General features: G+C 59.5%; 60 protein-coding genes and 1 other RNA gene (1 of these 61 running past the window's edge). 32 read left to right on the forward strand and 29 right to left on the reverse strand.

The genetic code is table 11. The features are described 5' to 3' along the window. Positions 1-233: 233 nt before the first annotated feature. Positions 234-1,673 carry a pyruvate kinase gene (gene pyk / locus PL597_RS21265; protein WP_077984889.1) on the reverse strand — a complete coding sequence of 480 codons (1,440 nt, stop codon included), beginning with the start codon at positions 1,671-1,673 and terminating at the stop codon, positions 234-236. Then, on the reverse strand, positions 1,673-2,059 hold the full coding sequence (locus tag PL597_RS21270) for a DUF1036 domain-containing protein (RefSeq protein WP_373692768.1): 387 nt from the start codon (positions 2,057-2,059) through the stop codon (positions 1,673-1,675). The genes pyk and PL597_RS21270 overlap by 1 nt, the downstream gene beginning before the upstream one ends. Positions 2,060-2,351: 292 nt before the next feature. Between PL597_RS21270 and PL597_RS21275 the strand changes: the two genes are divergently transcribed. The 3 genes from PL597_RS21275 to PL597_RS21285 all read left to right on the forward strand — a co-directional run bounded on the left by PL597_RS21275 (position 2,352) and on the right by PL597_RS21285 (position 3,866). After that, positions 2,352-3,140 (forward strand): N-formylglutamate amidohydrolase, encoded by a 789-nt coding sequence (locus tag PL597_RS21275; RefSeq protein WP_077984887.1) that lies wholly within the window; start codon positions 2,352-2,354, stop codon positions 3,138-3,140. 15 nt (positions 3,141-3,155) lie between these two features. Continuing rightward, positions 3,156-3,461 (forward strand): DUF1244 domain-containing protein, encoded by a 306-nt coding sequence (locus tag PL597_RS21280; RefSeq protein WP_271366194.1) that lies wholly within the window; start codon positions 3,156-3,158, stop codon positions 3,459-3,461. A 147-nt stretch (positions 3,462-3,608) separates the two neighbouring features. Further along, positions 3,609-3,866, forward strand: coding sequence for a DUF2312 domain-containing protein (locus PL597_RS21285; protein ID WP_006314683.1), 258 nt, complete (start codon positions 3,609-3,611; stop codon positions 3,864-3,866). 66 nt (positions 3,867-3,932) lie between these two features. On the opposite strand, the gene PL597_RS21290 is transcribed toward PL597_RS21285, so the two are convergent. From PL597_RS21290 to PL597_RS21310, 5 genes are all read right to left on the reverse strand, one after another. Then, positions 3,933-4,553, reverse strand: coding sequence for a hypothetical protein (locus PL597_RS21290; protein WP_173991108.1), 621 nt, complete (start codon positions 4,551-4,553; stop codon positions 3,933-3,935). 99 nt (positions 4,554-4,652) lie between these two features. Then, positions 4,653-4,778 carry a type B 50S ribosomal protein L36 gene (gene ykgO / locus PL597_RS21295; protein ID WP_003497670.1) on the reverse strand — a complete coding sequence of 42 codons (126 nt, stop codon included), beginning with the start codon at positions 4,776-4,778 and terminating at the stop codon, positions 4,653-4,655. A 146-nt stretch (positions 4,779-4,924) separates the two neighbouring features. Beyond that, positions 4,925-6,001: a 5-(carboxyamino)imidazole ribonucleotide synthase gene (locus tag PL597_RS21300; protein ID WP_269823902.1), complete on the reverse strand. Its 1,077-nt coding sequence runs from the start codon at positions 5,999-6,001 to the stop codon at positions 4,925-4,927. A gap of 11 nt (positions 6,002-6,012) precedes the next feature. Further along, on the reverse strand, positions 6,013-6,513 hold the full coding sequence (gene purE / locus PL597_RS21305) for a 5-(carboxyamino)imidazole ribonucleotide mutase (RefSeq protein ID WP_077984884.1): 501 nt from the start codon (positions 6,511-6,513) through the stop codon (positions 6,013-6,015). Between the two features lie 15 nt (positions 6,514-6,528). Beyond that, positions 6,529-6,732, reverse strand: a complete 204-nt coding sequence (locus tag PL597_RS21310; RefSeq protein ID WP_003497661.1) for a YdcH family protein — start codon at positions 6,730-6,732, stop codon at positions 6,529-6,531. A 233-nt stretch (positions 6,733-6,965) separates the two neighbouring features. On the opposite strand from PL597_RS21310, the gene PL597_RS21315 reads away from it, so the two are divergent. After that, entirely contained in the window at positions 6,966-7,142 is a 177-nt protein-coding gene (locus PL597_RS21315; protein ID WP_006314700.1) for a YdcH family protein, read from the forward strand. A gap of 100 nt (positions 7,143-7,242) precedes the next feature. Here the strand turns inward: PL597_RS21315 and PL597_RS21320 are convergent, their stop codons facing one another. Beyond that, on the reverse strand, positions 7,243-8,007 hold the full coding sequence (locus tag PL597_RS21320) for a sulfite exporter TauE/SafE family protein (protein WP_077984896.1): 765 nt from the start codon (positions 8,005-8,007) through the stop codon (positions 7,243-7,245). Between the two features lie 104 nt (positions 8,008-8,111). On the opposite strand from PL597_RS21320, the gene PL597_RS21325 reads away from it, so the two are divergent. The 7 genes from PL597_RS21325 (at position 8,112) to PL597_RS21355 (ending at position 15,106) form a co-directional block, all read left to right on the forward strand. Beyond that, the gene (locus PL597_RS21325; protein WP_077984895.1) at positions 8,112-8,765 is read left to right on the forward strand and encodes a thiamine phosphate synthase; all 654 of its coding nucleotides are present in this window, start codon (positions 8,112-8,114) and stop codon (positions 8,763-8,765) included. Between the two features lie 8 nt (positions 8,766-8,773). Then, positions 8,774-9,874 carry a tetratricopeptide repeat protein gene (locus tag PL597_RS21330; protein ID WP_162520612.1) on the forward strand — a complete coding sequence of 367 codons (1,101 nt, stop codon included), beginning with the start codon at positions 8,774-8,776 and terminating at the stop codon, positions 9,872-9,874. Positions 9,875-10,038: 164 nt separating this feature from the next. Next, positions 10,039-10,839 carry an inositol monophosphatase family protein gene (locus tag PL597_RS21335; RefSeq protein ID WP_077984894.1) on the forward strand — a complete coding sequence of 267 codons (801 nt, stop codon included), beginning with the start codon at positions 10,039-10,041 and terminating at the stop codon, positions 10,837-10,839. 200 nt (positions 10,840-11,039) lie between these two features. Continuing rightward, positions 11,040-12,056: a flagellar motor protein MotA gene (locus PL597_RS21340; protein ID WP_080794968.1), complete on the forward strand. Its 1,017-nt coding sequence runs from the start codon at positions 11,040-11,042 to the stop codon at positions 12,054-12,056. A gap of 2 nt (positions 12,057-12,058) precedes the next feature. Further along, positions 12,059-13,090, forward strand: a complete 1,032-nt coding sequence (locus PL597_RS21345) for a peptidoglycan -binding protein (protein ID WP_003520358.1) — start codon at positions 12,059-12,061, stop codon at positions 13,088-13,090. 16 nt (positions 13,091-13,106) lie between these two features. After that, a complete protein-coding gene (locus PL597_RS21350) occupies positions 13,107-13,361 on the forward strand; it encodes a hypothetical protein (protein ID WP_080857477.1) in 255 nt (84 codons plus the stop codon). Positions 13,362-13,459: 98 nt separating this feature from the next. Continuing rightward, on the forward strand, positions 13,460-15,106 hold the full coding sequence (locus tag PL597_RS21355; RefSeq protein WP_269827043.1) for an FAD-binding dehydrogenase: 1,647 nt from the start codon (positions 13,460-13,462) through the stop codon (positions 15,104-15,106). Between the two features lies 1 nt (position 15,107). Here the strand turns inward: PL597_RS21355 and PL597_RS21360 are convergent, their stop codons facing one another. Then, a complete protein-coding gene (locus PL597_RS21360; protein ID WP_271366197.1) occupies positions 15,108-16,907 on the reverse strand; it encodes an ABC transporter transmembrane domain-containing protein in 1,800 nt (599 codons plus the stop codon). 261 nt (positions 16,908-17,168) lie between these two features. Here PL597_RS21360 and rpmE point away from each other — a divergent pair, with 261 nt between their 5' ends. Next, on the forward strand, positions 17,169-17,390 hold the full coding sequence (gene rpmE, locus PL597_RS21365; protein WP_003497640.1) for a 50S ribosomal protein L31: 222 nt from the start codon (positions 17,169-17,171) through the stop codon (positions 17,388-17,390). A gap of 150 nt (positions 17,391-17,540) precedes the next feature. Here the strand turns inward: rpmE and rcdA are convergent, their stop codons facing one another. The 3 genes from rcdA to PL597_RS21380 form a co-directional block, all read right to left on the reverse strand. Beyond that, a complete protein-coding gene (gene rcdA, locus PL597_RS21370) occupies positions 17,541-18,056 on the reverse strand; it encodes a protease adaptor protein RcdA (protein ID WP_077984878.1) in 516 nt (171 codons plus the stop codon). Between the two features lie 403 nt (positions 18,057-18,459). After that, positions 18,460-18,651, reverse strand: coding sequence for a DUF1192 domain-containing protein (locus PL597_RS21375; RefSeq protein ID WP_077984877.1), 192 nt, complete (start codon positions 18,649-18,651; stop codon positions 18,460-18,462). Further along, positions 18,648-19,937 (reverse strand): MFS transporter, encoded by a 1,290-nt coding sequence (locus PL597_RS21380; RefSeq protein WP_077984876.1) that lies wholly within the window; start codon positions 19,935-19,937, stop codon positions 18,648-18,650. The genes PL597_RS21375 and PL597_RS21380 overlap by 4 nt, the downstream gene beginning before the upstream one ends. A 137-nt stretch (positions 19,938-20,074) precedes the next feature. Between PL597_RS21380 and PL597_RS21385 the strand changes: the two genes are divergently transcribed. Further along, positions 20,075-20,230 (forward strand): hypothetical protein, encoded by a 156-nt coding sequence (locus tag PL597_RS21385; RefSeq protein WP_003497629.1) that lies wholly within the window; start codon positions 20,075-20,077, stop codon positions 20,228-20,230. An 88-nt stretch (positions 20,231-20,318) separates the two neighbouring features. Here PL597_RS21385 and PL597_RS21390 read toward each other — a convergent pair whose 3' ends face one another. Beyond that, complete coding sequence (locus PL597_RS21390) at positions 20,319-20,804, reverse strand: Lrp/AsnC family transcriptional regulator (protein ID WP_137411389.1); 486 nt, start codon at positions 20,802-20,804, stop codon at positions 20,319-20,321. A gap of 161 nt (positions 20,805-20,965) precedes the next feature. Between PL597_RS21390 and PL597_RS21395 the strand changes: the two genes are divergently transcribed. Together PL597_RS21395 and PL597_RS21400 are read left to right on the forward strand one after the other, a co-directional pair. Next, complete coding sequence (locus tag PL597_RS21395) at positions 20,966-21,532, forward strand: DUF296 domain-containing protein (protein ID WP_271366199.1); 567 nt, start codon at positions 20,966-20,968, stop codon at positions 21,530-21,532. Further along, positions 21,519-21,926 carry a PPC domain-containing DNA-binding protein gene (locus tag PL597_RS21400; RefSeq protein WP_162520610.1) on the forward strand — a complete coding sequence of 136 codons (408 nt, stop codon included), beginning with the start codon at positions 21,519-21,521 and terminating at the stop codon, positions 21,924-21,926. Before PL597_RS21395 ends, PL597_RS21400 begins: the two co-directional genes overlap by 14 nt. Before the next feature lie 38 nt (positions 21,927-21,964). Here PL597_RS21400 and PL597_RS21405 read toward each other — a convergent pair whose 3' ends face one another. The 11 genes from PL597_RS21405 to PL597_RS21455 all read right to left on the reverse strand — a co-directional run bounded on the left by PL597_RS21405 (position 21,965) and on the right by PL597_RS21455 (position 36,181). Continuing rightward, positions 21,965-22,858, reverse strand: coding sequence for a PCC domain-containing protein (locus PL597_RS21405; RefSeq protein ID WP_269823812.1), 894 nt, complete (start codon positions 22,856-22,858; stop codon positions 21,965-21,967). Beyond that, positions 22,855-23,634: an SDR family NAD(P)-dependent oxidoreductase gene (locus PL597_RS21410; RefSeq protein ID WP_077984873.1), complete on the reverse strand. Its 780-nt coding sequence runs from the start codon at positions 23,632-23,634 to the stop codon at positions 22,855-22,857. Before PL597_RS21410 ends, PL597_RS21405 begins: the two co-directional genes overlap by 4 nt. 31 nt (positions 23,635-23,665) lie before the next feature. Further along, on the reverse strand, positions 23,666-25,291 hold the full coding sequence (locus tag PL597_RS21415) for an acyl-CoA synthetase (protein WP_173991093.1): 1,626 nt from the start codon (positions 25,289-25,291) through the stop codon (positions 23,666-23,668). Beyond that, positions 25,288-26,457 (reverse strand): acetyl-CoA acetyltransferase, encoded by a 1,170-nt coding sequence (locus tag PL597_RS21420; RefSeq protein WP_077984871.1) that lies wholly within the window; start codon positions 26,455-26,457, stop codon positions 25,288-25,290. The genes PL597_RS21415 and PL597_RS21420 overlap by 4 nt, the downstream gene beginning before the upstream one ends. Then, positions 26,454-27,311 (reverse strand): IclR family transcriptional regulator, encoded by an 858-nt coding sequence (locus PL597_RS21425; RefSeq protein ID WP_142914111.1) that lies wholly within the window; start codon positions 27,309-27,311, stop codon positions 26,454-26,456. The genes PL597_RS21420 and PL597_RS21425 overlap by 4 nt, the downstream gene beginning before the upstream one ends. A gap of 1 nt (position 27,312) precedes the next feature. Then, a complete protein-coding gene (locus tag PL597_RS21430) occupies positions 27,313-28,116 on the reverse strand; it encodes an SDR family NAD(P)-dependent oxidoreductase (protein WP_170985604.1) in 804 nt (267 codons plus the stop codon). Between the two features lie 76 nt (positions 28,117-28,192). Beyond that, positions 28,193-29,203, reverse strand: coding sequence for a TRAP transporter substrate-binding protein (locus PL597_RS21435; protein WP_003520342.1), 1,011 nt, complete (start codon positions 29,201-29,203; stop codon positions 28,193-28,195). Between the two features lie 66 nt (positions 29,204-29,269). Beyond that, positions 29,270-31,147, reverse strand: coding sequence for a TRAP transporter large permease (locus PL597_RS21440; protein WP_137411770.1), 1,878 nt, complete (start codon positions 31,145-31,147; stop codon positions 29,270-29,272). Between the two features lie 681 nt (positions 31,148-31,828). Then, a complete protein-coding gene (locus PL597_RS21445; RefSeq protein ID WP_003523197.1) occupies positions 31,829-32,854 on the reverse strand; it encodes a class I fructose-bisphosphate aldolase in 1,026 nt (341 codons plus the stop codon). A gap of 191 nt (positions 32,855-33,045) precedes the next feature. Further along, entirely contained in the window at positions 33,046-34,248 is a 1,203-nt protein-coding gene (locus tag PL597_RS21450) for a phosphoglycerate kinase (RefSeq protein ID WP_271366201.1), read from the reverse strand. A 67-nt stretch (positions 34,249-34,315) separates the two neighbouring features. Beyond that, on the reverse strand, positions 34,316-36,181 hold the full coding sequence (locus PL597_RS21455; protein ID WP_271366203.1) for a potassium/proton antiporter: 1,866 nt from the start codon (positions 36,179-36,181) through the stop codon (positions 34,316-34,318). A 474-nt stretch (positions 36,182-36,655) separates the two neighbouring features. On the opposite strand from PL597_RS21455, the gene PL597_RS21460 reads away from it, so the two are divergent. Then, entirely contained in the window at positions 36,656-36,832 is a 177-nt protein-coding gene (locus PL597_RS21460) for a hypothetical protein (protein ID WP_244614297.1), read from the forward strand. A 198-nt stretch (positions 36,833-37,030) separates the two neighbouring features. On the opposite strand, the gene gap is transcribed toward PL597_RS21460, so the two are convergent. Together gap and tkt are read right to left on the reverse strand one after the other, a co-directional pair. Next, positions 37,031-38,041 carry a type I glyceraldehyde-3-phosphate dehydrogenase gene (gene gap, locus PL597_RS21465; protein WP_137411395.1) on the reverse strand — a complete coding sequence of 337 codons (1,011 nt, stop codon included), beginning with the start codon at positions 38,039-38,041 and terminating at the stop codon, positions 37,031-37,033. A gap of 62 nt (positions 38,042-38,103) precedes the next feature. Next, the gene (gene tkt, locus PL597_RS21470) at positions 38,104-40,086 is read right to left on the reverse strand and encodes a transketolase (RefSeq protein ID WP_077985291.1); all 1,983 of its coding nucleotides are present in this window, start codon (positions 40,084-40,086) and stop codon (positions 38,104-38,106) included. Between the two features lie 324 nt (positions 40,087-40,410). Here tkt and PL597_RS21475 point away from each other — a divergent pair, with 324 nt between their 5' ends. The 7 genes from PL597_RS21475 to PL597_RS21505 all read left to right on the forward strand — a co-directional run bounded on the left by PL597_RS21475 (position 40,411) and on the right by PL597_RS21505 (position 45,275). Next, positions 40,411-40,683: a DUF4164 domain-containing protein gene (locus tag PL597_RS21475; protein WP_003506205.1), complete on the forward strand. Its 273-nt coding sequence runs from the start codon at positions 40,411-40,413 to the stop codon at positions 40,681-40,683. A gap of 10 nt (positions 40,684-40,693) precedes the next feature. Beyond that, the gene (locus PL597_RS21480; protein WP_077985290.1) at positions 40,694-41,071 is read left to right on the forward strand and encodes a cell division protein ZapA; all 378 of its coding nucleotides are present in this window, start codon (positions 40,694-40,696) and stop codon (positions 41,069-41,071) included. Between the two features lie 79 nt (positions 41,072-41,150). Further along, a non-coding RNA gene (gene ssrS, locus PL597_RS21485) (6S RNA) lies at positions 41,151-41,309 on the forward strand. Positions 41,310-41,539: 230 nt separating this feature from the next. Then, entirely contained in the window at positions 41,540-42,802 is a 1,263-nt protein-coding gene (locus tag PL597_RS21490; RefSeq protein WP_162520614.1) for a hemolysin family protein, read from the forward strand. Further along, positions 42,802-43,419 (forward strand): 5-formyltetrahydrofolate cyclo-ligase, encoded by a 618-nt coding sequence (locus PL597_RS21495; RefSeq protein WP_142914108.1) that lies wholly within the window; start codon positions 42,802-42,804, stop codon positions 43,417-43,419. The genes PL597_RS21490 and PL597_RS21495 overlap by 1 nt, the downstream gene beginning before the upstream one ends. A gap of 73 nt (positions 43,420-43,492) precedes the next feature. Continuing rightward, positions 43,493-44,317 (forward strand): TIGR00282 family metallophosphoesterase, encoded by an 825-nt coding sequence (locus PL597_RS21500; protein WP_077985287.1) that lies wholly within the window; start codon positions 43,493-43,495, stop codon positions 44,315-44,317. Positions 44,318-44,432: 115 nt separating this feature from the next. Further along, a complete protein-coding gene (locus tag PL597_RS21505) occupies positions 44,433-45,275 on the forward strand; it encodes an MBL fold metallo-hydrolase (protein WP_271366204.1) in 843 nt (280 codons plus the stop codon). Positions 45,276-45,312: 37 nt separating this feature from the next. On the opposite strand, the gene PL597_RS21510 is transcribed toward PL597_RS21505, so the two are convergent. Beyond that, positions 45,313-45,816, reverse strand: a complete 504-nt coding sequence (locus PL597_RS21510; RefSeq protein ID WP_077985286.1) for a pyridoxamine 5'-phosphate oxidase family protein — start codon at positions 45,814-45,816, stop codon at positions 45,313-45,315. A gap of 196 nt (positions 45,817-46,012) precedes the next feature. Between PL597_RS21510 and PL597_RS21515 the strand changes: the two genes are divergently transcribed. Further along, entirely contained in the window at positions 46,013-46,759 is a 747-nt protein-coding gene (locus PL597_RS21515; protein ID WP_003523214.1) for a YebC/PmpR family DNA-binding transcriptional regulator, read from the forward strand. Positions 46,760-46,812: 53 nt separating this feature from the next. Here PL597_RS21515 and PL597_RS21520 read toward each other — a convergent pair whose 3' ends face one another. Further along, positions 46,813-47,814: an LLM class flavin-dependent oxidoreductase gene (locus PL597_RS21520; protein ID WP_077985285.1), complete on the reverse strand. Its 1,002-nt coding sequence runs from the start codon at positions 47,812-47,814 to the stop codon at positions 46,813-46,815. A 142-nt stretch (positions 47,815-47,956) separates the two neighbouring features. Then, the gene (locus tag PL597_RS21525) at positions 47,957-50,266 is read right to left on the reverse strand and encodes a methyl-accepting chemotaxis protein (protein WP_271366205.1); all 2,310 of its coding nucleotides are present in this window, start codon (positions 50,264-50,266) and stop codon (positions 47,957-47,959) included. 249 nt (positions 50,267-50,515) lie between these two features. Here PL597_RS21525 and ruvC point away from each other — a divergent pair, with 249 nt between their 5' ends. From ruvC to ybgC, 8 genes are all read left to right on the forward strand, one after another. Then, positions 50,516-51,028, forward strand: a complete 513-nt coding sequence (gene ruvC / locus PL597_RS21530) for a crossover junction endodeoxyribonuclease RuvC (RefSeq protein WP_077985356.1) — start codon at positions 50,516-50,518, stop codon at positions 51,026-51,028. A gap of 31 nt (positions 51,029-51,059) precedes the next feature. Beyond that, positions 51,060-51,677 (forward strand): Holliday junction branch migration protein RuvA, encoded by a 618-nt coding sequence (gene ruvA / locus PL597_RS21535; RefSeq protein ID WP_077985283.1) that lies wholly within the window; start codon positions 51,060-51,062, stop codon positions 51,675-51,677. A 126-nt stretch (positions 51,678-51,803) separates the two neighbouring features. Next, positions 51,804-52,844 (forward strand): Holliday junction branch migration DNA helicase RuvB, encoded by a 1,041-nt coding sequence (ruvB, locus tag PL597_RS21540; RefSeq protein ID WP_077985282.1) that lies wholly within the window; start codon positions 51,804-51,806, stop codon positions 52,842-52,844. A 51-nt stretch (positions 52,845-52,895) separates the two neighbouring features. Next, a complete protein-coding gene (locus PL597_RS21545; RefSeq protein ID WP_137411402.1) occupies positions 52,896-53,114 on the forward strand; it encodes a DUF2945 domain-containing protein in 219 nt (72 codons plus the stop codon). A 36-nt stretch (positions 53,115-53,150) separates the two neighbouring features. Next, on the forward strand, positions 53,151-53,732 hold the full coding sequence (locus PL597_RS21550; RefSeq protein WP_077985281.1) for a DinB family protein: 582 nt from the start codon (positions 53,151-53,153) through the stop codon (positions 53,730-53,732). Then, positions 53,729-54,253, forward strand: coding sequence for an NUDIX hydrolase (locus PL597_RS21555; RefSeq protein ID WP_077985280.1), 525 nt, complete (start codon positions 53,729-53,731; stop codon positions 54,251-54,253). Before PL597_RS21550 ends, PL597_RS21555 begins: the two co-directional genes overlap by 4 nt. Next, the gene (locus PL597_RS21560; protein WP_271366206.1) at positions 54,250-54,786 is read left to right on the forward strand and encodes an NUDIX hydrolase; all 537 of its coding nucleotides are present in this window, start codon (positions 54,250-54,252) and stop codon (positions 54,784-54,786) included. Before PL597_RS21555 ends, PL597_RS21560 begins: the two co-directional genes overlap by 4 nt. Beyond that, on the forward strand, positions 54,783-54,824 hold the 5' end (the start) of the coding sequence (gene ybgC, locus PL597_RS21565; RefSeq protein WP_065656478.1) for a tol-pal system-associated acyl-CoA thioesterase. It continues 399 nt past the right edge of the window; only the first 42 of its 441 coding nucleotides appear in the window; its start codon is at positions 54,783-54,785; the stop codon falls past the right edge of the window. The genes PL597_RS21560 and ybgC overlap by 4 nt, the downstream gene beginning before the upstream one ends.

Genomic DNA, 54,824 nt, shown 5'->3' on the forward strand with positions numbered 1-54,824 from the left:
TCGCCGCGAGCGCCCAGAACATCAAGAAAATAGCGATGGCGCTCACGAAAGCACCCAAACCCGCCTGGGGATGAGGAAACGAGGCTCATCTTATCTCCCGTTCACCCGCAAAAGACGACAATAAAACGTCATCATCCCGAAAAAGAAAAAACCCGCCGAAAATATCGACGGGTTTGTCAGCGGTCTGAACCCGCCGTTACCGGCGGGTTTTTTTATGCTGGATAGTTCAAGCTTTAGACGCCGCTTTGGCCGTCCGAGCCGATATAGGCGATGCGTACCATATTGGTCGCGCCGGGGGTGCCAAGCGGTACGCCTGCGGAGATGATGATACGATCGCCCGGCTTGCCGAAACCTTCGGAAACCACGATACGACAAGCGCGGTTCACCATGTCGTCCAGGTCGCTGGCATCGCCGGTGACGACGCAGTGCAGGCCCCAGACGACCGACAGGCGGCGGGCGGTCTGGATGATCGGCGACAGCGCGATGATCGGAACCTGCGGCCGTTCACGCGCGGCGCGCAGGCCGGTCGTGCCCGAGGACGTATAGGTGACGATCGCCGCAAGCTTCAACGTTTCGGCGATCTGGCGGGCGGCAAGCGAAATGGCGTCGGCGCCGGTCGGTTCCGGCTGGGCGCGCTGCGCATAGATGATATTGGAATAATAGGGGTCCTGCTCCACCGTGCTGGCAATGGAGGCCATGGTGGAAACCGCTTCGACCGGATAGTCGCCCGATGCGGACTCGGCAGAAAGCATGATGGCGTCTGCGCCTTCGAAGACGGCGGTGGCGACGTCTGATACTTCGGCGCGGGTCGGCACAGGTGCTGTTATCATCGATTCCAGCATCTGGGTGGCAACCACGACCGGCTTGCCGGCGCGGCGGCAGGCGCGGGTCAGCTGTTTCTGGATGCCCGGAACGGCTTCCAGAGGCATTTCGACGCCGAGATCGCCACGGGCGACCATCAGCGCGTCGGAAAGCTCGATGATTTCCTCGATGCGCTCGACAGCCTGCGGCTTTTCGATCTTGGACATCAGGCCGACGCGACCGCGTGCAATCTTGCGCACTTCGGCAAGGTCTTCCGGACGCTGGACGAAGGAAAGCGCCACCCAGTCGACTTCGCCGGTGGCGAGAACGGCATCGAGATCGACGCGGTCCTTGTCGGTCAGAACACCGACGCCGAGCAGAGTGTCGGGCAAGCTGATGCCCTTGCGGTCGGAAATGCCGGTGCCGGAAATGACGGTGGTGACGATGCTTTTGCCGTCGCTCTTTTCAGCGCGCAGATGCAGCTTGCCGTCGTCGATCAGCAGGCGATGGCCGGGCTTGACCGCTTCGAGAATTTCCGGATGGGGCAGGAAAACGCGGGTGTTGTCACCAGGCGTTTCGTTGTTGTCCAACGTAAAAGTCTGGCCGGGAACGAGGTCGACCTTGCCTTCGGCGAATTTTCCGACGCGCAGCTTGGGTCCCTGCAGGTCGGCCAGAATGCCGATAGGGCGGCCGTTCCGGCTCTCGACGGAACGGATGCGCTGAATGAGCGTCCGCATCACGTCGTGGCTCGCATGGCTCATGTTGATCCGGAAAAGATCCGCGCCAGCAAGATGCAGCTTCTCGATCATCGCCTCTTCGGAGGAGGCCGGGCCGAGAGTTGCAAGAATTTTGACTTTGCGGTTACGCTTCATCAGTTTTGATTTCCCTGTGTGCCTGGCGTATCGGAGAGCTGGACCATCCAGCTGCCCTGTCTGCCCGTGTCATATTCCTTGAAACCCATTCTCTGGAAGCTGCGGGCATAACAATCGTCCACGCCGTTGATCTTGAACTCGTTTTCCGCCACGCACATGTTGACGTCACCGGTCCAGCGGCCGCCATGGGCGGCGTCTTCGGCATAGAGATAATAATAACGTGACTGCAGCTCACCCTCGATCAGCGTCGCGCAGGTCGAGGAGGGGACCTGCCACCAGCCTTCGCTGACCCAGCCTTCCTGAGCACGGTAGCCGATGGCTACCCCGACGAGGTTCTGCGTGCTGTTGCACACGCGAAAATCCGCGTGCGCGGGCGCCGCTATCATGAACGGGGTCAGAAACAATGCCGCTACGGAAAAAAGACGGGCGAGATGCCTGAAGTGGCGAGGAAGAGCGAGAGATGACTGAGTCACGGCTTCCATCCGGATTCCATGGTTATAATGAACACACTTCTTGGCGTGGCCGCCAAAGAAAGTCAACGCGAGTTTAATCGATTATATTGTTCGTGGGATCGTGAGTGCGACAAGGTAGATGGCTGTTCTTCCGCCGTAACTTGCGCGCGGCCTCAAGCCATGCCATCAAGTTTCTCTCCTCAATCCTGCCCCAGAAAAATCATCGATGAACGACTTCATACCCTATGAAATCATAGAAGGCGATTATGACAAAGGCATGGTTCTTCTGGCGGACCATGCCATGAACCTCCTGCCGGCACACTACGGCAATCTTGGCCTTCCGCAAACCGCTTTTCATCGCCATATCGCATTTGATATCGGTATAGAGGGACTGACCCGCTCACTCGCCGCCCGCCTTGGCGTGCCGGCCGTGCTCGGACGGTTCTCTCGCCTGCTGATCGACCCGAATCGCGCCGAGGACGACCCCACTCTCATCATGAAGATTTCGGACGGAGCGATCATTCCCGGCAACCATCCGATTTCGGATGAGGAATGGCAAAGGCGGATCGAGGTCTTTCATCGGCCCTATCACAATGCCGTGGACCGTGTGCTGACCGGCGTGGCGAAAGCGTCCGAAGAGGCGCCGCTCGTGCTGTCGCTCCATTCTTACACGCCGTTCTGGAAGGAAACACCCCGGCCATGGCATGCGGCGGTTCTGTGGGACACGGATCACCGTGCTGTCGATCCGCTTCTGGCGCATCTGCGCGCCACGGGCGATATCCTCGTTGGCGATAACGAACCCTACGACGGGGCGCTCAAAGGCGACACTATGTATCGCCATTGCATGATGAAGGGCGTACCGCATGCGCTTCTCGAGGTTCGGCAGGATCTGATCGCGAATGATGAGGGGATCGCCGAATGGTCGGACCGGCTCGCTCCCATTTTCGCCGCAATGAATGACGATCCCGTTTTGCATGAATATCAGCTGTTCGCCTCTCGCACCGGCCCCTATTGAGCCTGGAGTTTTGCCATGACGAATGAAAACGACAATCGGCAGGTTGAATTCGAGGCGGCGGCTTTCCGGCGCCTTGTCAATCATCTCCGTGAGCGCCACGACGTGCAGAACATCGACCTGATGAATCTCGCGGGCTTCTGCCGCAACTGCCTTTCCAACTGGTACAGGGAGGCGACCGAAGAAGCCGGTGTTCCGCTCAGCAAGGATCAATCCCGGGAAATCGTCTACGGCATGCCTTACGAGGATTGGAAATTGCAATATCAAAGCGAAGCGAGTGACGACCAGAAAGTCGCTTTCGAGCAGAACCGACCCAAGGAATAGGTCTCCGCTAACGGAAACGACTTGACGGAATGCCTTTCTATGGGCAGTTCACAGGCCTGAATTTTGCTGTCCGCTGGCAACGACCGGCGAGGGCTTCGCGCGGATCAATGAATAAGGCTCGCATGCGAGCCGACAACGAAGGATAATATGATGGACGAAACGAGCACCACCGAAACCGTCGCCGCCGCAGAACTGCGCCAGTTCATCGAGCGCGTCGAGCGCCTCGAAGAGGAAAAGGCTGCCATTCAGGGTGATATCAAGGACGTTATGGGCGAGGCTAAAGGTCGTGGCTACGATACGAAGGCGATCCGCACCATCATCCGCCTGCGCAAGAAGGACGCCAATGAGCGCATCGAGGAAGAAACGATTCTTCAGACCTATATGGCCGCGCTCGGCATGGAATGATCGGCTGGAAACGCCTCAATGAAAGATCGCCGCTTTTGCGGCGATTTTTTTGCGCATCTTGCGAATTCAGCCGCGCGTGCCGGCGAGCTTCTCCGAAAGGTCGATTGCCTCCTTGCGGGCATCCTTGTCCGCGGGGTAGAGCGCCAGATAACGCTCCCAGGCCTTCAGCGCCAGCTCCTCTCGGCCCGAAGCTTCGAGGATGTTTGCTAGGCTTGCCAGCGCCGGGAAATAGCGCGGTTCCCTTTCCAGGGTCAGGTTGATATCCGCCATTGCCTTGCGAGTGTCGCCATCGGCAAAATGCACCATGGCGCGGCGATAGGGCGCCTGCACATAGTCCGGATCGAGCAGAATGACCTGGTCGAGAAAATCGTAAGCGGCGGCGTTGCGTTTCTCGTCGGCGGCTTCGCCTGCCCATTGCATCAGCAGATTGATCGTTGCGCTGCCGGAATCATTCCATTCGGAGGCGATCTGATTGGCGATGCTGCGCGCCTTGACCGCATTCCGTTCTTTTTTCAGCGATGCAAAAAGAGTATCGATGGTCTTGGCCGGTGAGGGCGCGGACTCCACAACGGCAGGCGGCTTTCCGTCCGCCGCATGAGCAACCGCAGCCATTCCCGGAAACGGGAGGCTTGAAAACAGGAAGCCCTGAGCGAGAATGAATGCTGTGCAAAAACGATTTGGGCGCATGGGGTTAAGCTTAACCCGGCTGCGCCCAATATCAAATGCAAACTTCTGCACTGTCAACAAAGTGATCCGCGAAACATCGCGAACCGCAGTTGCGATCAATCAGCCCTGACGAGCCTTGAAGCGCGGGTTCTGCTTGTTGATGATGTAGACGCGGCCCTTGCGGCGAACCAGGCGGTTATCGCGATGACGGGCCTTAAGCGCTTTAAGCGAATTCTTGATCTTCATTTTACTGGTCCGCAGTTTTGCACGGATTTTGCCGTGCTATTCAAACAATCAAAAGCGCGCAACGGGGCGCGCTCTTTTCGGTTGGCAGGCAGATACCTGTTTGAGCCCTGCCTGTCAACACTTGCCCGTGTCTTTGCCTTAAAAGACTAGGCTTTTCCTGTGTGCAGAAGCTGCGTCACATGGCCCATCTTGCGGCCCGGCCGTGCTTCCGTCTTGCCGTAGAGATGCACGAGACAGTCTCTTTTCGCCAACCATGCTGGAACATCATCGATGTCATCGCCGATCAAATTGGTCATAACGCAATCCGAATGGCGATCCGTGCTGCCGGGCACGAGGCCCGATACGGCCCGGATATGCTGCTCGAACTGCGAGATCACGCAGGCGGCCTCCGTCCAGTGACCGGTATTGTGGACACGCGGCGCCATTTCATTGGCGACCAACGAACCATCCGGCAGGACGAAGAATTCGATGCCGATGACGCCGACATATTCGAGCGCTGCCAGAAGCTTTTCCGCCGATTGTACGGCAACTGCCCTGGCGGCATTGGAGAGCGCTGCCGGAACGGTTGAAGTGTGTAGGATGCCGTCCAGATGGACATTCTCGGCGGGATCGTAACAGGTGACGGTGCCGTCCTGGAAACGGGCGGCAATGAGCGAAATTTCCCGCTCGAAGGAAATGAAGCTCTCGAGGATCAGCGGCACGCCGCCGAGCGCCGCAAAGGCGCCTGCGAGGTCTTCGCCACCCCGGAAGAGACGCTGGCCCTTGCCGTCATAACCCATGCGGCGGGTTTTCAGCACGCCCTTGCCGCCGAAGGTGGCCAATGCGGCCTCCAGCTCTTCCTGGCTGTCCACGGCGCGGAAATCGGCGGTCGGGATGCCGCAGCCGTTGAGGAAGCGTTTTTCCGTCAACCGGTCTTGTGAGGCGCTGAGTGCTCTCGGAGGTGGATAGACGGGAACGGAGAGGCTGAGCTTTTCGGCCGCCGCGACAGGCACGTTCTCGAATTCGTAGGTCACGACATCACAGCGGCTTGCGAGTTCCGCAAGCGCCTTTTCGTCGTCATACTCCGCGACGATCTGGTCGTTGCAAGCTTGCGCTGCCGGACAATCCGCCTGCGGTTCAAGCACGATGGTGCGGTGGTTGAGGCGCGCAGCGGCCATAGCCAGCATACGCCCGAGCTGCCCGCCGCCGATAATGCCGATGGTCAGGTTACTGGTCTTTGCAATCGTTCCTGTCGTCACTGGGCGCTGTCCATGGGGTATTCCGCGACAGCCGCAGACTGGCGTGCGCGCCAGGCGTCCAGCCGGTCGGCGAGGTCCTCATCGCCAAGCGCCAGAACCGCAGCGGCAAGAAGGGCGGCATTGATCGCGCCGGCCTTGCCGATTGCGAGCGTTCCGACGGGAATACCGGCCGGCATCTGCACGATGGAATAAAGGCTGTCCTGCCCGGACATGGTCTTGGACTGTACCGGAACACCGAAGACCGGCAGCGGCGTCATCGAGGCCGTCATGCCTGGAAGATGGGCGGCGCCGCCTGCACCCGCTATGATGACCTTGAAGCCTTCGTCCTTCGCACCATTGGCAAAGTCATAAAGCCGGTCCGGGGTGCGGTGGGCGGAAATGATGCGGGCTTCATATTCGATGTCGAGCGCATCCAGCGTATCGGCGGCGTTCTTCATGGTCTCCCAGTCAGACTGGCTGCCCATGATGATGGCGACGGGGGGCGTTTCTGCTGTCACGTAATGTCTCCGGGCTCAGGCGATGATATCGGGAATGACCTGATCTTCAAGCTGGGTCATCTTGTCCTTGACGGCCAGCTTCTTTTTTTTCATGCGCTGTATTCTCAGCGCATCGCAGCTGGTCTGGATCATCGCGTTGATCGCCGCGTCGTAATCCTCATGCTCCTGGCGCAGCCGCGCCAGCGTGAGCCTGATGTCCGCCTGGTCCTGATCGGGCATCTGTTCATCCCCATTTTATGCCGCCGGATCGGCTCCGGCGCGTATGTGATCGTTCACGAGGCTCTATCATCAAATCGCGGTAACGGGAAGTTATCCCTTGCGACCAAATTGCCCACTTATTGCCTTCATTTCGCCTTCGACAAGCGGCGCGATCCGTGTCACATTGCCGTCGTAAACCTGAAACTCCAGCGATGGAGAGCTGGAGGTAGGTTCAAAAAGGAAGGACGTGCCGCATGACCATTCAGGCTCATATTGCATCGCTCGAAAAGAAACACGGTGCTCTGGAGGAGGAGCTCGAAAGTATTCTTGCTTCCCCGTCGTCTGACGACAAAGAGATCGCGGACCTTAAACGTCGAAAACTGCGCCTGAAGGATGAACTGCAGAGGCTCAAGGCCTCGACGAGACATTAATTTATGCCAGGCCGCGGCTCTCGATGAATGAAGGGCCACGGTCTGAGCGTTTCAAGCTCTGGCGGCGAAAACCTGCTGCCAGAGCTTTTTATTGCCGAATCTAGAGCGGCAGTCCGTCCCACAGCAGTTTAAGCGCCGCAATCAGCGCCATGGCGTACATGAGCGGGTAAAACACCGCGGGTTTCAGATATTTCACCACCTTGGCGCCGGCAAGCGTCGCCAGCATCGCCACCGGCAACAGGCTTGCCGATGTCTTGAGGTTGGTGGCGTCCAGTGCGCCGAGCGCGAAATAGGGAATGAGCTTGATCGCGTTCATGATGGCGAAGAACCGCACGCTCATGCCGGTATAGATCTTTGGATCGAGCTTCAGCGGCAGAACGTAGATCTGGAAGGGCGGGCCGCCCGCATGGGCCACGAAACTGGCATAACCGGACAGACCGGACCAGAGGGTCGCAGCCGCCGGTCTTTGTGGCTTGGCCGGGATTTCCCGGCCCTTGCGGCTTTTGAAGCTTTCATAGAAATAACGCAGCACGAACAGGATCGTGACCGAGGCGACAACAAGGCGCATGGCGTCTGCGGAAACGAGGCTTGAGGTCGCCCAGCCCAGCGCGATGCCGGCAATAGCCCCCGGCAGCATGATGAGGAGCGTTTCCCGGTGGTTGTAGTGCCGCCAGGCGAAAAGCGCCACGATATCCATGACGATCAGGATCGGCAGAAAGATGGCCGCCGCCTGCACCGGCGATACGGCAAGCGCCATCAAAGGAACGCCCATCAGCGCCAGCGCGCCGCCCAGCCCTCCCTTGGAAAGGCCGACGAGAACGACTGCGGGAATGGCGACGAGATAAAAATGAAAATCGGTGAGCATGGATGGACGGTTGATCCTTTCGCCGGTCCGGTTTATCGGATTTGTCATATGAAAACGAGTGCAGATTGCGCAGCAAGCGTCTTCTGTCTGAAATGGACGAATCGATGACCCTAGTTGAAGACCGTTGCCGCCTTGTCCTGATCGTTCCGCAATCGGACGACGCGCAAAAGCAGGCTAAAGAGGTGGAAAACGCATTGCGGGGCGGTGATGTCGCTTCCGTCATCATTCCGCAATATGGTCTGGATGACGCCGCTTTCCAGAAACGCGCCGAACTGATCGTGCCCGTCGTCCAGAAGGCGGGTGCGGCGGCGCTCATCGCCGGTGACAGCCGCATTGCCGGCCGCGTGAAGGCGGATGGCCTGCATGTGGTCGGTAATGGCGAGGCGCTTGCGGAGGCCGTGGAAAAATTCACGCCGAAGCTCATCGTCGGCGGCGGCAATGCGGACGACCGTCATAAGGCGCTGGAGCAGGGCGAGGCCAATCCGGATTACATGTTTTTTGGAAAGCTCGAAGGCGACATCAAGCCGGAAGCGCATCCCAAAAACCTGGCGCTCGGCGAATGGTGGGCCTCGATGATCGAAATCCCGGCCATCGTCATGGGTGGCGCCGATGTGTCCTCGGTTGTTGCCGTGGCCGAAACCGGGGTGGAGTTCGTGGCCATGCGCAGCGGCGTTTTTGAAAATGCCGGCGGCGCCGCCCAGGCCGTTTCTGAAATCAACGCCCTGCTTGACGAAAAAGCGCCACGGTTTGGCGGTTGATACAGGCGATGATCATGCGCTCGGTTCACCTCTGCCTTTCCGTTTCACTGCTGGCGCTCGCTTTCGGCGCGCCGGCGGGTGTTGCTTTTGCCCAGTCCGGACCGCAGAGCGAAAGCAATGCGCTGTCCCGCCAGCTGGAAAACGAGGCTCAGCCGACCCGTCAGGGCAGGGTGCAATCCGAAGAGCAGAAGGACTTGCAGCCGTCTGCGGGGGTGAACGTCTATCAGCGCATGGGCGCGGAATTGCCGGCGCTGCCGCCTGAAAAAGAATTCAAGGGCCGGGTGGACGAAGCTTACGGGCATTTCCAGCGCGGCGAATATGTGCAGGCGCTCGACAAGGCGCTGAACCGCGCGCAGAACGGTGACGCACCTGCCCAGACGCTGGTGGCGGAAATGATGTCGCGTGGTCTGGGCATCGCCCGTGACGAGAAGACCGCTGCTTTCTGGTACCAGCAGGCGGCTGAGGGTGGCGATCCCGTCGCCATGTTCAAATTCGCGCTGATTCTGATGGAAGGCAAATTCGTCACCCGCGACAAGGCGAAGGCCGACGATTTCATGCGCCGTGCGGCGGAAGCCGGCAACGCCTCCGCCCAGTTCAACTGGGGCCAGATACTGGTTTCGGAAAATCCCGGAGCCAAGGGCCTGCTCATGGCTTTGCCGTTCTATGAAAAATCCGCCGAACAGGGCATTGCCGATGCGCAATATGCTGTGTCGCAGATTTACTGGTCGCTCAAGGATGTGCCGGCCGAGAAAAAGGCAAAGGCGCGGGACTGGCTGACGCGGGCAGCGAAAGCTGGATACGATACCGCGCAGGTCGATCTCGGCATCTGGCTGGTCAATGGGTTTGGCGGCGAGCGCAATCTGGATGAGGGTTTCCGCTGGCTCTACGGCGCGGCGCAGCGCGGCAATGTCGTGGCGCAGAACAAGGTGGCGCATCTTTACATTCAGGCGCTCGGCACGAGGCCGGATCCCGTGGAGGCGGCCAAATGGTATGTGCTTTCCCGCCGCGCCGGCCTGAAGGATCCGTCTCTCGAGGACTTCTATCTCGGCATCACCGACGAGCAGCAGAAGAAGGCGATTGAGGCCGCAAATCGTTTCCGCCCGACGTGATGGAAGGGTAGCCTTCCTGCGCTGGCATTGACCCATGGGCTTTTTGCCTTGAATTTCCGCGCGTTTTGTGGTCTTGAACCGCAAACTTTCAATTCAAGAAAATAATGACGTGCCTGCCCGGTGAGCTTCCGGGCGGTTCGCAAGCTTTCCAGGAAACAACATCGATGGCCCGTTCAGCCCTTCTCAATGTCATGGTTCAGGCCGCCATCAAGGCGGGTAAGTCTTTGTCGCGTGACTTCGGTGAAGTGCAGAACCTTCAGGTCTCGGTCAAGGGACCGAGCGATTTCGTTTCGCAGGCGGATCTGAAAGCCGAGAAGATCGTGCGTGACGAATTGATGAAGGCCCGCCCGACCTACGACTTCCTGGGTGAAGAAGGCGGCGAGGAAAAGGGCACGGACGGCGCACATCGCTGGATCGTCGATCCGCTGGATGGCACCACCAACTTCCTGCACGGCATTCCGCATTTCGCGGTTTCCATCGCGCTCGAGCGTAATGGTGAAGTCGTCGCCGGCGTGATCTTCAATCCGGCCACCGACGAACTCTACACCGCCGAGCGCGGCGGCGGCGCGTTCCTCAACGATCGCCGCATCCGCGTCGCTGCGCGCAAGGCGCTGACCGATTGCGTCATCGGCTGCGGCGTTCCGCATCTCGGCCGTGGCAATCATGGCAAGTTCCTTGTCGAACTTCGTCACGTGATGGGTGAGGCTGCCGGCATCCGCCGCATGGGTGCGGCTTCGCTCGATCTCGCTTATGTCGCTGCTGGCCGTCTCGACGGTTACTGGGAAGCTGATCTTTCGCCATGGGACATGGCCGCAGGCCTGGTGCTGATTCGTGAAGCCGGCGGTTTCGCTTCCGATATCAAGGGCGGCGCGGATATCTTCGGCAGCAGCTCTGTCGCTGCCGGCAACGAATATATCCACAAGGCGCTCGTTGAGGTCGCCAACCGTCCGATCCCGGGCCGCTGACGGGTTTTCGACGGAAAACCTGCCGTTTCTGCAAGTTTTAGACGCCCGGCGGATGTTCGCCGGGTGTTTTTGTTTTCCATTGCCGGGTGCTCACACATTTTCCTAAAACGCCTGTGACGAAAGACCGGCTTTTCGCTTCAAATCGTCGCAATTTTCAAATAGCTTCCGCTGGATACCTGACCAGAGGGAATGCGAACGTTATGGCGGATTCGGAGCTGCTCGATCTTGGCGTCGAGAAACCGGTGACCACACGGCAATACAGTCACAAGCTGTCCAGTCCGACACCGTTTCTCTGGACGATGGTTCTGTTTCTGATCCTTGTGGGCTTTCTGGCGGCCATTCTTTACCGGCAGGCCCACACCGCCTTCATGTCCAATCCGGGGCTCAACGGCTTCATTCTAGGCGTGCTGGCCATCGGCATCATTCTGGTGTTTACGCAGACGATGAGCCTGCGCTCGGAAGTCAGCTGGTTCAATGCCTTCCGCGCTGCCGGCAGCGTCGACAAAGTTGGCCGTGCGCCCAAGCTGCTCGCGCCGATGAGCACGCTGATCGGCAAGCGCGGCGAAGTCCGGCTTTCCGCCGTTACGCAGCGGACGATCCTCGATTCCATTGCGACGCGCCTCGACGAGACCCGTGATACATCGCGTTATCTTGTCGGCCTGCTGGTGTTTCTCGGCTTGCTCGGCACCTTCTGGGGCCTCATCGGCACCATCGGCGCGATCAGCAATGTCATCCAGTCGCTCGATCCGAGCGCCGGCGACAGCAACGACATTCTTGGCTCCCTCAAGGCCGGCCTGACTGCTCCTCTTTCGGGCATGGGAACGGCGTTTTCCTCGTCGCTGCTCGGTCTTTCGGGTTCGCTTATTCTCGGTTTCCTCGATCTTCAGGCCGGTCGCGCCCAGAACCGTTTCTATACACAGCTTGAAAACTGGCTTTCCTCGGTGACGGATACGACGGAAGGGCCGAGGGAGTTCAAGGGCGAACCCGGCGCCGTTGTCAGCACCGAGCGCTCGCTTGCGGCCATGACCAGCCTTGCCGAAGGCATTCAAGGCCTGGTCAAGAACATGCGCAGCGAACAGCAGATGCTGCGTGACTGGATCGAGGCGCAGCAGGAAGAATCGAAATCGCTCCGCCGCACGCTCGACCGGCTGTCAGAGCGGATCGACAGCGATACGAAGTCTTCCGGACGCATTCGGCACGATAACGGGAGCGAGTAGTCATGGCGCTTGCGCGCAACCGCCGCCGCGACAGGGGTGTGGATTATTGGCCGGGGTTTGTCGATGCGCTGTCGACCTTGCTCATGGCCATCATGTTTCTGCTCACGGTTTTCGTGCTGGCGCAATTCGTTCTATCGCGGGAAATCACCGGCAAGGATGAGGTGCTGACGCGTCTCAACAGCCAGATTGCCGAACTGACCGAACTTCTGGCCATGGAAAAAGGCAATAAGCAGGATATTGAGGACGCGCTTGCCAGCCTGCAATCCACCCTTGCCGCATCCGAAAATGAGCGTTCCCGACTGCAGGCGCTTCTCGATGCGGGATCGGGAAGCAATGCGAACGCCAATGCGCGGATCGGCAGCCTGACCGGCGAACTGGACGAACAGCGGCAGGCCAATTCCCGCGCGTCCGCGCAGATCGAATTGCTCAACCAGCAGATTGCGGCGCTGAGAGCGCAGATCGCCTCGGTGGAAGCCGCGCTTCAGGCCTCGGAAGCCAAGGACGCCTCTTCTCAGGTCAAGATCGCCGATCTTGGCCGGCGGCTCAATGTTGCGCTGGCGCAGCGGGTGCAGGAACTGAACCGCTATCGCTCCGATTTCTTCGGGCGACTGCGCGAAATCCTTTCGGACCGCGAAAATATTCGCATCGTCGGTGACCGTTTCGTCTTCCAGTCCGAAGTGCTCTTCCCATCCGGTGGCAATGAACTCAATCCGGAAGGGCAGGCTGAGATGGAGAAGCTGGCGGTCGCGCTGCTCGATCTCGCCAAGGAAATTCCGGCGGAGATAAACTGGGTCCTGCGTGTGGATGGTCATACGGACAATGTCCAGCTTTCCGGTTCCGGCCGTTACCGTGACAATTGGGAGCTTTCCTCGGCCCGCGCCACCTCGGTGGTGAAATTCCTGATCTCCAAGGGCGTGCCGGCAAACCGGCTGGTCGCCGCCGGTTTCGGCGAATATCAGCCGATTGCCGAAGGCGATACGCCTGAAGCACGGCAGCAGAATCGCCGTATCGAACTCAAGCTCACCGAACGCTAGCACTTATGGAGAATGCATGACGTTTCCAAATGAGCCTTACGCCATTGCTCAACTTGCAATGTCGCAGTTGAAGTCGGCCATTTATCTCCTGCTGAAAGATGCCCAAAGTGTCGGGCTAAAGAATTCTGAAATCGGTCGTGCACTTGGAATCTACACGGGCCATGTGGAACACGAAGGCCATATTTCACGGACTTTGTTGTCGATTATGGAGGCAGAGGGCGTGGTAGAGCAGAATAAAGAAACCAAGCTTTGGTCGCTTAAAAAATTTTAGCCACTTCAAGAATTTTATCTCCAACATTCGGGGCGTCTGCGATAGTTTCTAAATTTACGTTCGCGTAAAAGTAATTCTGTCATATCTGGGAGGGGCTGATGGAAGTCTATGACGTGATCGTTGTCGGCGCGGGGCTTGCCGGCCTCGTTTCGGCAACCGAGGCGGCTGAGCGGGGTTTCAGCGTCTGCGTCTTGGATCAGGAGGGGGAGCAGAACCTTGGCGGGCAGGCCTTCTGGTCGCTGGGTGGTCTGTTTTTCGTCGACAGTCCCGAGCAGCGCCGGATGCTGGTGCGAGACAGTCTTGATCTTGCAAGACAGGACTGGTTCGGTTCGGCCGGTTTCGACCGTCCGGAGGACTATTGGCCGCGCCGCTGGGCGGAGGGCTATCTCGATTTTGCCGCCGGTGAGAAACGCGAATGGCTGCACCGCATGGGCATGCGCTGGTTTCCCGTTGTCGGCTGGGCCGAGCGCGGCGGGAGCCTCGCCCACGGCCACGGCAATTCCGTTCCGCGTTTCCATGTCACATGGGGCACGGGTCCGGGCGTACTTGCGCCCTTCATCGAAAAGGCGAAGGCCATGGCAGAAACCGGCCGGCTGACTTTCCGCTTTCGCCACCGGGTTGATCGTCTGGAGATCGCAGACCGCCGGGTGACCGGCGTTTCGGGTGCGATTCTAGCGTCCGACCCGGTACAACGCGGGCAGGAGAGCAGTCGGGAACAGCAGGGCGATTTTACCCTCTCCGCTGCGGCGGTCATCGTCAGTTCCGGCGGCATCGGCGGCAATCAGGAACTGGTGCGGCGCAACTGGCCGGTGGAACCGCTGGGCCAGCCTCCCGCGAGCATGGTCTGCGGTGTTCCCGCGCATGTGGATGGCCGCATGATCGCCATTACGGAAACGGCCGGCGGAGCCGTCATCAATCGTGACCGCATGTGGCATTATACCGAGGGCGTGAAGAACCACGATCCGATCTGGCCGGATCACGGTATCCGCATCCTGCCCGGTCCCTCGTCCTTCTGGTGCGATGCGGATGGAAACCGTCTCACCGCCCCCGCCATGCCGGGTTTCGATACGCTCGGTACGCTAAAAATGCTGGGCGAACGCGGCAGCGGCCATAGTTGGTTCATTCTGACCAAGGCGATTATCAAGAAAGAATTCGCGCTTTCAGGCTCGGAACAGAATCCGGATCTGACCGGCAAGGATATAAGGTTGCTGCTCAAAAGACTGGGCAAGGAACCGCCGGGGCCGGTGCGTGCCTTCATGGAGCGCGGCGAAGATTTCGTCGTTCGGGATACGCTCGAAGAACTCGTGACGGCGATGAATGCCGTCAGCGGCGACGACCGGCTGCATATAGAGCATATCCGCCGGCAGATAGAGGCACGCGACCGCGAAGTAGAAAACGGTTTCAGCAAGGATGCGCAGGTAACGGCCATCCACGGCGCGCGTCGTTATCTCGGCGACCGGCTGATGCGGACGGCAAAACCGCACCGGCTGCTCGATCCGGCAATGGGGCCGCTGATTGCGGTAAGGTTGCATGTGCTGACGCGCAAGACGCTCGGCGGTCTTCATACGGACCTTGAAGCGCGGGTACTGGACGCCGCGGGTGAGCCGGTGCCCGGCCTTTATGCCGCCGGTGAGGTTGCCGGTTTCGGCGGCGGTGGCATGCATGGTTATAATGCGCTGGAGGGCACATTCCTTGGTGGCTGCCTGTTTTCAGGCCGCGTTGCGGGACGCAAGGTACTGGGCTAGTTCACGCTTTTGCGCGCAATTCGTCCGACCCGGTCTGGAATTGCAGTCGGGCAAGCCGCGCATAGAGGCCATCCTGGCGAATGAGGCTCTGATGCGTGCCTTCTTCGATGATGCGGCCTTCATCCATCACCAGAATACGGTCGGCCTTAAGCACGGTGGCGAGACGATGAGCGATGACGATGGTGGTGCGGGTTTTCATCAGCTCATCGAGGGCCTTCTGCACCAGCGTTTCGCTTTCCGCATCCAGCGCTGAGGTGGCTTCGTCGAGAAGCAGGATCGGGGCGTTGCGCAGGATGGCGCGGGCAATGGCGATGCGCTGGCGCTGGCCGCCGGATAGCGTCACGCCGCGCTCGCCCACCTGCGTATCATACCCGTTGACGAGACGTTCGATGAAGCTGTCGGCCTGCGCGGCGATGGCGGCGGCGCGCACCTCCTCGCGTGTCGCATCCGGCCGGCCGAAGGCAATGTTGTCGTGGATGGAGGAGGCGAATATCGCTACATCCTGAGGAACGATGGATAGGCGTGCGCGTAGATCGGCAAGGCTGACGTCGCGAATATCCGCGCCATCGACGGTGATGCGGCCATGCTGCGGATCGTAAAAGCGCATCAGCAGCGAAAAGACCGTGCTCTTGCCGGCGCCGGAAGGCCCGACGATGGCGACCGTTTCGCCGGCGCTGACCTTGAAGGAGAGGCCGGAAACGATTGGTCGTCCTGCCGCGAGCGGGTAGACGAAATCCACATTTTCGAATTCGGCTTCGCCGCGCGGCGGTTGCGGCATGGCGACGGGCGAGGTGGGTTCCGCGACGGGTGAGCGCTCGTTCAGCAGTTCGGAAAGCCGTTCGGCAGCACCACCCGCCTGCGCCAGTTCACCCCAGACTTCCGAGAGCTGACCGAGTCCGCTTGCCGCGATGACCGAATAAAGCACGAACTGGCCGAGCGTACCGGCCGTCATAGTGCCCGACAGGACGCTTTGGGCGCCATACCAGAGAATGCCGACAACGCTGCCGAAGACGAGCGCGATGGCGACGGCGGTGAGGATGGAGCGTGCGCCGATGGCGGCGCGCGCGCCCTGATAGGCGGCTTCCACGGAAGCGCCATAACGGGCATTTGCCAGCACCTCGGCATTAAAGGACTGCACGGTGCGGCTCGCCGCGATCGTCTCGGAGGCATAGGCGGCGGAATTGGCCAATGTGTCCTGCGTGGTTCGGGAGCGGGCGCGAACCGAGCGCCCGAAGGCGATCAGCGGAAAAACAATGAAGGGAATGGCAAGCAGCGCAAGGCCGGAAAGGCCGGGGCTGGTATAGATCATCATCGCCACGGCACCGCAGCACATGATGATGTTGCGCAGCGCCACCGAGGCGGACGAGCCAAAAGCCGAGCGAATCTGCACGGTATCGGCGGTCAGCCGCGAGGTCAGTTCGCCGGATCGATTGCTGTCGAAAAACTGCTGTGACAGCGTGGTAAGGTGGGCAAAGACATCGCGGCGCAGATCGGCGACGACCCTTTCGCCGATGGTCATAACGTAATAATAACGCATGGCGCTGGCGAGAGCGAGGACAACGGCAATCGCCAGAAGCATGGCGAAATAGCTGTTGATCATGCCGCCATCCGGCGTCTGGAATCCGTGATCGATGATACGGCGAACGGCAAGCGGCAGGGCGAGTGTCGTGGCGGAAGAAAGCACGAGAGCGAAAAGGGCGGCCGCCATCAGGCCGCGGTAACGTCGGAGATAGGGAAACAGGCCAAGAAGCGGCTTCAGGCTTCTCTGTTTCGCCGCTTTCTGCTCGTCAATGTCTGCCACGTTCTCTATGCTCCTCGTTCCCTGCTGTTTTTGGGCCTTTTACGGGTGAATTTCCGGTGTACGGCAAAATTCTCGCCCCTTTGGCTATCTCCTTTCACAAGGGGATAGCAGGCTCTTGTTATCTGGGCGACCTTCATGTATAGGCTCCGCATCGAATTGGGAAGCCATAGCCCATCTGGTCTATGGCTTCATTTATTGAAATGGCTCAGTTGACGCAATTGCGGCAAATGGACCGCACGTCACTTAACCAGGAAGATTGTCATGAAGGCTGATATCCATCCCGATTATCACACGATCAAGGTGGTCATGACCGATGGCACCGAATACGAAACCCGCTCCACCTGGGGTTCGGAAGGCGCTGTCATGAACCTTGAAATCGACCCCAAGTCCCATCCGGCATGGACGGGCGGCAACCAGCAGCTTATGGACCGCGGTGGCCGCGTTTCCAAGTTCAACAAGCGTTTCGGCGGCCTCGGCCTCTGATCCTCTTGCGGACGGATCGTTTAAAAAAAGCCCGGTTTTGCCGGGCTTTTTGTTGCCATTTTTCGGCGATGGCGCTCGCGTAGCACGCAAAAGAAAAAAGCAGGCCGGTGAGCCTGCTTTTCAAATTGTCCGGATAAGGGTCGTCTTTTCTCAGTTGATCGAGAAAGCCGTGCGCAGGAGGTTGAGCTGCGCCTGCACGCTGTTTTCATTGTCCGGCACCTTGGCAGCTTCGGACGGGCGATAGATTTCGCGGTCGAGCAGGGCGATGCGGTTCTGGAGACGCAGCGAGCGCTCGATGAGATCGCGGAAGGATTCCGGCAGGTCGTTCCAGCCTGGCGCGTTACGGTCGACGTTGAAGCTGTCGAGTCGCACCTTGTTCTTTTCGCTCAGAACCTGATCACGGGTCATTTCGCCATTGTTCACGGCCCGCTGCAGCAGCAGCCAGGATGCCATCTGCATCAGGCGGGTGGTGAGGCGCATCGACTCCGCCGCGTAAAGCACGGACGCCATGCGCGGCAGAACCTTGGAGGCTGTGCGGCCAGCGCCATCGAGATAGCTCGCCGTTTCCTCAACCAAGGTCATGCCTTCGGTATAGAGGGCCTTGAACTGGTTGGAAGCAGCCGCGCGACCCGCAAAGCTTATGGTATTTAAAACCTGTTCCGACATTTCTTTAAATCCCTGCTCACGCACCACACTGTCAGGCAACGACGATCCGGATATTTTGTTCCGGCCTTTAGTGTTTTCAGGATGGTATCTTTACCTGAAATGCGCAAGGCAATTATTAAAGAAGGGTTAATACCCACAGTTTTACGAATTGCGGCGACGGGCAAAAAAAGAGCCGCGAAAGCGGCTCTCAAGGTAAAACAGGGAGAAAAATCAGACCAATTCGCCGTATGGAGAAGATGCCTGAGGTCCAGAAGAACTGGACATGTATAGTAATCTCTCAGAAAGCTTAATTTTTGGTTAATGGTAAACGAAAGACTGCCCCGTAATATTCATGTTCGGATACTGGCGGAGCCTTAGCTTACGGTTGCGGAAGTGCAGTCGCGTGTCTATTCTGAAGCGCGCATCAGGATCGGAAGAGATTTTCCGCCGCCTGTCTTCCGGCGGATTTCCGTGTCCTCTCCTCTTCGAGTCGGATGATTTCGGCTTGCAGAAGATCGATACGGCTGCTCAACTCGTCCACCGAAAGAAGGCTGAGATCGCCGCCAATCTCATGCGCTGCCGGTTTTTGAGGACGGTCATCGTCAAAGAGGCTCATATACCTGCTCCTTTTTCCACATAATCGCCATCGTCGTCTGGATATTGCGGCGCGCGCGGGTCAAGCGCAATACTTTCCGGCGTCACGAGCGGTGAGGGTGTTGTTGGCATCATCGTCGAGAAATTGTCTTTTTCCTCGGTTGAAAGCGCAGCGCGCCGGCGGCTTCTGATGATGGCGTAGGCGGTGATGAGCAGATGCGCCACAGCCGTCACCAGGAACAGCGCATAGGGGCCGGAATAGGTCATGATCGCGCCGCCGAACGTCGGGCCGATGATGGTGCCGATGCCGTAAAGCAGAAGCAGCCCACCGGAAACCTTGACGAAGTCTTCCGATGCGGCGAAGTCGTTGGCATGGGCCACGGCGATGGGATAAAGCGCGTTGGCGGCGGCACCGTAAATGGCGATCATGGGGATGAGCACATAGACATCATGCGGCTGCACGGCCGCGACGGCCAGGCCCGCGACAGCGCCAACCCCGGCCAGCCCGGCCAGCACGTAGCGGCGGTCTATCCGGTCTGAAAGCCGGCCTGCGGGAAATTGCGCCAGCGCACCCACGAAAATCGTGACGGACACCATGATCGCGATCATGGTCGGATCCAGCCCTGCCCGCGCACCGAAGACGGCGCCGAGCGTACCGTAAGCGCCGTTGGCAATGCCGATCATCAGGATGCCCACGAAAGAGACCGGTGAGTTGCGGTAAAGGGCCGGCAGATCCAGCTTCACCTTCTGCAACGGCTGTGGGCTCGCAGCTTTCGAAAGCGTGGCCGGCAGAATGGCGATGCAATAAATGATGCCGCAGATCATGAACAGCGAGGTATTGCTGATATCGCCCATCGGCACGATCATCTGCCCCGCCACGACACCGAGCAGCGTGATGGCGATATAAAGCGAGAAGATCATGCCACGACTTTCATTGGTGGCGCGCTCGTTCAGCCAGCTTTCGATGATCATCGAGGTTCCGGCCGTGCAGAAACCGGTCAGCGCGCGCAGCGCGATCCATGAGGTGTCGTCGATGATAAGGCCGGTCATCAGCACCGTCAGGCACACCAGCGCCACGAAGGACCCGAATGCCCGCACATGGCCAGCGCGGCGCACGATGGCGGGCGCGACAAAGCAGCCAACGACGAACCCCGCCGCCCAGGAGGTGCCTAGAAAGCCAAGAATTTCATTGGAATAACCTTCCGCTGAACCACGCACCGGCAGCACGAGGCCCTGAAGGCCATTGCCGAGAAAAAGAAACAGAGTGCTGGATAAAAGAGCGAATACGGGTAGAAGATTTCTGCTCATGAAAACACTCTCATGCGTTCGGACGGACGGTCGGACAGGTCATAGGACGGGCGTTACCCGAATGAGTTGCACTCTTCTGGTGAACGGTAAAAATGTCCAGCCTGTGACGATGCAGAAATAAAGAAAAGGCTCAATAAATGACGAAGGCGATCGGCCTTTTTTTACTGCTGGCCATGGTGGTCCAGATCATCCGGCCGCTCGGTCTGCCCGGCCTGAAAAAAAGAGGCGATTGCTGGAAGATCGCGGTTGCCGCCTTTGTCATCTGGTCAGCGACACTGCTTTTGCGTCCGTAACGCAAAAGCCGCTGTCGGAATGGTTTCAAAGGCTGGCAAAGTGCGAAAATCTCTCCACCGCGCCATTCCCGTATCTGTCCAGACCCGTTCAGGCAGACGGAGGCCCGGAATCGGGGACGACTGACAATGTGTGCTTGAGGCATTTAAGCGCGAAACAGGAGCGGGAGTGGCGCACACCCTCGATCTTGTAAAGCTTGCGGCGCAGAAACTGCTCGTAGCCCGCGGTTCCCGCCACCGCCACCTTGATGAGATAATCATATTCGCCGGTTGTCAGATAGGCTTCCAAGACTTCGGGAAGAGCGGCCATGGCTTCACCGAAACGTTCCAGAACCTCATCGTCGTGGCGGTCCAGCATGATCTCGATGATCACCGTTTCGGTCAGCCCCAGATGGGCCTGATCGAGAATGGCGGTATAACCGCGAATGACCCCTTCGTCTTCCAGCCGCTTGACGCGCTGCCAGCAAGGGCTGGGCGACAGCCCCACCTTTTCCGATAGCTCCGTATTGCTCAGCCTGCCGTTCTCCAGCAGGGCCCGCAATATTTTGCGGTCAATTCTGTCCAGCGGCTTCGTCATGCCGGTCTCCCTGAAATATATCGCAAAAAAATCTGCCGTCCGTGGGGTCGCTCGCGAAAGAAGTGTTTTCCGAAGGGCATTTTGGCGCCACCATTCGAAAGCACCTTTGGCTGGTCTTTGAGTACCGTACTGCAAGGTACAGGCAGCAGGGAGGAGCAGGCATGGCACCCACACGGCAACAGCATTTTCCAAGGCCGAGAACGCTGATACATCCCGGTACTTCTTCGCCGGTGCGCATCAACAGCCTGCGCTCGCCGTCTGCGCGCCATATGCGGCTGTTCATCGCGCCGGGGTGCAGCCTTTACGATGGCATCGTGCGGTCTTTGGCCGCAAACGGCATCGAAAATGCCTCTTTGACCATTCTTGGCGGTTATTTCGACATCCTGTCCTATTGCGTGGCCCCACCCGATCCTTCCGGCAGGGCGGTCATCGCCTATACGAAACCCATAGACGCGGGGGCGGCCTGGCTGGTTTTCGGCAATGCCACGCTGGGGCGGAGCATGAAGGGCGAGCCGATCGTGCATTGCCATGCCGCCATGCGGACTGCGGCGGGTGTGGTCAAAGGCGGCCATTTGCTGACGGAATCCTGTATCGTCGGAGAAGGCGGCATTTCCGCACTTGTGACTTCGCTCGACAGTTTCGTGCTGCAGCAGGCCTTCGATCCCGAAACCAATATTCCCCTTCTTCAACCCAGGAACCGCACGGAGCACGCCGATGAACACGCATAACACTGTCGAATCCGGCTCCATGGGCCGTGTGGCTTATGCCCGCATAGCACCCAATGAAGATCTCGTGCTCGGCGTGGAGAAACTGTGTCTGGCCGAAGGTTTCCGCAACGCCTTCGTGCGCGGCGCGCTGGGCAGTCTGGTGGATGCGTGCCTCGGCACCCGCAGCGGCGCGTTTTTGCAGATAAACGGTCCTGCCGTTGAGATCGTTTCGATTGCCGGCGAGGTGCGCGCCCAGCCAGATGGTTCGCTGCGCGCCGCGCTGACCGGCGTTGTCGCCGATACCGATGGCGCGGTTTACGGCGGTCCCTTCATTGCCGGCGCCAATCCCGTATGCATGACCTTCGAGGTGACGCTGGAAGAATGGTTGCCTGTGGAGAAACCGCAGGCGGCGTGAGGTACGGTAAGGCGGGCGGTGGAGTTGCACGGCGCAACTCATGCGGCCGCCCCCTGTGTTTCGGTCAGAAGCAGTTCGAAAGTGACGCAGACCGGGTTCTTGCCGCGCACCAGCCGCCCGCCGCTGATCTGCGTGGTAAGATCGACCATCGCAATATCCAGCATTGCCCGTTCGCCACCCGTGGCGGAGGGGTGGATGCGGCCATTGCGGATGAGGATTTCGCTGGCATAGGCGGTGAGACTTGTTCCGTCTTCATAATCCGCACCAATCAGGCTGCCGATACCATTGATCTCGGCCTCCCGCAGGTCGAATTGTTTGCAGGCGGCTTCAAGCGCCGTGCAGATATCGGTATTGGGCCGCACGGTGCACAACAGCGCCCGGAGCCCTGCATCTTTCCGGTTGCGCGGCTGCGGGATGGGCGTGAAGAGGGGGAAGTTGGTTTCCTCATCCTTCTGCACGTCCAGGATCGCGCCATCCAGCGCCAGCGCCTCAAGCGGTGTTTTCCCGGCAAATTCGGACTCCAAAGGCAGCAAGTGTCCCATGGATAGAACGCCTTCGGCGCTTTTCCACGAACCATGGCAGTGCAGGAACGGCTGACCGTCGCGTCGCCCCATATGCAGGCCGGCATCGATGATCGTGCCTCCCGGCATGGAGAATGTCTCGCTATACCAAGCGGCATGGGCCTCATCGGGGGCGGCCGCGGGCATGACATAGTGCAACCGCTTCATCGGCACATTTTTCAGTCTGACATAACCGCCATCGAAACCCTGTTCGACAAAGGCTTCTGCAATCGCCTCGTTGACGCAGACACCGGTTTTGGCATTCAGCCTGACCGGATGGGCGTGGCAGACGACGACGCGGAAGCGTTCGGGTGTTGGCGGTCCCGGATGGACGATACTGCGCGGAAGCCCCTCCGGGGGCATTGTCGTCATACTGCAAGCCCTGCGGTAATGAAGCCACCGTCTACGGCCAGCACCTGACCGTTGATGTAGCTCGCGTCGTCCGACACAAGGAAAGCCACGGCAGAGGCGATCTCGTCCGTCCTGCCATAGCGGTGCATGGGAACGCGGCTGTGCCACTGGCTGCGAACATTCTCCGTATGAACCGCCTGGGTGAGGGGGGTATCGACAGGGCCGGGCGCAATCGCGTTGACGCGAATGCCTGATTGCCCCAGCTCGTTCGCCATAACCATCGTCAGAAGATTGACGCCGCCTTTTGAAGCGCCATAAGCGCTGCGGCCGCGATTGCCGCACATGCCGGAGACCGAGCTGATATTGACGATCGAACCGGAAATTGCGCGGTCCAGCCAGTAACGCGCGGCGGTGCGGGCCACGGCGAAGCTGCCGACGAGATTAACGTCAACGATACGACGGAATTCTTCCACGCTGGTATCGACCGAAAGCTTGTCGATGCCGATGCCGGCGCTGTTGACGACGGCCACCAGATCAACGGCATGATCCGCGCCGCCTGCCGTCAAGGCGGTGAAAGCTTCCTCTATAGACGTCTCATCCGCCACGTTGCAGACGATGCCGCGCGAGGCATCGATGCCGAGTTTTCCGCAAGCGGCATCCAGCGCCTCACGCTTGAGATCCAGTAGCCATGGCTGCCAGCCGCGCGCCATCAACAGCTGCGCCGTGGAAAAGCCGATACCCGATGCGCCGCCGGTGATGGCGACAGCGCCTTTCATCTCTCTCGTCTGCTGTGTCATACCGTCTCCTCCCGGTTATACGTTGCGGCCTTCAGCCGGTCAGTTTTTCCTCGAAAACCGGCATCTGGCCGCGCTTTTCCAGCTCCTCGCGGATCATCTTCTTGGTGATCTTGCCATAGGCGGATTTTGGCATGGCATCCCAGAACACAATGGCTTTCGGCAGCTTGTAACGGGCCATCTTGCCGTCGAGATAGGCTTTCAGGTCGATGCCGGCGATATCCGCGCCCTCCCGCGCCACGCAGACGGCGACGCCGACCTCGCCCCACACCGCATCCGGCACGCCCAGAACCGCTGTTTCGCTGATATCCGGGTGCATGAGGATTTTCTCCTCGATCTCACGCGGATAGATGTTCGAGCCGCCGGAAATATACATGTCGGAGGCGCGGCCGGTGATGTATACGAAACCGTTCTCATCGCGGTGGCCAAGATCGCCGGTGCGGAACCAGCCGTTGCGGAACGCTTTGGCATTGGCGTCGGGATTATCGTAATAACCCGCGAAAACAGCGGGACCGATCACGCAGATTTCGCCGGTTTCACCGGCCTGAAGCTCCTCGCCCGCATCGTTCTGGATTTGCACTTCCATGCCGGTGCGATCAAAACCGCAGGTGCCGATCCGCGCCTCAGGGCCGTCCTCGGCGGTGTGGAAGGAAGGCGGCAGCACGGTGATGTTGCCGGTCACTTCGCCGAGGCCGAAATATTGCACCAGCACCGGGCCGAGCTTGGCGAGTGCCCGTTTCTGATCGGCACGATACATGGGCGCGCCGGCATAGATAACGTAGCGCAGCGAGGAATGATCGAAACGATCCACGGAAGGGTCTTCGATCAGCATTTTCAGAATGGTCGGCACGGTGAAGGCATTGGTGACGCGCCATTTCTCGATCAGCGCCCACACCGCGGGCACATCGAGCTTTTCCGCGGCCGGAAGCACCGTTTTTGCCCCATGCGCCACCTGCACCAGCTGGTGAATGCCCGCGCCGTGCGAAAGCGGCGCAACGACGATGGAAGCGTCGCCCGGTCCGGTGCCGGGCATCAGATCGCAGAGATGGTTGGTGATGACAAAGGCCATCTGGCCATGGGTCAGCACCGCAGCCTTGGGCCGGCCCGTCGTGCCGGAGGTGAAGAAGAACCAGCAGGGATCGTCCCGATCCACCGCCTCGCTTTTCACTTTCTGACCCAGATGGCGGGCCACGATAGTATCGTAGTCCTCGCCGAATTCGGCCGTGCCAATGGCGATGGTGAAATCGATCGCGGTCGCCTCACGGCTGGCCCTTGCATGCTCGGGAAAAGCGCTGGCGCAGATCATGCCGCGTGCGCCGCTGGCTTTCGCCAGATAGGCGACCTCGTCGGGCGACTGGCGATAATTGGTCGGCACCCACACCGCGCCCACGCGAAAGCAGGCGAACATGGATTCGAACATCTGGTTGTTGTTGGAAGACTGCACCAGAATGCGGTCGCCTTTCCTGACGCCGAATTCGATCATCAGCGCCATCGCCATCGCATCGACGCGGGCGTCCATTTCAGCCCATGTCCAGCTCTTGTCACCCCATACGAAGCCGATGTCGGCAGGGTTGCGGCGCGCAGCCTGGGTCAGGAAATGCGAGAGGTTCATGACCCGCGTGGTCGAAGGCGCAACCCCGCCCGGAGGATGTATCGTCATTTCACGCGCTCCATGATCGAGACATAGTTGGCAACCGCAGTCCCTCCCATGTTGAAAACACCGGCGAGCGAGGCGCCGGGGATCTGCATGTCGCCCGCTTCGCCCATCAATTGCATCGCCGCCATGACATGCATGGAAACGCCGGTCGCCCCGACCGGATGCCCCTTGGATTTCAGCCCGCCGGAGGGGTTGATCGGCAGACGCCCGGTTTTCAGGGCTGTGCCTTCGCGCACCACCCGATGGCCTTCGCCGGGCTTCGCCAGCCCCATCGCCTCGTATTCGATGAGTTCGGCAATGGTGAAACAATCATGGGTTTCGACGAAGGAGAGGTCGTTGAGCGTCGCCCCGGCGAGTTCCAGCGAACCTGCCCAGGCGCGGCGTGCGCCCTCGAAGGCCAGCGGATCGCGGCGGCTCAGCGCCAGAATGTCATTGACATGCTTGCGGCCCCTGAAACCGATGGCGCGGTTGAGTGTCGCTGCGGTTTCCTCATCGGCCAGAATGATGGCGGCAGCGCCGTCGGAGATCAGCGAGCAGTCGGTGCGGCGCAGGGGGCCTGCGACATAGGGGTTCTTATCCGATACCGTGTTGCAGAAATCGAAGCCGAAATCCTTGCGCATATGGGCATAGGGATTGACCGCGCCATTGGCATGGTTCTTGGCGGCGATCATCGCCAGTTCTTCGGAACGATTACCATAGCGCTGGAAATAGGCCTCAGCGATACGTCCGAACTGGCCGGCAAAGCCGCCGGAAATATCGGCTTCCTCAGCACGGTAGCAGGCGGATAGAAGGATTTCACCCACCTCGGCGGTTGGCAGCGCCGTCATTTTTTCGGCGCCGACAACGAGCGCGATGCGCCCGCGTCCCGCCTCGATGAAATCCATGGCGCTGTAAAGGGCGGCCGATCCCGTCGAGCAGGCGTTCTCGAAACGCACGGCGGGCGTATAGGCGAGGCGCTCATCGCCCATGGCCACCAGCGCGCCCTGAAAATCCTGCTTCGAGAAACCGTTATTCATCACGCCGACGAAAATGCCGTCTATATCGCCGACATCGACGCCGGCATGGTCTATGGCCGGCGCCACGACCGAAGCCATCAGTTGCTCGGTATTTTCAAGGGCCGATTTGCCGAAAGGCGAGTGCGCCCAGCCGACGATCTGTGCTTTGCTCATTTGCTCGTTCTCCTTGTTTGCCGTTTCGCGTCGCCTTCGCCGCGTGTGCGGGCGCGGCTGGCCATCATTTCCGCAATGCGTGTCTCGATGCGGGTCACTTCCTCGCGCAGCACTGCCGCCAGTTCCGGCTGACGCTCCGGCCGCATGCGGCTGTCGACGGCGGCAATGCTCAACGCCCCCGCCACCGCGCCATCCGGGGTTCGGATGGCAACGCCGATACCCCAGGAATTCGAGAGGATCAGACCCGGATTGAGCGAATAACCATTGGTTCTCGTCAATTCGACGTCGCGGCGCAGTCCGTCAAGCGTGATGCCGGGATAGTTCGCGGCGATCAGCCCGCTATTGGCGGCAATGACGCTTTCCACCTCGGCGTCGGGCAGCGCCGCCAGCATGGCGAGCGATCCCGCGCCTATGCCCAAGGGGTGCTCGAAACCGGCCTGAAGCGCGTGGGTGCGCACCGGCCAGGTGCCTTCTTCGCGATAAAGGCACAGTGCAAACGTGTCGCGGCGCACGGAAAGGAAGCTCGAATCCTCAGTGCGGCGGGAAATGCGCGTCAGACTGTCCTGGGCCATCTGCAGCAAGCCGAAACGGCGCGATGACAGGCTGCCCAGCACATAGGCTTCCTCGCCCAGATAATAACGCCGCGTTTCCTCATCCTGCTCCACCAGGCCTGCGCGGATCAGCGCCAGCAGCAGGCGGCGGGCCGTGGGCTTGTTCAGCCCGCTTTCGGTAACGATGACCGAAAGCGCCACACCGCGTTCGGCATGACGCCCCACCATCGATAGAAGTCCCAGCGCCCGGTCTACCGCGCGCGCGCCTGTCAGGTCGCTTTCTGTGGGAACCATCGTGGCCATATCAGGAGAACGCTCCCACCGCACAGCTTTGCCCGCCATCGACCGGCAGGCAGACGCCGGTGATGAACTTGGCTTCATCGGATGCCAGAAAGACTGCCGCGCGGGCGATATCGAAGGCATCGCCCATGCGTCCGACCGGGACCGCGGCATTGCGCGCCGCCACCATATCTTCGACGGAGGCATATTGATTGCTGATCTGCTTGTAGATCAGCGGCGTATCGATCATTCCGGGCAGAACGCAATTGGCGCGAATGCCTTGGCGGGCATATTGCATGGCCAGCGCCACGGTCGCCTGGTTTACGGCGGCTTTCATGGCGTAATAGGCAAAATAGGGATAGCCGGTCCAGCGAATGGAGGCGAGCGAGGAGATGTTGACGATGGCCCCGCCGCCTTGCGCCAGCATTACCGGCAGTACGGCCTTGGCGGTGCGATAAACGGAGCCGATATTGAGATCGACCGAGGCTCGAAAGCGTTCCTCATCCAGCTCGACCGGGCCGCCCATATGGGTCACGCCGACATTATTGTGCAGGATATCGATGCCGCCGAAGACCTCGCAGGTCCGAGCAACCGTGGCCGATACGGAATCGAGCTTCGTCACATCGGCAGCAATCGCAATCGCCTCGAAACCTTCGCCTCGAATGATCTGTGCGGTTTCCTCGGCCGCGTCAACGGAAAGGTCGACACAGGCCACACGCGCGCCTTCGCGGGCAAATTGCATGGCCGCGGCCTTGCCATTGCCGAAACCCGGACCAGATGATCCTGCGCCAAAAACAATGGCGCGTTTTCCCGTCAGGCGACCTGTCAAAACAGTCTCCATTACAATCGTCAGAAATAGTCGGGTCGGCCCCGCCTGACGCGGGGCCAGTTATTCAGCGGACCGATCAGGTCAGGCTGGCGCCAACGGCCTTTTCGAGAATGGCCCAGGCTTCATCGCCATATTTGCCCTTCCATTCGGAATAGAAACCGGCTTCCTTGAGGGTTGCACGGAAGAGTGAGGCGTCCGTGTCGTTGAAGGTCATGCCCTTGGCAATCAGGTCTTCCTTCACCGAGGCGTTGAGTTTCGCCACATCGGCCCGCTCGTCCTTGCCGGCCTGATTGAGGTTTTTGGCAACGATGGCGCGCAGGTCATCCGGCAGGCGCTCCCAGGCGCGCTTGTTTGCCAGGAACCAGAAGCCGTCCCACATATGGTTCGTGACCGAGCAGAATTTCTGCACTTCGAACAGCTTGGCGGTGGAAATGATCGCCAGCGGGTTTTCCTGGCCATCGACAACGCCGGTCTGCAAGGCGGTGTAGACTTCAGCGAAATTGATCGAGGCAGGGGCAGATTTGAACGCCTTGAACATCGAGGTCCAGAGCGGGCTGACCGGCACGCGAATCTTGAAGCTTTCGAGATCGGCCGGCGTGGCGATGGGCTTCGAAGCGCTGGTGATCTGGCGGAAACCGTTATCCCAGATCGTGTCCATGGCAACGAGGTTCTGCTTGGCGATTTCGCCGCGCACATATTTGCCGAGATCGCCATCCATGGCCGCCCATACCGAATCGTAGTTCGGGAAGGCGAAGCCGATGCCGCTGATGGATGCATTCGGCACCAGCGTCGAGAGGATCAGTGGCGAAAGCGTAAAGAATTCAACACCGCCCGAACGTACCTGGCTCAACACATCGGTATCAGCGCCCAACTGGCTGCTGGGGAAGATGTTGATATTCACCTGGCCGTCGGTTTCCTTGGCGATACGGTCAGCCGCCTCCTTGGCGCGGATGTTCATGGGGTGCGCGGCAGGCAGGTTGTTGGCATATTTATAATTGAATTGCGCGGCGCGGGCGCGCGACACAAAAGCGGTGGCAAGAACGGCGGAACCGGCGCCGGCCAACACGGTACGTCTGTTGATATTCATTGCTTTCTCCTCCCAAAATAAAAGCATATGTCATTCATCGGCGTGGCGGATGGACCCGCCACGGTCTCAGAGCAGAATTGTCGAGAAGCCCGGAATTGCTGCAATCAGCAGCAGACCGATGACCATGGCTGCAAGATAGGGCCAGATGGCGCCCATGGCCTCATCAGGCGAGACGTTGCCAATCTTGCAGGCGATATAGAAACCGATGCCGATGGGCGGCGCCATCAGGCCGATATTCATGGCGACCACCACGACCATCGAATAATGGATGTCGTTGATGCCGAGTGTGCGGGCGATGGGGAACATGATCGGTGCAAGCAATACGATTGCCGGCAGGCCTTCCAGCACGCAACCGAGGATCATGAAAATCAGGATCGACACGACCATATAGGTCATCCAGCCGCCCGGCAGATCGGTGATCATCGCGGTCAGCTGGAAGGCAAAGCCGCTCTGCGTCAGCCCCCAGGCCATCGCCGAGGCGCAGCCGAGGATCAGCAGGATCGCGCCGGAGAGGGCTGCCGTCTCCACCAGCATCGAATAGAGCTTTTTGAAGCTGATGCCGCCGTAAAGCACCGCGCCGATGATCAAGGCATAGAGTACGGCAATGGTGGAAACCTCGGTTGCCGTCGCCACGCCGCCGCCGACCAGACTGCGGATGAGGAAGGGCAAAACCAGCGCCGGGGCGGCAATCAGGGCCGCCTTGCCCACCAGTGGCCATGGGGTGCGTTTTGCGCCTTCCATGTTTTCATGGCGCGCCTTCCAGCGGGCCAGAACGGCCAGCACCAGAAGCAGCACCATGGCGATCATGAAGCCGGAGGTGAAGAGGCCTGCAATCGACACGCCAGCGGCCGAACCGAGAACGATCAGCACGATGGAGGGCGGAACCGTATCGGCCATGGCGGCGCCGGTGGCCAGAAGCGCGATCATTTCCTTGGGTTTGTGACCGCGACGCTTCATTTCGGGAAACAACGCCGGTGCAACCGTCGCCATATCCGAAACCTTGGAGCCGGAAATGCCCGAGACCAGAAATAGCGAGCCGAGCAGCACATAGGACATGCCCGCGCGAATGTGGCCGAACATCGAGGATAGCAGCTCCACAATCGCCTTGCCCATGCCGGTGGCGTCGAGCACGCAGCCCAGCAGCACAAAAACAGGAACCGACAATAGGATGATGCCCGACATGCCTTCGTCGATGCGCCCGATCATCACGATGGTCGGAACCCAGGTGGTAAAGGTCAGGTAGGCGAGGGTTCCAAGGCCGAAACAGAAGGCGATCGGTACGCCCAGCACGAGAAACAACGCCACGAACAGGCCGAGGAAGATCGCCAGATTGAAATTGCCGAAAGTTTCGAGCGTCGGCGATGCCAGATAGAGCAGGCCGGAGGCGACCGCGACGGTGACAATGGCTGCGACGATGTCCCGCAGATTTTCCCTGCGGAAGAGGTTGTTGAGAACCAGCAGCAGCATAAGACAGCAGCCAACCGGCAATGCCGCGGCGCGGAAGGACATTGGAATATTCAGCGCCGCCGAGGTAACGACCCATTCCTCAATGGCATATTCTATCGCCGGCTTGATAATGGCCGCAAGAAATGTCGCCACCAGCACAAGGGCGAGCGAATTGACATAGCCCAGAATGCGCTGCGGAAACATGTTGAGAAACAGCGTCAGGCGCAGATGTTCGCTGCGGTCGATGGCAATTGCCGCACCCAGCATGGCAAACCACAGGAAGCTCAACGACGCCGTTTCATCGATCCAGACGATTGGCAAATGCAGGGCATAACGCGACGCCACGCCCAGCAGAAGCAGGCCGATCATCACCGCCAGCAGCACCGCCGCCACGGCCTCAATGGGTCGCATGAACCACGAGCCTGTTACCGGGCCGGTATGCAAAAGCTCTCCATCGAGTACAAATACGTCGTCATTCGCGTTTGCGGTCATGGTTATCGGGGCCTCCTCTCCCACAGAACAACCTTCGCAACGGACTGCGGCAGACAAAGAGAATTTTACCCACGCCGAGGCCGTAATCGTGGCCTGCGCATCAGGATATATCTGTCATTGCCAGACCGGCGAGACCCCTCCAAAAGCCTGAAACTAGCGGTATATTGCCTCCACAATATGGACCGTTAAATAACTGTGCATTCGGGATACACAGGAAAATTGCCAAAATCAACTGTATAAATGCAGTATTGCGTGGTTTTCATTGCATGTTTACAGGTCCACATAGTGGATCGTATTGTAATTGATTGAAATTCATCTGTGAGGTAACGAGTACGCAGCAATTTCCGGGGCTTTTCGAGAGCCCGTCGAGACGAAAGCGCTTATGGTGCCGGGCGATCCGGATTGTCTGGCGCTATGCGCTGGAGAAGCCGGGGAGCGCATCCGCTGTCTATTGCGGCAATGACGGTCATAAAGTCGTCAGGTCGCACGGCTTCAGCGGATAAGGCTGCCCATGGTGGACATGCTTCCACGCAGGTAGCGATGCACAATCAAACGGTTGAGAATTATCAGTCAGGTAAAATGAAAGACGATTGGGTCCGTGTGACGGAGTACGGATGATCTTGCTTTATCAAACGCAGCAGCCGCCCGTTGGGGCGGCTGCTGTTTATCTGATGTTCTCTGTCAGCCTCAGGCGGCCTTTTCGAGTTCCTGTTTCCAGTTGCCCTTGGCGGCGAGGCTGTTCATCGCGGCGCGGTGCGTGAAGGCGCGCTGGCCGGCGGCGACGTTTTCCTGCTTGCCGCCCCAGGTCTTGAGGGCCGTATCCTGAAGCGCGCGGCCGTAGGAATAGGTCAGCGACCAGGGTAGGTCGTAGCCGGCATTCATGGCGGAGAGATGCGCCGTTGCCTCTTCGGAGGACTGGCCGCCGGAGAGGAAGGCGATGCCCGGAACGGCTGAGGGCACGGTGGCCTTCAGAACCTTCACGGTCTTTTCCGCCACTTCCTCGACGGAAGCCTTGCGGGCCTTCTTGCCGTCGATGATCATGTTCGGCTTGAGGATCATGCCTTCAAGGTTCACGCGGGCGTCGAACAGATCCGCAAACACGGTCTGCAAAACCCATTGCGTAACTTCCGCACAGCGGTCGATGTCATGCGTGCCGGGCTCGCCGTCCATCAGCACTTCCGGCTCGACGATTGGCACGATGTCCGCCTGCTGGCAGAGCGCGGCGTAACGGGCGAGCGACTGCGAGTTTGCCTTGATAGAGCCCCAGCTCGGACGCTGTTCACCGATAGTGATCACGCCGCGCCACTTGGCGAAGCGGGCACCGGCTTCATGATATTTACGCAGGCGCTCGTAAAGACCGTCGAGGCCTTCGGTGATGAATTCATGCGGGTGGAAAGCCATAGGCTTGGCGCCAATATCCACCTTGATGCCCGGCAGGCTGCCGGCCGCCTTGATGATATCCACGAAAGGCGTGCCGTCGGCGGCCTTTTGGAACAGGGTCTCTTCATAGAGGATGACGCCGGAGATGTATTTCTTCATGGCGTCGTCGGAACGGAACAGCATTTCGCGATAATCGCGGCGGGCGGTCTCGGTCGACTCCAGATTGATGCTGTCGAAACGCTTTTTGATCGTTCCCGTGGATTCGTCGGCGGCGAGCAGGCCCTTGCCGTCGGCGACCATTTTGATTGCGATGTCTTCGAGACGTTCGGTCATTTGCTATTCTCCCAAGGCACAATAAATTTCCGATAACAGAAGTTCCAGGGCAGGGAAATGGCACGCTAACTCATTGAAACGATTGAAATCATTTCAATCGTTTGAAACTTTTCCTCCCGCGTGCACTTACCAAAAAACAAGGCCGGACAAGCATGGCTTGTCCGGCCTTGTGTCAGGCAAGTTAGATAAGTTTACTTGGCGGCGGAGAGGATGGCAACGCCCGGCAATTCCTTGCCCTCCATCCATTCGAGGAAAGCACCGCCGGCCGTGGATACATAGGAGAAATCGTCCGAAACACCGGCATGGTTGAGCGCCGCGACGGTATCACCACCGCCTGCAACGGAGACGAGCTTGCCGGCCTTCGTGCATTCGGCGGCATGTTTTGCCGCAGCCACAGTCGCTGCATCAAAGGGCTCGATTTCAAAGGCGCCGAGCGGGCCGTTCCAGACCAGCGTTTCCGCACGGGAAATCCAGGCCTTGATGCTTTCCACCGATTTAGGGCCGACATCGAGAACCATAGCATCGGCGGGAATGGCGTTGATATCGACGGTTTCATTGGCCGCACCAGCCTTGAATTCGCGAGCCACCACGCCGTCTTCCGGCAGGACGATGGCGCAACCGGATGTTGCCGCCTCGATCATGATCTGCTTTGCGGTTTCTGCCAGATCGTGTTCGCAGAGCGACTTGCCGACATTTGTGCCGCGGGCGGCGATGAATGTATTGGCCATGCCGCCGCCGATGACGAGGGCATCGACCTTCTTGACGAGGTTCATCAACAGATCGATCTTGCTCGAAACCTTGGCGCCACCGACGATGGCAACCACCGGGCGAACGGGCTGGCCGAGGCCCTTTTCCAGCGCCTCAAGCTCGGCCTGCATGGTGCGTCCGGCATAAGCGGGCAGGTGGCGCGCAAGTCCTTCGGTGGAGGCGTGGGCGCGGTGGGCGGCGGAGAAAGCGTCGTTCACATAGACATCGCCGTTGGCCGCCAGCGCCTCGACGAAGGTGGGATCGTTCTTTTCTTCGCCCTTGTGGAAGCGGGTGTTTTCCAGAAGCAGGATATCGCCGTCGTTCAGTTTCGCGACGGCGTCCGCCGCCGGTACGCCGATGCAGTCGGTCGCGAAGGAAACGGCGTGATCCAGCACTTCCTCGACGGCGGGCACGATCTGGGAGAGCGATATGTCGGCGACCGGTTCGCCCTTCGGACGGCCGAAATGAGCGAGCAGGATGACTTTCGCACCCTTGGAGGACAGCTCCAGAATGGTCGGCGCAACACGTTCGATACGGGTTGCGTCCGTCACCTTGCCATCCGCGACCGGCACGTTGAGATCAACGCGGACGAGAACGCGCTTTCCGGCAATGTCGTTGAGGTCGTCGAGGGTCTTGAAAGCGGGCATAGGTCGATCCTGATTTGTTGCGAGTTCGGCACGGACCATACTATGCCTGAATGCCGACGCAAGCGGGTCAGGTCTCATTTTCTCTCACTGTATTGGCAGGTGCCGGGGTGCTTTCTTCCAAGCCGGCGGGGCGCGGCTGGCGCTTCTCTGCGAGATAATGGCGCACACGGTTGAGGATTTCCGAAAAGCTGATGAAGATCGGCAGGCTGGTGGCCGGTTCTACCGGTTCGAGGGAGATGCCCACCCCGGTTATCGCCTCGTGTTCGTCCAGTGTGCGAACGATCAGAACGATGGAGCCGAGGCGCACGCGGTCGGCGTAAGCAGCCTTGCCGGCAAGGCGTGCTTCGATCAATTCTGCAACGCTCATCATCTGTTCGGCGGCCGATAGCAAACCGGGACCATAGGCCGCGTCCAGTTCCTTCGCCGGGCGGGCGGGTGAGATCGCGAAGGTGCCGAAGAACTCGGCGTCGTCATCGGCAACCGGCAGGGCGCTGGCGAACAGCCGATCGATCAGGCGGGAATAGCCCGGTGCGATGAAGAGGTAGACGAGATCGTTCTCCCGCAGCCGCCCGGCATATTGATAGCGGATCGACTTGCCGTCGCGCACCACCAGCGAAGGCATGGCCCAGCGTGGAATGCGCTCGCCCTGCATGATGGCGCTGCCCTTCGCGACCCGGTAGGAGATCAGTTCATGATTGGCCGTGCCGGGAAGATCGACCTCCAGCTTGTCCACCTCGCCCATGCGCGGCGGCACGATCAGTCCGAGCCGTGTCGCCACGGGCTTGATGGTCCAGCCTTGCACGAGAAGTGACACCAGCACGATGATGAAGGCGGCGTTGAAATAAATCTGCGCATCGTCCAGCCCGCCGAGAATGGGCATGATGGCGAGCAGGATGGAGACGGCGCCGCGCAGGCCCACCCATGCCACGAAGGAGGTTTCCTGCTGGGTATAATTGAAGGGCATGAGGCTCAGCCAGACGGCAAGCGGGCGGGCGACGAAGATGAGGAAAAGCGCGAGCAGCACGGCCGGAATGGCGATCGCCGGAAATTGCGACGGGGTGGCGAGCAGGCCGAGCATCAGGAACATGATGATCTGTGCAAGCCAGGTCAGCCCCTCATGGAAACGGCGGATGGTTTCCTTGGCGAAAATCCGGCGGTTGCCGGCAACGATGCCAGCCACATAGACCGCCAGAAAACCGCTGCCGCCAATTGTACCGGTGAAAGAGAAGACCAGCAGCGCCAGTGCGAGCACGAAGATTGGAGCCAGTCCGCGGTCGGCGGCGAACCGATTGACGACGGTGGCGATCATGACGCCGCCGAGCAGGCCGAAAATCACGCCAAGCCCCATCTGCTCGATGAAAAGCAGCAGAAAGCCGCTGTCGATGCCGGCCAATCCCTGACCCTTGGCGATGATTTCAACCAAGGCAATGGTGAGGAAGATCGCCATCGGATCGTTGGTGCCGGATTCGACTTCCAGCGTCGAACGAACCTGATCGCGTATGTGGATGCCGCCGATGCGCAGCAGGAAGAATACGGCCGCCGCATCGGTGGAGGCGACGATGGCGCCAAGCAGCAGTCCTTCTAGCCAGGAAAGCCCAAGCAAAAGCGCCGCTGCGCCCGCAAAAAAAACGGATGTGAGGATGACGCCGACTGTGGCGAGAGTGACGGCGGGTGCGGCCGAAAGCCGGAAGGACTGGATGGACGTGCCGAAACCGGAATCGAAGAGGATGACGGCAAGCACCAGCGAGCCAAGCATATAGGCCAACGGATTGTTGGCGAATTGGATGCCGAGGCCGTCCACGCCGGCTGCAAGGCCGATCATCAGGAAAAGCAGGAGGAGAGGCGCGCCGAAGCGGAAGGCGATGAGGCTCGAAAACGCGGCGACGAGAACGAGAACAGTTGCGACCAGCAACAGAAGATAAAATGATTCCACGTCCACCCGCCTTACTCAAACCGCCTTGGCCGCTGCGATGATGGCTCTGCGCGTTTGCAGTCAATGCGCCACGGGTTGCGGTCTGTCAGCGCTGTTTCGGGCGGCGTTGAAAGACGATGCAAGGCGGGGTGTATCGAATGATACGGCAGGGCCGCAGTGCATTGCGCACGACCATTATCCCTGTGTTTCTTGTCAGTCCCAAAATGGACCAGACAAAGGCAGGGAATCAGATTTTTTCCGGCGTGCAGGGAAAAATGCAAGGCGTGGAGACGCGGCGCATACCCCGCAAAAACAATTCACCTGCCCGTGTTTCAACGTAACATAGAGACAATGCAGCTGGGTTAGTTCTCGCCTCCGAATTGCTTTTTTCATTACCGGAGCGATCGGATGAAACGGATAACTACCTTTATAATACTACTGGCCGCCGGCCCGATAGTTTCGGGTTGCTCGAGTACGGAGCAGACGGCGGCAAACATGGCCGCGCAACGAGAGCGCTGCCGCGTCTTCGGCTACTACGAAGGCTCGCGGGATTTCGCCGACTGCATGATGAAACTCTCCATGCAGCAAAGCGAATTGAGGCAACAGACTTTCGATACGATCTGGAGCAGCGCCGGGAACTCGGGTCCGGTCGTTATCAACAATAGAAAATGACGAGTGCGCGCGCCTCTTGCGGATGGATGAGGGACGGCTTGCATCGTCAATCGGCCGGTGACGGTTTTCGATCCGAAGCGCTCCGCCCTGTTTCGGGATCGACGCCGGCGGGATCCCTCAGTCCCGTCGGCATTTTTCAGGCAAACAAAAACCGGCAGGATTGCTCCTGCCGGTTCTTTTTATGGACGCGACGCCTGATTAGATGGTCTTCGCGAATGCGACAGCCGTGTCCGACATACGGTTGGAGAAGCCCCACTCGTTGTCGTACCAGGACAGGATGCGCACGAAATTGCCTTCCATGACCTTGGTCTGGTCGATTGCGAAGATCGAGGAATGGCTGTCGTGGTTGAAATCGCGGGAAACCAGCGGCTCGTCGGTGTAGCCGAGGATACCCTTCAGCTTGCCATTGGCGGCAGTCTTGATGGCTTCGTTGATTTCTTCAACCGTGGTGGCGCGCTTGGCAATGAACTTGAAGTCGACAACCGAAACATTCGGAGTCGGAACGCGGATCGACGTGCCGTCCAGCTTGCCCTTGAGGTGCGGCAGAACGAGGCCAACGGCCTTGGCGGCGCCGGTCGAAGTCGGGATCATGGACAGGGCTGCGGCGCGGGCACGGTACAGATCCTTGTGCATCGTGTCCAGCGTCGGCTGGTCGCCGGTGTAGGAGTGGATCGTGGTCATGAAGCCATGATCGATACCGACGACGTCATCGAGAACCTTCACGACCGGCACGAGGCAGTTGGTGGTGCAGGACGCATTGGAAATGACGAGGTGATCCTTGGTCAGCTGGTCGTCGTTGACGCCGAACACGACGGTCAGGTCCGCGCCGTCAGCCGGAGCCGAAACGATGACGCGCTTTGCGCCGGCCGTCAGGTGAGCGGCGGCCTTGTCGCGGGCGGTGAAGATGCCGGTGCATTCCAGCGCGATATCGACGCCGAGTTCCTTGTGCGGCAGCGTTGCCGGATCGCGAACGGCGGTCACCTTGATCGGCTTGCCGCCACCGACGGTGATCGTGTCGCCTTCGACCTTCACTTCGGCCGGGAACTTGCCGTGGATCGAATCGTAGCGCAGCAGGTGGGCGTTGGTCTCCACCGGGCCGAGGTCGTTGATGGCGACGACTTCGATATCGGTGCGGCCGGATTCGACGATGGCGCGCAGGACGTTACGGCCGATGCGGCCGAAGCCGTTAATGGCAACTTTTACAGTCATTTACAGTCTCCCGAACAAAAATGGGCGTGGTCTTTGCGGAGTGGTAAGGGCTTTTGAAGCCCTCACGCAAGTTTTGCCTCGACTGCGGCGACGACGGCTTCCGCCGTGATGCCGAAGTGCTTGAAGAGATCCTTCGCTGGCGCGGAAGCTCCAAAGGAGTGCATGCCGACGAATGCGCCATCGTTGCCGATGAAATAATCCCAGCCCTGGCGGATGGCGGCTTCGACCGCGATCTTGACCGGAGCCTTGCCGATGATGGCGTTGCGATAGGTTTCCGGCTGTTCCTTGAAAAGTTCGAAGCAGGGAACGGAAACGACACGGACGGAAACGCCGTTGTCTTTCAACGTTGCGGCGGCCTTCAGCGCCACTTCGACTTCCGAGCCGGATGCGAAGATTGAAACCTTGGCGTCGCTGGCGGAGACGATTTCGTAAGCGCCGTAAGCCGAGAGGTTCTTCTCTTCATATTCCTTGCGCGAAGGAGCCAGATTCTGGCGGGTAAGCGCCAGCGCCGAGGGACGGTGCTTCTGCTCGAGAGCCAGCTGCCAGCATTCCGCCGTCTCGGTTTCATCCGCCGGGCGGAAGACGAGCAGGTTCGGGATCGCGCGCAGAGCTGCGATCTGCTCGACCGGCTGGTGGGTCGGGCCGTCTTCGCCAACGCCGATGGAATCATGCGTCAGGACGTGGACGACGCGGATGCCCATGAGGGCAGCCAGACGGATCGACGGACGGCAGTAGTCCGAGAAGATCAGGAAGCCGCCGGCATAGGGAATGAGACCGCCATGCAGTGCGATACCGTTCATGGCAGCGGCCATGCCGTGTTCGCGGATGCCGTAATGCAGGTAACGACCGGAGAAATCCGTCGGGGTGATGGACTTCATCTGGCTGGTCTTGGTGTTGTTGGACGGCGTGAGGTCAGCAGAGCCGCCGATCATTTCCGGCAGCACGCCGTTGATGACTTCGAGCGAGTCTTCCGAGGCCTTGCGGGTCGCAACGGTCGGGTTGTTCTCGATGATCTTCTTCTTGAAGGCGTCGATCGAGCTGTCGAAGTTGCCCGTCAGGTCACCGGCGAAGCGGCGCTTGAATTCGGCCTTCTTAGCCGTCTCGGTGGCTTCGAGGCGTGCTTCCCAGTCCTGGCGGGTCTTGGTGGAGCGCAAGCCGGCGAGACGCCATGCGTCGAGCACATCTTCCGGAATGACGAAGGCTTCGGCTTCCCAGTTCAGGCTCTTGCGGGCGGCGGCGATTTCTTCTGCGCCGAGCGGGTTGCCGTGAACCTTGTGGGTGCCCTGCTTGTTGGGCGCGCCGAAACCGATGACGGTCTTGCAGGCGATGAAGGTCGGGCGGTCGGATTTCTGTGCGGCTTCGATGGCGGCGGCAATCGCGTCCGGATCGTGGCCATCGACGCGGATGGTGTTCCAGTGAACGGCCTGGAAGCGGGCGATCTGGTCGGTGCTGTCGGAGAGGCCGACTTCGCCGTCGATGGTGATGTTGTTGTCATCCCAGAACAGAACGAGCTTGTTGAGCTTGAGATGGCCGGCAAGCGCGATGGCTTCGTGGCTGATACCTTCCATGAGGCAGCCGTCACCGCACAGCACATAGGTAAAGTGGCTCTGCAGGTCGGAGCCGAATTCTTCTTCGAGCTTGCGTTCGGCAATTGCCATGCCAACGGCGTTGGCAATGCCCTGGCCGAGCGGACCGGTGGTCGTTTCAATGCCGGTCGCATGGCCATATTCGGGGTGGCCGGCGGTCTTGGAGCCGAACTGACGGAAACGCTTTATCTCGTCGATCGTCATGTCCTCGTAGCCCGTCAAATAGAGCAGCGAGTAAAGCAGCATCGAGCCATGCCCTGCCGATAGCACGAAGCGGTCGCGATCCGCCCAGAGCGGAGCCTTGGGATCGAATTTCAGGTAACGGGTGAAGAGAACGGTGGCGACATCGGCGGCGCCCATCGGCAGACCGGGATGGCCTGAATTGGCCTTCTCCACTGCATCCATGGCAAGAAAGCGGATCGCATTTGCCATCCGGTTGTGTTTGTCGCGAGAAATCATGGCTTTTCCGTCTGTTTCCGGGTGAAAGGAGATAGTTTTACGCAACTATCCAAAAAGCGGGTTGATCCATAGCAGGTGAGGCCGGCAAGTCAATAAATCCACGGGCGTTTGCGGTTCGTCCGAAGATAAAAATCGTTTAGAAAATCGGCTGTCACGATAAAATTCATGCGACAGAGGCTAGTGCTTCTTCGTTCATCCACAGAGCAAAACGCCTCAATGCACTGGTTTGATTGACGGGATGGTAAATCGGGTAATAACCTCTTGGATGTTGAAAAGGCCTGAAACCGGACGATTCGGCCGGTGGCGTGCGAGTTGGAAAAAACGATGTCGGCTGAGAAGACCGTACAATCTGCGCTGACGGAGCTGAATGCTGCCATCACAAATCTCGAAAATGCCATCGATATGCGTATCGAGCGGCAAAGGGAGACGGGCGAAATCGACAATGAGGTCAAGCGGGTCCATGTCGACCGCGCACGGCTCGCACATGAGCTTGATCAGGCCGAGTTTCGCGCCAACCGTCTTGAAGAAGTCAATCGCGAGGTTTCCCGCCGGCTGGTAACGGCCATGGAGACGATCCGCGCGGTGCTGGATCGATAGGAGCGGTTTCATGGCCCAAGTCACTGTTATGATCGACGGCAAGGCCTATCGCATGGCATGCGAAGCGGGACAGGAAGACCACCTGACCGATCTTGCCACGCGCTTCGATCGTTATGTCGGGCATCTCAAGAGCCAGTTCGGTGAGATCGGCGATCTTCGCCTGACCGTCATGGCGGGCATCATGGTGATGGACGAGTTGTCCGAACTCAATCGCAAGATCGAGAAGCTGGAAGGGGAGGTTACATCCCTTTCTCTAAACCGCGACGGCATGGCTGAGCACCAAGCGAAATCGGACGAAATGGTGGCGCTCGCCATCGGCGATCTGGCCGACCGCCTGAACGGGATTACCGAAAAACTGCTGGCGCGGCCGAAGCCCGCCGCGCATTGATGGCCTGAAGGGTTCTGAGGCGACAAAATTTCGCGCGCTGCCCTCTGGCGGTTTCCTCCAATCCGTCCTATATCTGGGATGCGTTCTGCGCTTCCCGACAGGAACCACAATCCCTGGGGCCATACTCGATCCAAAGGGAGCTGTCCCTGGCCAGTCCCGTGGGGCTGGACACACGGTGCCCACCTACTTTTGTAGGCGCCCAGGATCGTAAATCTCCATCGGTCGCCGTGGATCGCGCTTGAAGTTTCGGATCAACCCCCCGGGCTTCCCTGTACTCTTGATATATTCGACAGTCATTTTTCATAACTGCCGGACGCGGCTTTTTTATATTGCCGTCATTGCAATGGCGGAACAATTCCCTATTATCCGGAGTGGTATGTCTGTCATGCCCTTTAAAAAAGGGTGCTGCGGTCAAAACCGCGACGTGCCGTTCAACAGCCCAAAGAGCTAAACTTGTTTACTGAAATTATGATCGTGGTCCTGCTCACCGTATTGAACGGTGTGCTTGCCATGTCCGAGCTTGCCGTTGTCTCCTCCAGACCGGCGAGGCTTAAGGTGCTTGCCGCGCAAGGCAGCAGGGGCGCCACCATGGCGCTCGGCCTTTCCGAAAATCCCGGGCGGTTCCTTTCCACGGTGCAGATCGGCATCACGCTGGTCGGCGTTCTCTCCGGTGCGTTTTCCGGCGCCACGCTTGGCGCCAGGTTCACCGGATGGCTTCTGGAGCAGGGTGTTCCCGATCGTGCCGCCGATGCCATCGGTGTCGGCTCCGTGGTCGTTGCCATTACCTATCTGTCGCTGATCGTCGGCGAGCTGGTGCCAAAGCAGATCGCCCTGCGCGATCCTGAAAAGATCGCCGCCCGTGTCGCGCCCACGATGGTGATGCTTTCACGTGTCGGCGCGCCGCTCGTGTGGCTGCTGGATAAATCCGGCAAGGTGGTTCTGGCAATTCTTGGCCATAGCGGTGAGTCCAACGCTTCGGTGACGGACGATGAAATCCGCACTGTTCTGGCAGAAGCCCACAGCGCCGGCGTGATCGAGACCGAGGAATCGGCGATGATCACCAGCGTCATGCGCCTTGCCGACCGCAATGCGCGCGGCCTGATGACGCCGCGTCGCGATGTGGAAGTGGTCGATATCGAAGACAGCGCGGAGGAAATCCGCGAGCAGCTTCGCCAGACGCAGCGTTCGCGCCTGCCGGTGCGCAACGGCGCCTCGGATGAAATTCTCGGCGTGCTTTTCGCCAAGGACGCTTTCGATGCGCTGGCTTCCGGCAAGGAACTCAATATTCGCGAGCTTCTGCGCGAAGTTCCGGTCGTATCGGATCTGACGAGCGCGGTTGATGTCATCCAGTCCCTGCGTCGCTCCACCGTGCACATGGTGCTGGTCTACGACGAATACGGTCATTTCGAAGGCATCATCAGCTCCGGCGATGTGCTGGAAGCCATCACCGGAGCCTTCCAGGAAGATGATGACGAGGAGCCGGCCATGGTCGAGCGCGAGGATGGTTCGTTCCTCGTCGCTGGCTGGATGCCCGCCGATGAGTTCGCTGATCGTATGGGCTTCCAGATCGACGAAGATGCCGAGTTCGAAACCGTTGCCGGTCTGGTTCTGGACGAATTCCGGCGCCTTCCGGAACTGGGCGAACACGTCACCCGCAATGGCTGGCGTTTCGAGGTCATCGATCTCGATGGCCACCGTATTGACAAGGTTCTCGTGAGCCGGGCCGCCTGATGCCCGGTGACGTTGCCGAAAAAGCAAGGTTGCGCGGCGAAAGGCTCGCCGTGCGCGATGCGCTGACGCTCGCGGAACGGCAGCAGAAAAGCCAGTCCATTGCGGCCCATGGCTCCGCTGGCATCCCCTTCACGCCGGGCGTCGTGATTTCCGGTTTCATGCCGATCCGCTCCGAGGCCGATACCCGGCCGCTGATGGAAGCGTTGCGGACAAGGGGCGGGCGTCTTGTCCTGCCCGTTGTGCTGGATCGTGAAACCATTGTCTTCCGCGCCTTTGAAATGGATACGCCGCTGGTGAAAACCGGCTTCGGCACGACCGGGCCAGGCGAGGATGCGGCGGTTCTCGATCCGGACATTTTGCTCGTGCCTCTTTCTGTCTTCGATTGCAAAGGGCAGCGGGTCGGTTATGGCGCGGGTCATTATGACCGCGCCATCGCGCGGTTGCACGCCAGGGGCCGTCGGCCTGTTCTCATCGGCGTCGCCTTTGATTGTCAGGAAGTGGCGTCCGTCCCGGCGGAGCCGCATGATGTGCCGCTTCACGCCATTCTGACGGAAAGCGGCCTGCACTGGTTTTCCGCTCCGTCATCGATCTCCGATGGTGGGCAAAAGGTGCTTTAGCACTTTTTAAAAGATGGATTACCCGCTAGAGGGGACGGAATTTTTAAAACATGCGCAAGAACGGGGCGGGTGAATGAGGCTTCTTTTTCTCGGAGACATGGTTGGCAAGACCGGACGCACGGCTGTCTGGGAGCGATTGCCTGGGCTGATTTCCGATCTGAAGCTCGATTTCGTCATCGTCAATGGTGAAAACGCCGCCGGCGGTTTCGGCATTACCGAGGATATCTATCTCGAAACCATCAATGCCGGCGCCGATGTCGTGACCACCGGCAACCATGTCTGGGACCAGAAGGAAGCCGTTTCCTTCTGCGAGCGCCACGACCAGTTCCTGCGGCCGGCCAATTATCCGGATGGGACGCCGGGCAAGGGTTCGGGCATTTTTTATGCCCGCAACGGCGCGCGTATCCTCGTCGCCAACATCATGGGCCGGGTGTTCATGCATCCGGAATTGGACGATCCCTTCAAGTCGGCGGAAACCATTCTGGCCGCCTGCCCGCTGAAGGAACAGGCCGACGCCATCATCTTCGATTTCCATGCGGAAGCGACGAGTGAAAAACAGTGTTTCGGCCATTTTGTGGATGGCCGCGCGAGCTTCGTTGTCGGCACGCATACCCATGTCCCGACGGCGGATGCGCAGATATTGAATGGCGGCACGGCCTATATGTCTGATGCCGGCATGTGCGGCGATTACGACAGCTCGCTTGGCATGGAGAAGGAAGAGCCGATCAACCGCTTCATTTCCAAAATGCCGAAGGGCCGTTTCGAGGCTGCGAGCGGGCCGGCGACGATCTGCGGCGTTGGCGTTGAGATTTCCGACCGCACCGGGCTTGCCGAAAAGATCGCGCCGCTGCGCATCGGCCCGCGGCTTTCGGAAACACTGCCTTCCTTCTGGGCTTAAACTTCTGCGGTAAGCGTTCACAATGACGAGAGTCTGAGCCTTTCGCCGTTCTTGTAACTGGACGCCCCGCAAAACCTGCCTCATCCTCCAACCTTCGCAAGTTCAGGGGAGTGGCATGATGCTGCGCGTGCTAATGCTTGCAATGACAGGGCTGATCGCCTGTGCTGGAGCCGCCTTTTCGCAATCGGCAAGCAGGCCTCCAGTCAGCCAGTGCCAGGCGATCGCCAGCAACATTCCGGGGGTCATGTTCGCGAGCTTCAATCCGTCGGGTGTTCAGCTGGCGCAGGCGACGGCAAAGGAAGAGGTGAAGATCAGCTTCATCGGCCATTCCACCTATCTCATCGAAAGCCCCGGCGGTGTGACCATCGCCACCGACTATAACGGCGTCTATCGTCCGCCCGTCACGCCGACTGTCGTGACGATGAACCGGGCGCATTCGACGCATTTCACGCTCAATCCGGACCCGGCCATTCAATATGTGCTGCATGGCTGGAGTGATACGCCGGGAGAAAAAGCCGAGCACAGGGTTCTGGTGGGCGATGTCTATATCCGCAATGTCGCAACCGACATCCGCAACCGCTGGGGAGATTACGAGTCCTTCCAGGAGAACGGCAATTCCATTTTCATCTTCGAGGTTGCCGGGCTGTGCATCGGCCACCTCGGGCATCTGCATCATGAGTTGACGGATACGCATTATGCCGAGATCGGCCGTCTGGATGTTCTGATGGTGCCGGTGGATGGCGGCCTGACCATGGGGGCGGATAGCATGAGCCGGGTGGTCAAGCGCCTGCGCTCCGCCTTGATCTTGCCGATGCACCGCACCGGCCCGCCGCTGGAGCAGTTTCTGACGATGTTCGGGGAGAATTTCCAGATTGCCTACGCCACGGATTCGGTGATCCGGGTTTCGATGAGAAACCTTCCCCGCCAGCCGCAGATACTGGTGCCAAAAGGCATGTAGCATGGCGGCGGGCGAGGAAGGCCGGGGGAGCCGTTTCTCAGGCAAAGGTGAGATGCTGGCGAACGCCGACATCAGGCGTCTTGTCATCCGACATATTGGCCTTGGCGATTTCCCAGCCGAATTTCAGCGTGCTGTCGGTCGACGCCCAGATGTCTGCATCATCGACGTGAAGCGCCAGCATCGTCAGTTGGGGATCAGTCTTTCCATGCTCGTACCAGGCGGCGGTAACGGAATTCCAGTATTCGTCGATCTTCGCCTTGTCGTCTCGCGCCTCCAGAATACCGGAGAGGCAGGCGTGGTAATCATGATCCTTGCCGACGACGCAGAAATGCGCGCGCGAGCCTGACTTCAGGGATTTTACGAGATCGGTATCCTTCTTGGAAAAAAACCAGATGGTGTTGGTCTTAGGGTCAGCATGAGGCGCCATGGGCTGCATGTGGTTGTGCAGTCCTTCGAGACCGAGCATGCCGGCATGGACGGAATTGATCTCGTCCCAGAGCTGGCGGGCCGGGGCTTCTCGTGCTTCAGTCAGGCTGACCATATGTTTTCTCCTTCCGGTCTGTTGCTGCGATGGAGAGAAATCATGTGCCCTTCCGTCGCGTTCATGATCAGAACGAAGAGCGGATAAATCAGTTCCTTCTGATGTTGCGGCAAGAGAAAGCGCTTGCGGGGTTGAATGGCGCGGCTATCGCACTTATAAGGCCCGCAATCTCCAAATTACGACAATCAGGTTTTCCATGGCTGGTCATTCACAGTTCAAGAACATCATGCACCGCAAGGGCAAGCAGGACTCCGTACGGTCCAAAATGTTTTCCAAGCTTGCGCGCGAAATCACCGTTGCGGCAAAGACGGGCATGCCCGACCCGAACATGAACCCGCGCCTGCGTCTGGCGATCCAGAACGCCAAGGCCCAGTCCATGCCGAAGGACAATATCGAGCGTGCGATCAAGAAGGCGTCCGGTGCGGACGGCGAAAACTATGATGAAGTCCGCTATGAGGGTTACGGCCCGGGTGGCGTTGCCGTCATCGTCGAAGCCCTGACCGACAACCGCAACCGCACCGCCTCCAACGTTCGCTCCATCTTCACCAAGGCCGGCGGTGCGCTTGGCGAAACCGGTTCGGTCTCCTTCTCCTTCGACCGCGTCGGCGAAATTTCCTACAAGGCTGAAGTCGGCGATGCCGACAAGGTCATGGAAGCCGCCATCGAGGCCGGTGCCGACGATGTCGAATCTTCCGAAGACGGCCACACCATCATCTGCGGTTTCGAAGCGATGAACGAGGTTTCCAAGGCACTGGAAGGCGTGCTGGGCGAAGCCGAAAGCGTCAAGGCCATCTGGAAGCCGCAAAACACGGTGCCGGTGGATGAAGAAAAGGCGCAGTCGCTAATGAAGCTCATCGACAATCTCGAAGACGATGACGACGTGCAGAACGTCTATTCCAACTTCGAAGTGTCCGAAGAAATTCTCGCCAAGCTTTCGGCCTGACGTCTCATGTTTCAAAAAAAGCCCCGATAGCGATCCGCTCCGGGGCTTTTTGTTTAGGCGGCCTTTTTTATGGAGGTTCGGACCTCTGCGAAAATCTCGAGCGACCGCAGCCGCTTTTCGATGTCATGGATCGGCATCGAGACAATCAGCTCATCCGCCTGCGTTTCCGCCAGGAAACCGTCGAGATGGCGCTGGATCGTCTCAGGCGAGCCCACGGCTGCGAAACGCAGCGTGTGTTCGACAGAGAAACGCTCCATCTCGTTCCAGTAATCGTCCATGCTGTGCACCGGCTTCGGAAACTGCGTGCGCAGGTTACGGCGCAGGTTGACGAATTGCTGCTGCGACGAAGTGAAGAGGTGTTGCGCCTCCTCGTCCGTATCGGCGCCGACCCCCATCACCCCCACCATCACATAGGGCTTGTCCAGTACTTCGGAAGGCTGGAAGCGCTCACGATAGATATGGATTGCTTCCATCAGCATATCGGGGGCGAAATGCGAGGCGAAGGAATAGGGCAGGCCTAGGGCTGCGGCGAGATGTGCGCTGTAGGTGCTGGAGCCGAGCAGCCAGAGGGGTACGTTGGAATTCATGCCCGGCACGGCAAGGATCGCCTGATCCGGCTGCGGCGGGCCGAGGTAACGCTGGAGTTCGACGATATCGTGCGGGAAATTTTCCGCGCCGGCATCCAGGTTGCGGCGAAGCGCCCGTGCCGTGCGCATGTCAGTTCCGGGCGCGCGGCCGAGACCGAGATCGACACGGCCGGGAAGCAGCGCCGCAAGCGTGCCGAACTGCTCAGCGATGACGAGCGGGGAGTGGTTGGGCAACATGATGCCGCCGGAGCCGACGCGGATATGTTTCGTGGCCGCGCCCACATGGGCGATGACGAGCGATGTTGCCGCGCTGGCAATGCCCGGCATGCCGTGGTGCTCCGCCAGCCAGATGCGGTTATAGCCGTGCTCTTCAGCCTTGATCGCCATGCGGCGAGAGTTTTCGAGCGCCTCGCTGACGCTCTCGCCCTCGCCGATGGGCGAAAGGTCGAGAATGGAAAAGGGGATCATCCGACGCTCCTGCGAAATTGAAATCTTTGCTGCGGATGTAAGGCGCGTGTCCCGATTTACCAGAGAAGTCGCGCAGAATTGAAGGATGGTTCAAAAAAATTGGGGCCTCCGAAGAGGCCCGGTCTTTTGCCTATCGACCGCCTCAGCCCGCCCGCCGGAATTGCCGGTTCGCGCGATGTCCAGCGGCCTCATTCTCCGGAGCCATTACGAACTGTCCGAGCCTGCCGTCCATTTCGCCCGCTTCGGAGGCGAGATTGTGAATGGCGGCCGTCGTTTCTTCCACCATGGCGGCATTCTGTTGGGTCATGGTGTCGAGGCTTGTGACGGTGCTGTTGATTTCCGAGAGCGTATGCGCCTCCTCGCGGGTGGATTCCATGATCTCCTCAATGCGCGCGCTGATGGTCTGGACATGCTCGCCGATGCCGGAGAGCGACGTGCCTGCTTTTTCCACCAGCGCCACGCCGGCGGAAACCTCGTCGGTGGAGCGTTTCAGCAGACTGGTGATTTCTTTTGCGGCCGCCGCGGATCGCTGCGCCAGTTCGCGCACTTCCTGCGCCACGACCGCAAAGCCCTTGCCGGCTTCGCCTGCGCGGGCTGCTTCCACGCCTGCATTGAGGGCGAGAAGATTGGTCTGGAAGGCAATTTCGTCGATAACGCCGATGATCTGATTGATCTGGCGCGACGAGGTCTGGATCGCTTCCATGGCGGCGATTGTCTGCTCCATCACGCGGCTGGATGCCGTGGCCTCTGCACTGGCGTCGCGGGCGATCCGCGTTGCCTGTTCGGCGCGCTCGATCTGATCGCGGACGGCTTCGGTGATCGCCTTGATAGCGCTTGCCGTTTCGGTGATGGAAGCTGCCTGCCGCTCGGTGCGTTCGGCGAGCTGGTCAGCGCCCACCCGCATTTCCTCGGAGCCGCCACGAACGGCGGCGGAATTGCCGCCGATGGCCTGCATGGTTTCGCTGAGCCGGGAAAGCGCCGTGTTGAAGTTATGGCGCAGGCTTTCCAGATCTTCGGGGAAGATGGTTTCGATACGATAGGCGAGGTTGCCGTTCGCCAGCCGGTCGAGCCCCTCATCCAGCGATTGCACGACCATCTGCAGGGTGCCTGCCTCGGCCTCACGCTCGGCAAGATGCGCGCGCCGCGCCGTTTCGGCTTCCTCCCGCGTGCGCGAAGCAGTCTCTTCCATTTCCCGTTGAAGGATGAGTTTTTCACGGAAACTTCCGAGCGCTCGTGCCATACGGCCAATCTCGTCCTTCCGGTCCTGATTGCCGATTTCGGCATCTAGACGGCCCGCTGCCACTTCGCCGGTCAATCCTGCAAGTTTTTCCAGCGGTGCGAACAGACGCCGCGCGAAGAAGGCCGTCGCCGCGCACATCGCGGCCAGAACGCAAAGGCCGATCATGGCAAGCGTGCCGGCAATTGAAACCGAGCCCGCATTCAATTCACTGCGCAGCATGCTTTCCACCGCCAGATATTTTTCACCGGCGAAAGAGAAAGGGCGGGCATAGGCATTGGCCTCGCCATCCGCACGGTCGATCTTGGTAATCGTCATGCCTGTCGCATTCAACGCCTGCCCATGGAAGCCATAGATTGCCGGATCGAGGCCAACCAGCCTGTTGCCCTCCACGCCGATAACCTTGCCATCGGCGGACACGATTGCGGATTGTTCGGAACTGCCGGCCGTCACACCCTTCGTGAGGATCTGGCTGAAGACCTCTTCCTTGACCCGGAAGAGAACGACGCCCTTGAACGCCCCGAATTTGACGACCGGAACGCCGAAATAAACGCCGGCCTCTTTCGTGGCCGCATCGATGCGCAGGCCGGAGAAGCTGGTCTGTGCCATGTCGTTCACGGCCTTTTCGGCATTCGCAGCGCCGCGTGCGAAGGCCGCGCCGAGGCCGCTTTCCGCCCAGGCGCCGCCTGCGACGGTTTCCCCGAAGGCCGGTCCTTTCAGGTAGGAATAATAGACTGTGCCGGCCGGATCGATGAAGAGGACGTCGCTGAACGGCGTTTCCTGCAAATAACCGCCAATATCCGTCTGGGTCTTCTCGTGGGTCGAATAATAAAAGCCGCTCGGGCTTTCCGGCTTGATCAGCTTTTCCTTTTCGTTGAAGGGGTTTTCCCTGACGAAGACGCGCTGCAGTTCCGCCTTCGCGTCGCCGGAGTTCTTCTGCACGGTTGCCCAGCCGCTGCGCATGGAAACAACGGCCATCTGCAGCGATTCGATCTTGGCGATGGAATCCGCCTGTGTTTTCAGCTGCTCAAGACGCTCCTGGAGCATGTCGCCACGAAAGACGAGAATGCTCTCCATGGATTTCGACGCCTGTTCTTCGAGAACGCCGCTGCTGCTCTGATAGCCGAGAAGTGTCAGAGCCCCGGTCGAGATCGCCATAAGCGCCAGGAAAATCGCCAGCACTTTGGTGGATATGGAATGAAAACGGTTCAACATGGCCGATGCAGCCCTCAATGCCGGATCAGTTCCCGCGCCATGCATGCATGGCGCCATCGGACGGCTGATATGGCGAACATATTGCGCTGCGGATCGTCATGTCCGCAGCTCCCCTTTTTTTGATTTTGTGGGGGAACAATGCGACATGCGGTTTAAGCAGAGGTAAATGCTGCACTGCAAATTTGACGAATGTTGTCGTTTTGTTCACTTATGGCTGGCAGGGTCGCAGCCGGAAAGATAAGGTGCCTCATGCAACAGACGATTCGAATCATCGGTATTGACCCCGGATTAAGGCGTACCGGCTGGGGGGTGATCGACACCCTCGGAAACAGCCTGCGGTTTGTCGCCTCCGGCACGGTGACGTCGGACGGTGATTTGGATCTGGCCTCCCGGCTCTGCCAGTTGCATGACGGGCTAGCGGATATCGTGCACAGCCATCGGCCCGACGAGGCGGCGGTGGAGCAGACTTTCGTGAACAAGGATGCGGTTGCGACCTTGAAACTCGGTCAGGCGCGCGGCATCGCCATGCTGGTTCCGGCACGCGCAGGACTGCCGGTCTTCGAATATGCGCCGAACGCGGTCAAGAAGGCCGTGATCGGCGTCGGGCACGGCGAAAAGCAGCAAATTCACATGATGCTGAAAATCCTGATGCCGAAGGCCGAATTCAAGGGTAACGATGCGGCGGACGCGCTCGCCATCGCCATCTGCCACGCCCATAATCGCGGCGGTGACAGGATGCGGCGACTGCTGGCGGCCGGTTAATATTTAAAGTCTCATTGCAGCGGGCGGCATCATGATCGGAAAACTGAAAGGCAGCATCGAGGAAATCGGCGCGGACTATGTGCTGGTGGATGTGCACGGCGTCTGTTACGTGGCCTATTGTTCGGCGCGCACGCTGGCGAAAATCGGCTCCGTCGGCGAGGCGGTGGTGCTGTTCATCGAAACCTATGTGCGTGAGGACCAGCTGAAGCTTTTCGGCTTTCTTTCGGCGCTGGAGCGGGAATGGTTCAACCTGCTGCAGAGCGTGCAGGGGGTGGGCTCGAAAGTAGCCTTGGCCGTGCTTTCCACGCTGTCGCCCTCCGAATTGGCCAATGCCATTGCGCTACAGGACAAAACGATGATCTCACGCGCACCGGGCGTCGGGCCGAAGGTGGCGGTGCGTCTTGTGACCGAGCTTCGCAACAAGGCGCCTGCCTTCGCAGGAGAGGCTTCCGCCTCGATCGGCCTGAAGCAGGAGCTTGGCGAAGGCGTCGCATCCGCGCCGGTTGCGGATGCCGTCTCCGCGCTTACCAATCTCGGCTATTCGCGTGACCAGGCCGCCAATGCGGTTGCCGCCGCGCTGAAGAACGGCGGTGAGGGCGGCGACAGCGCCAAGCTAATCCGGCTCGGGCTGAAAGAGCTTTCGCGGTAAGGACGCCCGTCAAGCGGATATGGAGCCCGGTCTATCCTGAATTTCGTGAAGCGCTTTGAAGCGATAGTCGTGATATAGGGGCGACGACCACCTGATGAATTCGGTTAGAACAATGGAATGCCCTGAATGAGCGATGCGGAGAGACTGATCACCCCCGAAAAGCGCGGTGAGGACATCGACACCACCCTGCGTCCGCAATCGTTGGACGATTTTACCGGCCAGGCGGAGGCCCGCGCCAATCTCAAGGTATTTATCGAGGCGGCCAAGAACCGTGGCGAAGCGCTGGATCATGTGCTGTTCGTCGGCCCGCCCGGTCTCGGCAAGACCACGCTGGCGCAGATCATGGCCAAGGAACTTGGCGTCAACTTCAAATCCACCTCCGGGCCTGTCATCGCCAAAGCGGGTGATCTCGCCGCACTTCTCACCAATCTGGAAGAGCGCGATGTGCTCTTCATCGATGAAATCCACCGCCTCAATCCGGCGGTGGAAGAAATTCTCTATCCGGCAATGGAGGATTTCCAGCTCGACCTCATCATCGGTGAAGGACCGGCGGCGCGCTCGGTGAAGATCGATCTTTCCAAATTCACCCTTGTGGCCGCGACGACCCGTCTGGGGCTTTTGACGACGCCGCTGCGCGACCGTTTCGGAATTCCCGTCCGGTTGGCTTTCTATACCGTCGATGAGCTGGAACTGATCGTCCGGCGCGGCGCGCGGCTGATGGGGCTGAACATGACCGACGAGGGCGCGCGCGAGGTCGCAAGGCGCGCCCGCGGCACGCCGCGTATCGCCGGGCGGCTATTGCGCCGCGTGCGCGATTTCGCCGAGGTGGCGCGGGCGGAAGCCGTTACCCGCGAGATCGCCGATGAGGCTTTGACGCGGCTTCTGGTCGACAATATGGGCCTCGACCAGCTGGACATGCGTTATCTGACCATGATCGCCGTCAACTTCGGCGGCGGTCCTGTCGGCATCGAGACCATCGCCGCGGGCCTTTCGGAACCGCGCGACGCCATCGAGGACATTATCGAGCCCTATATGATCCAGCAGGGTTTCATCCAGCGCACGCCGCGCGGGCGTATCCTGACCGCGACAGCCTGGAAACATTTGGGCATGCAACCGCCGAAGGATCTCGAGGCGGCGCAGTTCCGGCTGACGCTGGAAGATGATTGAGGGAACAAAGCAGACTTGTCGGCCTTGATCGTCTTTTAAACGGAGATGATCATGTCGGCATATCGCAAGGGTACGAAGGTTCGCTGGAAATGGGGTAATGGAACCGGCGAAGGAAAAATCGTCGAGATCTTCACGGAAGATGTGGAGAAGACGATTTCCGGTTCCAAGATAAAGCGCAAGGCAAGCAAGGACGAACCCGCCTATTTCATCGAACAGAACGATGGTGCGAAGGTTCTCAAGAGCAAATCCGAGCTTGAACACGCCGATTGAAAGGCGCCGCATCAGGCGTCACAGGAAAGGACGCCCATGCCGTACGATCCGTTGCGGGTCTTCCGCAAACTCGCTCGCAACAACCGCCTGGCCAATTTCAGGCTGCATCACGCGTGTTTCCAGCTTCCGCAGGATGATTTCGTCGCGCACCGTGTCAGTTTCTTCCCGACGCTCAGGGCAACGCTCAATCATATCTATATTGTCGACCGGTTTTATATCGACGCCCTCAAGGGCGGCACGCTGGGCTATGCCGCTTTTGTCGATGAGGAACCCTTTGCCACCATCGCGGCGCTGCACGAGGCTCAGGTGGCGCTCGATGAGGTGTTGATCGCCTTTGTCGATGGCCTCGATGAAGACGGTCTTGCTGCGATTGTTGATATCCATCGTGGCACGCGTATTCAGCAGGATCGGTGCGACGATGTCCTGTCACATCTCTTCCAGCATCAGACTCACCACCGCGGGCAAGCGCATGCGATGTTGTCGGGAACAACCATCAAGCCGCCGCAACTGGATGAATTCATTGTGGGAGATGATGCAAAAGCGAGAAAAGACGACATGGATGCGTTAGGGTGGACGGAAACCGATTTGATGTTTCCAGTCCGCAGGCCAGTACCATGACGCACGATACCAAGCAGGACACTCGCATCCGCATGAAATTCAAGCCGAAGCGCATCTTCCAGATGCGTGTTGCGGGATTGGCGTTTCGCGACGGCCATGTGCTCGTGCACCGGGCAACGCATGAAAAATTCTGGACCTTTCCGGGTGGCCGCGCCGAAATGGGCGAGCGTTCCGACGAAACGCTGGCGCGTGAAATGGTCGAGGAACTTGGTGCCGAGGCCAAGGTCGGGCGGCTCCTCTGGGCAGTGGAGAATTTTTTCCACTACGAGGGCAAGGACTGGCACGAACTCGGGTTTTATTACCTGATGGATTTGCCGGACACACTCGCATTCCATCCCTCTGACATCATTCACCGCGTTCAGGACGGCGATAACGAACTCGAGTTCCGCTGGGTCGCGGCAACCCGGCAGGCATTGACGGCGCTCGATATTCCGCCCTATTTCATCGCCGACGAAATAGAGAACCTGCCGAAGGCCACACGACACCTCGTCTGGCATGACGGCGATCTGGACGATAAATGACCTCTGCGCCTGAACGCCACATGATCCGGCTGGACCGGAAACCGCAGCTTTTCAGCATGCGGGTTGCGGCGCTTATTTTCCAGAATGATCATGTTCTCGTTCAGCGCGGTGTTGGCGACAGCTATTGGGCCCTGCCGGGTGGTCGGGCGGAAATCGGCGAAAGCTCTGAGGAAACCATTATCCGCGAAATCGGTGAGGAACTTGACCGGGATTGTTCGGTCGAACGCCTTCTCTGGTCGGCCGAGAATTTTTTCACCTTTGGCGAGTACGCAGCCCACGAGCTGGGATTTTATTATCTGATCTCACTTCACCAGCCTTTGCCGTTCCATGAAAGCGATATCGTGCATCGGGTGCTGGATGGAGTCGAAGTGGAATTCCGCTGGCTGGCCGCCCAGCGTGCTGCCCTGCTGCAAAATGATCTCCGACCCCGGTTTATCGCGGAACGTATCGAGGCGCTGCCTCCGTTGCACGCGCATCTTATCGTTCGGGAAGGTCGGGCCCGTGTAGCCAAAATTCTCAAGGAGACACTATGAGCGAGCTTGTAGTTTCGCTTTCAGGCGAACTCATCGAA

This window comes from Agrobacterium sp. ST15.13.013 (assembly GCF_027956525.1).
Taxonomy (GTDB): Bacteria; Pseudomonadota; Alphaproteobacteria; order Rhizobiales; family Rhizobiaceae; genus Agrobacterium; species Agrobacterium salinitolerans.

Excerpts from the sequence above, each read along its gene's own strand:
- PL597_RS21385 (WP_003497629.1), top strand. The coding sequence starts at position 20,075 with ATGACGAAGGCGATCGGCCTTTTTTTACTGCTGGCCATGGTGGTCCAG.
- PL597_RS21280 (WP_271366194.1), top strand. The coding sequence starts at position 3,156 with ATGACGAATGAAAACGACAATCGGCAGGTTGAATTCGAGGCGGCGGCT.
- PL597_RS21325 (WP_077984895.1), top strand. The coding sequence starts at position 8,112 with ATGACCCTAGTTGAAGACCGTTGCCGCCTTGTCCTGATCGTTCCGCAA.
- PL597_RS21520 (WP_077985285.1), bottom strand. The coding sequence starts at position 47,814 with ATGATCCCCTTTTCCATTCTCGACCTTTCGCCCATCGGCGAGGGCGAG.
- PL597_RS21515 (WP_003523214.1), top strand. The coding sequence starts at position 46,013 with ATGGCTGGTCATTCACAGTTCAAGAACATCATGCACCGCAAGGGCAAG.
- PL597_RS21395 (WP_271366199.1), top strand. The coding sequence starts at position 20,966 with ATGGCACCCACACGGCAACAGCATTTTCCAAGGCCGAGAACGCTGATA.
- PL597_RS21275 (WP_077984887.1), top strand. The coding sequence starts at position 2,352 with ATGAACGACTTCATACCCTATGAAATCATAGAAGGCGATTATGACAAA.
- PL597_RS21375 (WP_077984877.1), bottom strand. The coding sequence starts at position 18,651 with ATGAGCCTCTTTGACGATGACCGTCCTCAAAAACCGGCAGCGCATGAG.
- PL597_RS21320 (WP_077984896.1), bottom strand. The coding sequence starts at position 8,007 with ATGCTCACCGATTTTCATTTTTATCTCGTCGCCATTCCCGCAGTCGTT.
- PL597_RS21545 (WP_137411402.1), top strand. The coding sequence starts at position 52,896 with ATGTCGGCATATCGCAAGGGTACGAAGGTTCGCTGGAAATGGGGTAAT.
- PL597_RS21405 (WP_269823812.1), bottom strand. The coding sequence starts at position 22,858 with ATGACGACAATGCCCCCGGAGGGGCTTCCGCGCAGTATCGTCCATCCG.
- ruvB (WP_077985282.1), top strand. The coding sequence starts at position 51,804 with ATGAGCGATGCGGAGAGACTGATCACCCCCGAAAAGCGCGGTGAGGAC.
- gap (WP_137411395.1), bottom strand. The coding sequence starts at position 38,041 with ATGACTGTAAAAGTTGCCATTAACGGCTTCGGCCGCATCGGCCGTAAC.
- PL597_RS21285 (WP_006314683.1), top strand. The coding sequence starts at position 3,609 with ATGATGGACGAAACGAGCACCACCGAAACCGTCGCCGCCGCAGAACTG.
- PL597_RS21510 (WP_077985286.1), bottom strand. The coding sequence starts at position 45,816 with ATGGTCAGCCTGACTGAAGCACGAGAAGCCCCGGCCCGCCAGCTCTGG.
- PL597_RS21490 (WP_162520614.1), top strand. The coding sequence starts at position 41,540 with ATGATCGTGGTCCTGCTCACCGTATTGAACGGTGTGCTTGCCATGTCC.
- PL597_RS21435 (WP_003520342.1), bottom strand. The coding sequence starts at position 29,203 with ATGAATATCAACAGACGTACCGTGTTGGCCGGCGCCGGTTCCGCCGTT.
- ruvA (WP_077985283.1), top strand. The coding sequence starts at position 51,060 with ATGATCGGAAAACTGAAAGGCAGCATCGAGGAAATCGGCGCGGACTAT.
- ykgO (WP_003497670.1), bottom strand. The coding sequence starts at position 4,778 with ATGAAGATCAAGAATTCGCTTAAAGCGCTTAAGGCCCGTCATCGCGAT.
- PL597_RS21355 (WP_269827043.1), top strand. The coding sequence starts at position 13,460 with ATGGAAGTCTATGACGTGATCGTTGTCGGCGCGGGGCTTGCCGGCCTC.
- PL597_RS21310 (WP_003497661.1), bottom strand. The coding sequence starts at position 6,732 with ATGCCCGATCAGGACCAGGCGGACATCAGGCTCACGCTGGCGCGGCTG.
- PL597_RS21415 (WP_173991093.1), bottom strand. The coding sequence starts at position 25,291 with ATGACGATACATCCTCCGGGCGGGGTTGCGCCTTCGACCACGCGGGTC.
- PL597_RS21425 (WP_142914111.1), bottom strand. The coding sequence starts at position 27,311 with ATGGCCACGATGGTTCCCACAGAAAGCGACCTGACAGGCGCGCGCGCG.
- tkt (WP_077985291.1), bottom strand. The coding sequence starts at position 40,086 with ATGATTTCTCGCGACAAACACAACCGGATGGCAAATGCGATCCGCTTT.
- PL597_RS21450 (WP_271366201.1), bottom strand. The coding sequence starts at position 34,248 with ATGCCCGCTTTCAAGACCCTCGACGACCTCAACGACATTGCCGGAAAG.
- PL597_RS21480 (WP_077985290.1), top strand. The coding sequence starts at position 40,694 with ATGGCCCAAGTCACTGTTATGATCGACGGCAAGGCCTATCGCATGGCA.
- PL597_RS21420 (WP_077984871.1), bottom strand. The coding sequence starts at position 26,457 with ATGAGCAAAGCACAGATCGTCGGCTGGGCGCACTCGCCTTTCGGCAAA.
- PL597_RS21445 (WP_003523197.1), bottom strand. The coding sequence starts at position 32,854 with ATGACCGAACGTCTCGAAGACATCGCAATCAAAATGGTCGCCGACGGC.
- PL597_RS21330 (WP_162520612.1), top strand. The coding sequence starts at position 8,774 with ATGATCATGCGCTCGGTTCACCTCTGCCTTTCCGTTTCACTGCTGGCG.
- PL597_RS21475 (WP_003506205.1), top strand. The coding sequence starts at position 40,411 with ATGTCGGCTGAGAAGACCGTACAATCTGCGCTGACGGAGCTGAATGCT.
- PL597_RS21410 (WP_077984873.1), bottom strand. The coding sequence starts at position 23,634 with ATGACACAGCAGACGAGAGAGATGAAAGGCGCTGTCGCCATCACCGGC.
- PL597_RS21335 (WP_077984894.1), top strand. The coding sequence starts at position 10,039 with ATGGCCCGTTCAGCCCTTCTCAATGTCATGGTTCAGGCCGCCATCAAG.
- PL597_RS21350 (WP_080857477.1), top strand. The coding sequence starts at position 13,107 with ATGACGTTTCCAAATGAGCCTTACGCCATTGCTCAACTTGCAATGTCG.
- PL597_RS21315 (WP_006314700.1), top strand. The coding sequence starts at position 6,966 with ATGACCATTCAGGCTCATATTGCATCGCTCGAAAAGAAACACGGTGCT.
- PL597_RS21500 (WP_077985287.1), top strand. The coding sequence starts at position 43,493 with ATGAGGCTTCTTTTTCTCGGAGACATGGTTGGCAAGACCGGACGCACG.
- PL597_RS21400 (WP_162520610.1), top strand. The coding sequence starts at position 21,519 with ATGAACACGCATAACACTGTCGAATCCGGCTCCATGGGCCGTGTGGCT.
- rcdA (WP_077984878.1), bottom strand. The coding sequence starts at position 18,056 with ATGTCGGAACAGGTTTTAAATACCATAAGCTTTGCGGGTCGCGCGGCT.
- PL597_RS21495 (WP_142914108.1), top strand. The coding sequence starts at position 42,802 with ATGCCCGGTGACGTTGCCGAAAAAGCAAGGTTGCGCGGCGAAAGGCTC.
- PL597_RS21290 (WP_173991108.1), bottom strand. The coding sequence starts at position 4,553 with ATGCGCCCAAATCGTTTTTGCACAGCATTCATTCTCGCTCAGGGCTTC.
- ruvC (WP_077985356.1), top strand. The coding sequence starts at position 50,516 with ATGCAACAGACGATTCGAATCATCGGTATTGACCCCGGATTAAGGCGT.
- PL597_RS21525 (WP_271366205.1), bottom strand. The coding sequence starts at position 50,266 with ATGTTGAACCGTTTTCATTCCATATCCACCAAAGTGCTGGCGATTTTC.
- PL597_RS21340 (WP_080794968.1), top strand. The coding sequence starts at position 11,040 with ATGGCGGATTCGGAGCTGCTCGATCTTGGCGTCGAGAAACCGGTGACC.
- PL597_RS21345 (WP_003520358.1), top strand. The coding sequence starts at position 12,059 with ATGGCGCTTGCGCGCAACCGCCGCCGCGACAGGGGTGTGGATTATTGG.
- PL597_RS21380 (WP_077984876.1), bottom strand. The coding sequence starts at position 19,937 with ATGAGCAGAAATCTTCTACCCGTATTCGCTCTTTTATCCAGCACTCTG.
- rpmE (WP_003497640.1), top strand. The coding sequence starts at position 17,169 with ATGAAGGCTGATATCCATCCCGATTATCACACGATCAAGGTGGTCATG.
- pyk (WP_077984889.1), bottom strand. The coding sequence starts at position 1,673 with ATGAAGCGTAACCGCAAAGTCAAAATTCTTGCAACTCTCGGCCCGGCC.
- PL597_RS21390 (WP_137411389.1), bottom strand. The coding sequence starts at position 20,804 with ATGACGAAGCCGCTGGACAGAATTGACCGCAAAATATTGCGGGCCCTG.
- PL597_RS21505 (WP_271366204.1), top strand. The coding sequence starts at position 44,433 with ATGATGCTGCGCGTGCTAATGCTTGCAATGACAGGGCTGATCGCCTGT.
- PL597_RS21560 (WP_271366206.1), top strand. The coding sequence starts at position 54,250 with ATGACCTCTGCGCCTGAACGCCACATGATCCGGCTGGACCGGAAACCG.
- PL597_RS21555 (WP_077985280.1), top strand. The coding sequence starts at position 53,729 with ATGACGCACGATACCAAGCAGGACACTCGCATCCGCATGAAATTCAAG.
- PL597_RS21270 (WP_373692768.1), bottom strand. The coding sequence starts at position 2,059 with ATGATAGCGGCGCCCGCGCACGCGGATTTTCGCGTGTGCAACAGCACG.
- PL597_RS21550 (WP_077985281.1), top strand. The coding sequence starts at position 53,151 with ATGCCGTACGATCCGTTGCGGGTCTTCCGCAAACTCGCTCGCAACAAC.
- PL597_RS21460 (WP_244614297.1), top strand. The coding sequence starts at position 36,656 with ATGGCCGCGCAACGAGAGCGCTGCCGCGTCTTCGGCTACTACGAAGGC.